This window comes from Blastomonas sp. CCH9-A1, from assembly GCF_001557175.1.
In the GTDB taxonomy this organism is placed as follows: Bacteria; Pseudomonadota; Alphaproteobacteria; order Sphingomonadales; family Sphingomonadaceae; genus Blastomonas; species Blastomonas delafieldii_A.
The window spans coordinates 1-42306 of the sequence record NZ_LSHM01000059.1 but is presented as its reverse complement, the minus strand read 5'-3'; the positions used below and the strand labels follow the sequence as shown (position 1 = coordinate 42306).

Annotated in this window: 47 protein-coding genes and 2 pseudogenes; 41 read left to right on the top strand and 8 right to left on the bottom strand. The window is 63.9% G+C overall.

Annotated features, from left to right (window positions below):
* Positions 1-135 precede the first annotated feature (135 nt).
* The 20 genes and pseudogenes from AX725_RS21030 to AX725_RS16315 form a co-directional block, all read left to right on the top strand.
* A pseudogene (locus tag AX725_RS21030) lies at positions 136-231 on the top strand (DUF3768 domain-containing protein); the annotation flags it as partial.
* The gene (locus AX725_RS16410) at positions 231-461 is read left to right on the top strand and encodes a hypothetical protein (protein ID WP_066119398.1); all 231 of its coding nucleotides are present in this window, start codon (positions 231-233) and stop codon (positions 459-461) included. The pseudogene AX725_RS21030 and the gene AX725_RS16410, both read left to right, overlap by 1 nt.
* Positions 454-1323, top strand: coding sequence for a hypothetical protein (locus AX725_RS21575; protein ID WP_231733308.1), 870 nt, complete (start codon positions 454-456; stop codon positions 1321-1323). The genes AX725_RS16410 and AX725_RS21575 overlap by 8 nt, the downstream gene beginning before the upstream one ends.
* A gap of 52 nt (positions 1324-1375) precedes the next feature.
* Entirely contained in the window at positions 1376-1882 is a 507-nt protein-coding gene (locus tag AX725_RS16400) for a hypothetical protein (protein WP_066119395.1), read from the top strand.
* Complete coding sequence (locus AX725_RS16395) at positions 1879-2340, top strand: DUF6878 family protein (protein ID WP_066119392.1); 462 nt, start codon at positions 1879-1881, stop codon at positions 2338-2340. The genes AX725_RS16400 and AX725_RS16395 overlap by 4 nt, the downstream gene beginning before the upstream one ends.
* A 3-nt stretch (positions 2341-2343) precedes the next feature.
* Positions 2344-2742, top strand: coding sequence for a DUF6915 family protein (locus AX725_RS16390; protein WP_066119389.1), 399 nt, complete (start codon positions 2344-2346; stop codon positions 2740-2742).
* A complete protein-coding gene (locus AX725_RS16385) occupies positions 2726-3070 on the top strand; it encodes a hypothetical protein (protein WP_066119386.1) in 345 nt (114 codons plus the stop codon). Before AX725_RS16390 ends, AX725_RS16385 begins: the two co-directional genes overlap by 17 nt.
* A 19-nt stretch (positions 3071-3089) precedes the next feature.
* Positions 3090-3785 carry a hypothetical protein gene (locus tag AX725_RS16380; RefSeq protein WP_066119379.1) on the top strand — a complete coding sequence of 232 codons (696 nt, stop codon included), beginning with the start codon at positions 3090-3092 and terminating at the stop codon, positions 3783-3785.
* A complete protein-coding gene (locus AX725_RS16375) occupies positions 3782-4906 on the top strand; it encodes a phosphoadenosine phosphosulfate reductase domain-containing protein (RefSeq protein WP_231733307.1) in 1125 nt (374 codons plus the stop codon). The genes AX725_RS16380 and AX725_RS16375 overlap by 4 nt, the downstream gene beginning before the upstream one ends.
* 23 nt (positions 4907-4929) lie before the next feature.
* Entirely contained in the window at positions 4930-5310 is a 381-nt protein-coding gene (locus tag AX725_RS16370; protein WP_066119373.1) for a hypothetical protein, read from the top strand.
* Positions 5307-5588, top strand: coding sequence for a hypothetical protein (locus tag AX725_RS16365; protein ID WP_156458514.1), 282 nt, complete (start codon positions 5307-5309; stop codon positions 5586-5588). The genes AX725_RS16370 and AX725_RS16365 overlap by 4 nt, the downstream gene beginning before the upstream one ends.
* Positions 5589-5772: 184 nt before the next feature.
* On the top strand, positions 5773-6315 hold the full coding sequence (locus tag AX725_RS16360) for a hypothetical protein (protein ID WP_066119367.1): 543 nt from the start codon (positions 5773-5775) through the stop codon (positions 6313-6315).
* A gap of 195 nt (positions 6316-6510) precedes the next feature.
* A complete protein-coding gene (locus AX725_RS16355; RefSeq protein WP_156458513.1) occupies positions 6511-6765 on the top strand; it encodes a hypothetical protein in 255 nt (84 codons plus the stop codon).
* Between the two features lie 218 nt (positions 6766-6983).
* Positions 6984-7439 carry a DUF736 domain-containing protein gene (locus AX725_RS16350; RefSeq protein ID WP_066119361.1) on the top strand — a complete coding sequence of 152 codons (456 nt, stop codon included), beginning with the start codon at positions 6984-6986 and terminating at the stop codon, positions 7437-7439.
* 433 nt (positions 7440-7872) lie between these two features.
* Complete coding sequence (locus AX725_RS16345; RefSeq protein WP_066119358.1) at positions 7873-8181, top strand: type II toxin-antitoxin system prevent-host-death family antitoxin; 309 nt, start codon at positions 7873-7875, stop codon at positions 8179-8181.
* Complete coding sequence (locus AX725_RS16340; protein ID WP_156458512.1) at positions 8162-8560, top strand: hypothetical protein; 399 nt, start codon at positions 8162-8164, stop codon at positions 8558-8560. The genes AX725_RS16345 and AX725_RS16340 overlap by 20 nt, the downstream gene beginning before the upstream one ends.
* Positions 8561-8570: 10 nt before the next feature.
* Complete coding sequence (locus AX725_RS16335; RefSeq protein WP_066119352.1) at positions 8571-9218, top strand: hypothetical protein; 648 nt, start codon at positions 8571-8573, stop codon at positions 9216-9218.
* 464 nt (positions 9219-9682) lie between these two features.
* Positions 9683-10012, top strand: coding sequence for a single-stranded DNA-binding protein (locus AX725_RS16330; RefSeq protein ID WP_053556503.1), 330 nt, complete (start codon positions 9683-9685; stop codon positions 10010-10012).
* 53 nt (positions 10013-10065) lie between these two features.
* Positions 10066-10332: a hypothetical protein gene (locus AX725_RS16325; protein WP_053556504.1), complete on the top strand. Its 267-nt coding sequence runs from the start codon at positions 10066-10068 to the stop codon at positions 10330-10332.
* A gap of 729 nt (positions 10333-11061) precedes the next feature.
* Positions 11062-11250: a hypothetical protein gene (locus AX725_RS16315; RefSeq protein WP_066119346.1), complete on the top strand. Its 189-nt coding sequence runs from the start codon at positions 11062-11064 to the stop codon at positions 11248-11250.
* A gap of 326 nt (positions 11251-11576) precedes the next feature.
* Here the strand turns inward: AX725_RS16315 and AX725_RS16310 are convergent, their stop codons facing one another.
* Positions 11577-12014 (bottom strand): hypothetical protein, encoded by a 438-nt coding sequence (locus AX725_RS16310; RefSeq protein ID WP_066119344.1) that lies wholly within the window; start codon positions 12012-12014, stop codon positions 11577-11579.
* Positions 12015-12531: 517 nt separating this feature from the next.
* Between AX725_RS16310 and AX725_RS16305 the strand changes: the two genes are divergently transcribed.
* The 3 genes from AX725_RS16305 to AX725_RS16295 all read left to right on the top strand — a co-directional run bounded on the left by AX725_RS16305 (position 12532) and on the right by AX725_RS16295 (position 15119).
* Positions 12532-13509: a DUF2493 domain-containing protein gene (locus AX725_RS16305; RefSeq protein WP_066119341.1), complete on the top strand. Its 978-nt coding sequence runs from the start codon at positions 12532-12534 to the stop codon at positions 13507-13509.
* A 470-nt stretch (positions 13510-13979) separates the two neighbouring features.
* Positions 13980-14537 carry a hypothetical protein gene (locus AX725_RS16300; protein ID WP_066119338.1) on the top strand — a complete coding sequence of 186 codons (558 nt, stop codon included), beginning with the start codon at positions 13980-13982 and terminating at the stop codon, positions 14535-14537.
* A 357-nt stretch (positions 14538-14894) separates the two neighbouring features.
* Entirely contained in the window at positions 14895-15119 is a 225-nt protein-coding gene (locus tag AX725_RS16295) for a hypothetical protein (protein WP_066119335.1), read from the top strand.
* A 109-nt stretch (positions 15120-15228) separates the two neighbouring features.
* On the opposite strand, the gene AX725_RS16290 is transcribed toward AX725_RS16295, so the two are convergent.
* Positions 15229-15444, bottom strand: coding sequence for a hypothetical protein (locus AX725_RS16290; protein ID WP_066119332.1), 216 nt, complete (start codon positions 15442-15444; stop codon positions 15229-15231).
* 552 nt (positions 15445-15996) lie between these two features.
* Positions 15997-16281, bottom strand: a complete 285-nt coding sequence (locus tag AX725_RS21025; protein ID WP_156458511.1) for a hypothetical protein — start codon at positions 16279-16281, stop codon at positions 15997-15999.
* Here AX725_RS21025 and AX725_RS16285 point away from each other — a divergent pair.
* The 14 genes from AX725_RS16285 to AX725_RS16215 all read left to right on the top strand — a co-directional run bounded on the left by AX725_RS16285 (position 16280) and on the right by AX725_RS16215 (position 28775).
* Entirely contained in the window at positions 16280-18748 is a 2469-nt protein-coding gene (locus AX725_RS16285; RefSeq protein ID WP_066119327.1) for a type IV secretion system DNA-binding domain-containing protein, read from the top strand. The genes AX725_RS21025 and AX725_RS16285 overlap by 2 nt on opposite strands.
* Position 18749: 1 nt before the next feature.
* The gene (gene mobF / locus AX725_RS16280; RefSeq protein ID WP_066119322.1) at positions 18750-21752 is read left to right on the top strand and encodes a MobF family relaxase; all 3003 of its coding nucleotides are present in this window, start codon (positions 18750-18752) and stop codon (positions 21750-21752) included.
* Between the two features lie 2 nt (positions 21753-21754).
* On the top strand, positions 21755-22042 hold the full coding sequence (locus AX725_RS16275; protein WP_066119319.1) for a hypothetical protein: 288 nt from the start codon (positions 21755-21757) through the stop codon (positions 22040-22042).
* Position 22043: 1 nt separating this feature from the next.
* Entirely contained in the window at positions 22044-22760 is a 717-nt protein-coding gene (locus AX725_RS16270) for a hypothetical protein (protein WP_066119316.1), read from the top strand.
* Positions 22757-23266, top strand: a complete 510-nt coding sequence (locus AX725_RS16265; RefSeq protein WP_066119313.1) for a DUF2726 domain-containing protein — start codon at positions 22757-22759, stop codon at positions 23264-23266. The genes AX725_RS16270 and AX725_RS16265 overlap by 4 nt, the downstream gene beginning before the upstream one ends.
* A 20-nt stretch (positions 23267-23286) precedes the next feature.
* Positions 23287-23493 (top strand): hypothetical protein, encoded by a 207-nt coding sequence (locus AX725_RS16260; protein ID WP_053556518.1) that lies wholly within the window; start codon positions 23287-23289, stop codon positions 23491-23493.
* A 26-nt stretch (positions 23494-23519) separates the two neighbouring features.
* On the top strand, positions 23520-23882 hold the full coding sequence (locus tag AX725_RS16255; RefSeq protein ID WP_066119312.1) for a hypothetical protein: 363 nt from the start codon (positions 23520-23522) through the stop codon (positions 23880-23882).
* Between the two features lie 4 nt (positions 23883-23886).
* Positions 23887-24663 (top strand): CsgG/HfaB family protein, encoded by a 777-nt coding sequence (locus AX725_RS16250; RefSeq protein WP_231733306.1) that lies wholly within the window; start codon positions 23887-23889, stop codon positions 24661-24663.
* Positions 24660-25130, top strand: coding sequence for a hypothetical protein (locus tag AX725_RS16245; protein ID WP_156458510.1), 471 nt, complete (start codon positions 24660-24662; stop codon positions 25128-25130). The genes AX725_RS16250 and AX725_RS16245 overlap by 4 nt, the downstream gene beginning before the upstream one ends.
* Positions 25131-25183: 53 nt before the next feature.
* Positions 25184-25654, top strand: a complete 471-nt coding sequence (locus AX725_RS16240) for a hypothetical protein (protein ID WP_066119301.1) — start codon at positions 25184-25186, stop codon at positions 25652-25654.
* A gap of 755 nt (positions 25655-26409) precedes the next feature.
* Complete coding sequence (locus AX725_RS16230; RefSeq protein ID WP_066119297.1) at positions 26410-26841, top strand: LexA family protein; 432 nt, start codon at positions 26410-26412, stop codon at positions 26839-26841.
* Positions 26838-28112: a Y-family DNA polymerase gene (locus tag AX725_RS16225; RefSeq protein WP_066119295.1), complete on the top strand. Its 1275-nt coding sequence runs from the start codon at positions 26838-26840 to the stop codon at positions 28110-28112. Before AX725_RS16230 ends, AX725_RS16225 begins: the two co-directional genes overlap by 4 nt.
* Entirely contained in the window at positions 28109-28372 is a 264-nt protein-coding gene (locus tag AX725_RS16220) for a hypothetical protein (RefSeq protein WP_066119292.1), read from the top strand. The genes AX725_RS16225 and AX725_RS16220 overlap by 4 nt, the downstream gene beginning before the upstream one ends.
* Before the next feature lie 112 nt (positions 28373-28484).
* Positions 28485-28775 (top strand): WGR domain-containing protein, encoded by a 291-nt coding sequence (locus tag AX725_RS16215; protein ID WP_202185050.1) that lies wholly within the window; start codon positions 28485-28487, stop codon positions 28773-28775.
* 62 nt (positions 28776-28837) lie between these two features.
* Here AX725_RS16215 and AX725_RS16210 read toward each other — a convergent pair.
* From AX725_RS16210 to AX725_RS16190, 5 genes and pseudogenes are all read right to left on the bottom strand, one after another.
* Positions 28838-29155 (bottom strand): annotated as a pseudogene (locus tag AX725_RS16210) (integrase core domain-containing protein); the annotation flags it as partial.
* Between the two features lie 317 nt (positions 29156-29472).
* Positions 29473-30606 (bottom strand): hybrid sensor histidine kinase/response regulator, encoded by a 1134-nt coding sequence (locus tag AX725_RS16205; protein WP_053556533.1) that lies wholly within the window; start codon positions 30604-30606, stop codon positions 29473-29475.
* Entirely contained in the window at positions 30603-31169 is a 567-nt protein-coding gene (locus AX725_RS16200) for a chemotaxis protein CheB (protein WP_036527602.1), read from the bottom strand. Before AX725_RS16200 ends, AX725_RS16205 begins: the two co-directional genes overlap by 4 nt.
* Entirely contained in the window at positions 31166-32008 is an 843-nt protein-coding gene (locus AX725_RS16195) for a CheR family methyltransferase (RefSeq protein ID WP_036527753.1), read from the bottom strand. Before AX725_RS16195 ends, AX725_RS16200 begins: the two co-directional genes overlap by 4 nt.
* A gap of 11 nt (positions 32009-32019) precedes the next feature.
* Complete coding sequence (locus AX725_RS16190) at positions 32020-35343, bottom strand: response regulator (RefSeq protein WP_231733310.1); 3324 nt, start codon at positions 35341-35343, stop codon at positions 32020-32022.
* A 372-nt stretch (positions 35344-35715) separates the two neighbouring features.
* Between AX725_RS16190 and AX725_RS16180 the strand changes: the two genes are divergently transcribed.
* The 4 genes from AX725_RS16180 to AX725_RS16165 all read left to right on the top strand — a co-directional run bounded on the left by AX725_RS16180 (position 35716) and on the right by AX725_RS16165 (position 41796).
* A protein-coding gene (locus AX725_RS16180; RefSeq protein ID WP_156458509.1) for an IS3 family transposase occupies positions 35716-36887 on the top strand; the annotation gives its coding sequence in 2 pieces (ribosomal slippage) (positions 35716-35968 and positions 35968-36887; 1173 coding nt in all).
* Positions 36888-37307: 420 nt separating this feature from the next.
* Complete coding sequence (locus AX725_RS16175) at positions 37308-39572, top strand: catalase (RefSeq protein ID WP_081799113.1); 2265 nt, start codon at positions 37308-37310, stop codon at positions 39570-39572.
* A gap of 20 nt (positions 39573-39592) precedes the next feature.
* The gene (locus AX725_RS16170; RefSeq protein WP_036527633.1) at positions 39593-40054 is read left to right on the top strand and encodes a BLUF domain-containing protein; all 462 of its coding nucleotides are present in this window, start codon (positions 39593-39595) and stop codon (positions 40052-40054) included.
* A 29-nt stretch (positions 40055-40083) separates the two neighbouring features.
* The gene (locus AX725_RS16165) at positions 40084-41796 is read left to right on the top strand and encodes an FAD/NAD(P)-binding protein (protein WP_051586985.1); all 1713 of its coding nucleotides are present in this window, start codon (positions 40084-40086) and stop codon (positions 41794-41796) included.
* The last annotated feature ends 510 nt before the right edge of the window (positions 41797-42306 follow it).

The window sequence follows — 42306 nt, the reverse complement described above, 5'->3', positions numbered from 1 at the left end:
CAGTTGCGCTTGCTGAGCTCAACGCTGACAATGACAGAAGTCTTGGGGCAGTAATCTGACGACGAGTTCTCCATGTAGCGTTCTCCGTGGGGTTTGACGGAACAACGGCATAGCCGATCCGGCCTGCATAGGATCTATTACGACCTCGATCTCGAATACGGCAGCGAAGATCCCGCTGATGCCAGCATCACGCGCCGGGTCATCACCATCATGCTTCCGAGCGACTACTGATGCGCCCGCTCAGCCCCGCCACGCAAGCCGAGGCCGATGCAGCGGCCGCGACGATCGCCGCGCTCCGCATCGCACGCGACCACGCCCGCAAGGCCGGCTCGCCGCGAACACTCGCGCGGATCCGCCTCGCACTCACCAGCGCCGAAGGTGCGCAGCGCCATGCGCTGCACCGGCGCAATCGCACGACCGAGAAATCGGCCGAGACCACGACTGGACAGCGCCATGACTGACCCTGCAGGAACCTACCGCGAACTCGCCGAAGGCTACGGGCTCGACATCGAGACAATCGGGGGCGGCGCGCAGATGCTCTCCCGCTACTTCGCCAACGGGACCGGCGTTCACGTCACCTGCCTCGATGGCGGCGGACTTCCGACGAGCGAGAACTGGCACATCGGGGTCCACCCCGCCGACTGGGATGGTGACGGCGGCAGTCTCCTGTTCGAGCGCCGCTCGGACGACGGCGGCGCGCGGTCTTTCCATGACACGATCGACGCTGCCCTGTGGACGGCGGACTACGGCCGACGTTCGATCGGCGAACTCACGGAGGAATATGTGGCCTTCCTCAACGAGGAAGGCTTGCCCGAGCTGTCCGCCGACGAACTGCTCCACGAAGACCTGAACCCCCATCAGCGCCGCTATGTCAGCGCGTTTCTGGTCCGCTGGTCGGATGCCGAAAGCGTGGCGCAAGACACGATCGCCGCGGCGACGTACAACATCGCGACAGGAGGGCGGATTACCATGAGCCGACGCGACATCCCGATCAAAGACGGCGAACGCCGTGCCGTGCGCGCCGTCGTCGGCTACGACCGCCCGCTCGAAACCTTCTTCGCCCAGGTGTTCGAAACTGATGCCGACGGCGAGGAAGACGCTTTCCTTTGGCAGGGCACTTTCCCGGGCGAGCTCCCGACGCCCCGCTCCGCGATCGCCCTCATCGAGCCTTTCTGTGACGTCCCTGCAGACCTCGCTGCCGCGCTCGAGACCGACCGGCTCAAGACGCTCGCCCAGCAGGATTCGCCCGGCCAGGCCGAAGCGAAACGCCTCCTGATCCGCGGCGAACCCGCCCAGCCACGACCGAGCGAACCGAAGGACTGAAGGGGAGGGGGATTGGTCCCGACGATCCAGAGGAGGATCGCAGGAGACCCCCATGCCCATCACGATCGACCTTGGCGGCGCCCCCGCCAACGAAGACTGTGCCCAGCTCGGCCACACACCCGACTTCGCCGCCGTCAACCGCCTCGAGGTCGACGCCTACCGTGCCGCCCTGATTGCACTGTTCGGCACGCCGCCCGAAGGCTGCACGCTCACCGCGCAGCCCAATCATCACGATTTCGGAACCTACACCACGCTCGCCCTCGTGATCGGGGACGACGCCGACCTTGGTCCGGCAAGAGCGTATGCCGAGGCCGTCGAAGACGGAATCGGCTCCTGGCTCGAAGCCGGTATGGCACCGCCGGTCACTTACGACGACGCCGAGGCCGTCTGCCACAAGGCGAGCATCGCGGACGTCGTGCTCGGCGCCCTGCAGACCACGCGACCCGATGCGCGCGGGAATTTCCCGCTGCCGGCGTTCGCCATCATCCACCGCAACCTCTCCGCCGCTTATCCGGACGAGGCCGTCCGCTTTGCCGCTCTCATGGGAGAACCCGCATGACGACCGACACCCAGCCCACCGCGCGCCTTCGCACCGCTCCGCGCGAAGATGCGCCCTCGCTGATGCTGGCGGCGGTCTGCGCGGCCGCGGTCCTGAACGGGATCAACACGATCGTTGTGACCTACGACGGGTGCGGCGACGAAGGGCAGATGCACAGCATCGTCCTGCAGGGGCCAGCGGACGAGGACGGCACCGCGCCGGAACTGGCGATGCCCGAAATGCCATGCACGTCCTGGTCGGTTCCCTTCCGCGGCGACGCATTCGAGGTCGACACGACCTTCGCCCAAGCGATCGACGATCTCGGCCTCGAGATGCTGGCCCAGAAGCACGACGGTTGGGAGAACGGCGACGGCGCCTTCGGCGAGCTCACCATCGACATCGCCGCACGCAAAGCCGTCCTCGAACACAGCGTTCGGATCACCGAGACCGAGTGCTTCACCCACGAATGGGGGGGCTGACCGATGTCGCACTGCTACTACCATTGCCTGTCGTCGGTTCGCCGCTGGGGCGGACGGGTCGAGGATTATCGGCCGCTTCACGACTGGTTCGATCAGTCCAAGGCGATCATTGCCGACCCCCGGCATCGTGCGCTGCGTCACCATGCCGAAGGCATCTTCATGCTCGAGACGATCTTCGGCCAGACGATCGTCAACAGCGACGGCCGCATCGTGCCGGTCCGCCTGATCGGCGAGCAACACGTCATCGAGGATCTCGGACGCGTCCCCTCCTTCGCCGATTGGGCCCGCGAGATACGGCCCGCCAGCTGGATGCTCCGCGCGAATCCGCAAGGCTCGCCGGGCCTCGACCCCGACATCATCACCGTCACCGTGAAGGGAGAGGCCGATGCTGACCGACTCTGAGCGCTTCGCGTTCACCGCGCACCGCATCCACGCCTTCGAGACGACCGGCAACGCCTACGATGCGACGCAGACCGACGAGGCGATCGAGACCGGCGACACGCTGCTCGTACACGCCGAAGGCGTCGTCGCGGTCGCTATGACCTGGCCGTTCGCCATCACCACCGCGCACGGCCACCTGCACAGCATGGCGCCGCTGAAGGACGGCGACACGCTGGAGATCGTCGCCGGATCGCTGAAGGTCGAGCCTGGCGCCATCCGCCGTGCGGCCAAGCTCGCGCAGCAGCTCGGTTTCGAGATCGACCCCATCGTCGCCCCCCTTCTCGCCTGACGGCAACCGGAGACCCACCGTGGCAAACAATTATCTTCAGGCCGCATTCGCGGTCACCGTTACCGCGTCCGAAGCCCGCCTGATCGCCGCGGTCCAGCGCGCCATCGAGGCCATCGACAGCGGCGTCGAAGGCGACGAAGCCGCCGCCTTCGTGGCGGACCTCGGCCCCGAGTTCGCGACCGCTTTCCCGGGCGGTGATGCCGAGCCGTTTGCCGGCGTCATGACGATCTTTCCCGACGCGGATTTTCCCTGTCTCGACGCCGACGTCACCATCGAAGATGGACCCGAGGCCGACACCAAGATCGTGAGCTTCACCGGTGACCAGTTCGGCGTCGAACAGGTCGCGAACCTGCTGTTCGCGTGCGCCAAGTCCGCGTTGCCACTCGGATTCCAGTACGCCTACACCTGCGATCGGCTTCGCCACGACGAATTCGGCGGTGGAGCCGTCGTGATCACCCAAGCCGGAATCCGCTACCACAGCACATCCGATATCCTGCGCGCCGGCCTCGACGACACACCCGTCGAGGAAGGCCGTTCGGGCTTCGTGCTCGCCACGCGCGACCCCGAGCATGGCTTGTGGTTCTGGAACAACGAAACCGGTTTCGGACGATTGGCTGAAGCGACCGTCTTTTCCGAGGCCGAAGCCGCCGCGTTCGACAAGCCGATTGCCGACGACGAACCCGAATGGCTCGCATGCCCGGCAGGCTCGCCGTGACCGCCGTCGGCCGTATCGTTCTTCCCGCGGCCAGCGCCATCCCCCCGATCGCGCTCCCGCCGGAGATCGAGCAGGCACTGCGCGATGGTGCCTGGGCCGTATTCAACCTCTCGGGCGGCAAGGATTCCTCGGCCGCGCTGTTCGCGACCATGCTGGCGCTGGATGCCATCGGGCATCCGCGCTTCCGACGCATAGCGGTCCATGCCGACCTCGGCCGCGCCGAATGGGACAGCACCCCTAATATGGTCGAAGCGCTGGCCGTGCGCGCAGAAATCCCGCTGCACGTTCGCCGCCGCCGCGGAGGCGACCTGATCGACCGCTGGGAGCAGCGCTTCGCCAACGGGAAGGCCCGTTACGAGAACCTCGAGATCTACAACCTCATCGGTCCGTGGTCCTCCGTCTCACTCCGGTTCTGCACGTCAGAGCAGAAGGCGCAGGTGCTTGGGCCCTTCCTCGCGCGCGAATTCGCCGGCGAAACGATCGTCCAAATCATCGGCATCCGCCGCGACGAGAGCGCCGCTCGCAGCAAGGCGCCGGAATGGAAGCCCGACGACCGCTTCGCGAGGCCGGGGAACGCCAACGGCACCGCCATGATGGTGTGGCACCCGATCGTCCATTGGGCGACCGATCAGGTCTTCGCGCTGCATGACGCCCTCGGGATCCCGCTCCACGAAGCCTACACCTGCTACGGATCCACGCGCCTATCATGCCGCTACTGCGTGCTGCAGTCCCTGGCAGACGCCAAGGCGTCGGCTTCAGCGCCGACCAATCGCGAAGCGCTCTTGCAGCTGGTCGACCTCGAGGCACGCTCGACCTTTTCGTTTCAACCCGCGCGATGGCTGGCCGACACCGCACCGCATCTGCTCCCCGCAACGCTGCGGGCGGATATCGAACGCGCGAAGCGCGACGCGGCCGAGCGCCGCGCGCTGGAGGCTGCGATGCCCGCCGATCTGCGGTTCTGCAAAGGCTGGCCGCCCCGTCTGCCAACGCTCGACGAGGCAGCCCGGATCGCGGCGTCCCGTGCATCGATCCTGGCACGCCACCGCCTCGACAATCGCTTCAGCGATGCCCGCGCCGTGCGCGGCCGCTTCGAGCAGCTGATGCTCGCCAAGGCCGCCTGATCCTCTCGACACGGAGAAGTCCCATGCCCGATATCACCGAACTGCCCGTCATGCGGGCGGCCGACGCAACCGCGATCGGCTTCGCACAGTTCAACGACGTTCCGCACAAGGTGATCGACATTCCCGACGGGGGATTCACCCTGACAACCAAGACGAGCGACGGCAATCGCGTCACCTTCTACTTCGGACCCTACGAGACCGGAGGCCCGCCAGCGTTCATCGACATCCAGTACCACGATCGCGGCTCGACGATTCCCAACGCGAACGGAGGGCAATCGCCCACCTTCGACTGCTTTGCCATCACCCGGGGCGGCACCCACGTCGTCGACAGCCGCAAGCTCGAAGAGGGCAAGAAGCCGTCGATCCTCGTGATGCTCCTCGAGCGCGTCGGAGCGCAGTCGTGAAGGAACCAGAGTATCACCGGATGATCGCCGCCCGCGATGCTGTCCGCGCGCGCCTTAACGGCTTGCAGGACCGTCTTCGCCGCGATGCCGCACGCTCCGTCAATTCGCCAGCGGCGCATCGCGGTGACAGCGGATGGCGCACGATCGATGAGGCCGCATACCAGGACGCCCTGGCTAGCCTGCAGCACGCCCATCGGTCGGACATCGGTGCGATGACCGCCAAGCTGGACCGCCAGCAGGCGGCGATCCGAGCATTCATCATTCGCAACCCCAGCTGACGCGAGCGAAAGGCAAGGGGGAACGGCAGATTGCTCCGGAACGGATGCAATAGCTCACAAGCGACAAGTAAAACCGCCGCAAGCGACTGGATTTGCTCGGTATGAGACAATCTGTTCGCAGTCGCACAAGGACTCTTGTCAATCGTGAATTTGTTCTGAACATACAGATCGAAAGGATACGGCAATGCACCGGGTCCACCACTTCGCTTCCTCCGCGGCGGCGCTGTCCGCGGTCCGCGACAATCAGGTTGAACCCCAAGACGTGCTTCTCGTCACAGACGAATGCGTCGTGGCAACGGCGGGGCCTACACCCTTCGCCGTGACCGTCGAGGCCGGGAACTTCGCCGTCCTCGACGATGCTGCGGCCGACGAGAACGGGCTGATCGCCGGGGTACCGATCGACACCGTCGTCAAGGCCGTCGACGAAGCCGTTCGGCATTACATGCCGCTCGCCGATCCGTTCCTGCCTTACGCAACGCTTCCGCTGCGGTCGTCGGATTGCGCGCTCGCGCACAGCTTCACCTTCGACGAGATCCTGCTGGTCGCCGAAGCGATCAACCATCGGGCCCGCAGGTTTGCGGAGAAGCTCGCGCAGTCGCCGGAAGACCATGTCGCACGACCGGTCTGGATCGCCAGCATCGCCCAGCTGGAGACGGCACGCCACAAGCTGCTCGAGGGCAGCTTCGGTCCAGGGGCGGGGGAGGGCTCACCGGCACTCCCAGTGTGACGCGCGAACCCGGCGTCGGTCAAGGATCGGCGGTCCCCCCAATTTTCACGTCGCGACCTCTTGCGAGCCCGCCGCCTTAGAAAATCGGTTCCCCCACCGTCCGCCATGCGGCGCGACGGGCTGCGCCCGATCGCGTCCCTGACCTCCTGGTCCCGCGCGTCCTGCCGGAACCCTCGTCAGATCAAGGAGGTTACCATGACGAACATGCCAATCGACTTCTTCCGCGCGCTGCGTTCTGCTAAGATCAGTGCCGACGAAGCCCAGAAGGTGGTCGAAAGTCTCGAAGGACACATCGCCGTGAAGATCAGCGAAGCCAATGCCAGCCTCGTCGGCGAACTGAAATCCATGCGCAAGGACATGGGCACACTTCGGTGGCTGCAGGTTACTGCGATCTCGCTCAGCATCATTGCTGGAACAATCGGGGGCTACGCCGCCGCGATCATCAAGTGATCCGGGGGGGCTTCGGCCCCCTTTTTTGTTCGTCCTCTTCGATCAGCCCTGAAGACTCCTGAACTGCCCCAAGGCGGACCCGTCGCCGCGCGAGACGCGCGGACGCCGGACGGGCGCGCGAGGCGCGCCCTGCTCGGCCTGAAGAGGCCGAGGAGAGGAGTGGGATTGAGAGAGGTGTCGAAGACAGGGTGTCCGAGACGCCAACCAGGAGAACTACCATGAACATCGGTTCCATCAAGCAGAACGACAACGGCATCTACATGGGCCGCATCTCGACCCTCGCCGTCGCGATGACGATCGCGCTCCGCCCGGTGAACAGCCCGAACCCGAAGGCGCCGCGCTTCGAGGTCCACGCGCTCGGCCCCAACCGCAACTGGGTGCAAGTCGGCGCGCTCTTCGAGCTCCACTCGAACAACACCGGCGAAGCGTTCCTCAACGGCCGCATCGACGACCCGTCGCTGGCTGCGCCGCTGCAGGTCTCGTGCTTCCGCCAGGACGACGGCAGCTACAACGTGGTCTGGTCGCGCCCGACCCGTCGCCGCGACGTCTCGCAGCAGCTGGCCGCGAAGACGGACGAGCTGCCGCCCTTCGGCGACGACGCCGGCGACGCCGGTGACACCAGCGGCGCTCTTGCTGACGGCCTCGGCGAATCCACCGCCGAATTCGCCGGCTGACCTCCCCCGGGTGTGGGCGGGACCGCTCCCCGCCCGCCTGCACCCCCTTCGGGGCCCGTCTCTCCCCTCCGGAGACGGGCCCCATTTTTTTGCCCGCACGGCATGATGCCGTCCCGCGAAAGGACAATCCCATGGTCGACAACTCGCACTCCGTCAGCGTCACCGACGTCATCTGAATTCCCGCTACCGCGACGATCGCACATTCGCCGAACGGCAACATCTGCGGGCTTCGCCTGGCCGATGGCCGGCTCGTCCGACCGTGGATCACTTGGGAGATCGAGGACGCCGGCGAGAACCACCGTGAGCTCGATCACGACGATCTGCTCGCGTTCGGTTTTCAGCCGACGCTCGAGACGGCGATTGCCATCGACCCCGCGTAAGTGGACTTGCGATTGTGGGAATAATTGCTATTTTCACTCGAAAGGAGTCAGCCATGACCGCAGCGCGCCCTCTCGAGCAGCATGAGCGTATCCCGCTCACGCGCTTCCACAATAACACAGGCGAGTTCCTCGACCTGTCGACACGCACACCGGTCATCCTGACCAGTCATGGGCGCGAGCGACACGTCATCACCGACGTTGCCTATTTCCGTCACCTCGAGGACGTTGCCGCCGGTCGATTGCTCGATGCCATGGGCATCGAAGCCGTCCGCACCGCCGACATGACCGACGAGGACCGCGCTGCGTTCAACGCCGCCCGTCCGACCGCCGACGAGCTCGCAAATGACCAGTGGGACGACTGAGCTACCCAAGCCCGGACATGTCCTGCGCTACGTCTACCTCTTTGCCGAAGAGGCTGCGCGCGGTCGTGACAAAGGCGTGAAGGAACGCTTCGTGGTCGTCGGCGGTGTCCTCGGTCGCCGCTATCGCGTCGCCGCGATCACCACCAAGGGCGAGGGCAGGGAAGGCACCCTTCTTCTTCCCGCGCCTGTCGCAACCGCCGCGGGCGTCACCGTTGGTAGCAGCATCGTGGTGAGCGAGTTCAACCGGTTCACCTGGCCCGGGTTCGACATCCGGCCCCTCTCGAAGGATGCCAGCTACATCGCCGGGCGCCTGCCACCTGGATTTACCAACACCATGATCGATGCGCTGATCGGCGCGACCCCGGTCGATCGCGATTGAGGGGCACGACATGACAAAAGACCTCCAATCCGCATATTCGCAGGCTATCGCGGTTTCATGGCAGACTCTGAATCGGAAAGAGGTCGAAAAGAGACTAAATTCTGACCGTTATCCCGATTTTCGCTGGTATCGCGCATCGGACGAGTATGACCCTGAACAAGTCAACTTCGACATTTGGGATACCGAGGGGGCGGCGACCCTCTACGACTTCTTTGGCGATGAGGATGGGTACAGCGTTGCACTCCAGATCGATATGCTCCGCCCCGCTGCCGATCTGCTTGAGCTACGCTATCCCGATCAGGGTGCCTTTACCCTCCTCGATGTCGATTCGGTAATCCTGGGCCATTTTGCGGCAGCCACGATCGCCAAGCATTGGCTGTGCCTGTGCACCACGACACTTGACGACGCCCCTATAAGCTTCGCTCGGCGCTCGCTCATCTTCCCATCCTTGGAGCGCTTCAACCGTCACTTACGCTGGGAATACGAGGAAATAGCCCCTTCGGCGTCATTTGCTCGCAAGCTCGAGGCTGCGCTGAACCATTGGCTTCCGCTTCGTATGAAATTCTATCACTGGACCAACACGATTAGCGCCAGCGGCCACCACGTCGTTGATCCCGACTTCGACGCAATCTTCCGGAACGTTAACTCAGCACGCTGACATTGCCCACGCTCCGCACGGGCGGGGACGCAGTTTCGACCGCGCCGGACACCTGAAGCGGTTGCGCCAGCGGAGCGCGACCAGCAGGCTCCGTGGACCGACCCCCAGGCAGGCCGCTCCGCCATAGTCTGCGCCCAGCATCATCCGATCCGAGGCGCGCTGCAGCCCCGTTGGCGCCGATGCGGATCTCGGGGCCGCGGCGCGGCCGAGACGGTCGGTTGCCCGTCGTTCGGTGCCGATCTCCTCGACGTCAGCGGGTTCGCTCGCTCGGGTTCACTGTCACCTGCGGGCCACCACGAACAGCTGCAACCCCTTTAGCAGGGCCGAGTGGCCGCTTCGCGGCTGCCCGCACCACCCCAGCGAAAGGGGTTTCCCTGCGCTTCGCTCCGGTGCCGCTCCCCGCGGTGCCCCGCTCATCGGTGACACCCGGCGGACGACCCGCTGGACAGCCAAGGAGGCACCCGATGAACAACGTGAACCTGGTCGGCCGTCTGAGCCGAGACCCCGAGACCCGCAACGGCAACACCACCGTCACCACCATCTTCGTCGCCACCGATCGGCCGAAGCTGCGGGACGGCAAGACCTACAAGGACGAGAGCGGCTACACCGCCAAGGAGACCGAGTTCCACAAGGTCACCTGCTTCAACGGTCTCGCCACCGCCGTCGCCAACAACCGCAACAAGGGCGACCTAGTCGCGGTCGAAGGCCGCCTCCACTACACCCGCTGGCAGGACGCCGACGGCAACGACCGCTACGGCTGCGAGATCATCGCGGACCGCATCGACTTCTACTGACCCCCGACGGGCGGCGCTTCGGCGCCGCCCGCTTCGTTTCAGGAGCACCGCACATGCCGCATACCGACCTCTTCGACGATCGCGACATTGCCCGCGCGACCCGCAAGCTCGCTGCCCTGCAGCGCCACGCCGAACGGCGCGATCGGTTTCTCGACGCGCTCGACTTCGACGCGCTCGACCCGCAAACGCAGCGCGAAATCTGCATGGAGGATCACCACCTCGCGGAGCAGATCAGCTTCGGGCCGATCTACCTCTACCATCTCGAGACGCTCGAGGCGCAGCGCGCCGCGATCGCCGCCAGCATCCCGCTGGCGGCATGATCGCCTCCCGCGTCAGGCGCGTGTTAACCCACGCCCTCAACCAAATCGCACCGGTCTCCGGTTATCCTGGGCGCATGCTCGCGCTGCTGCGTAAGACCCCGGCCCATAACGGTTTCCCGTTCACACAGGAACGGCGCGACCTGATGGAACGCGCCCGCGCGCAGCTGACGCTTCTCGGATTCGCCCCCTGCATGATCGACGTATGCCAGGCTTTCGTTACCAACTGCCTGCCGGGCACGTTGACGTTTGCTCGACGATCCACACCGGCGGAACAACCATGCGGGTCAGCTGGATGGTGACCCTTTACCGTCACTCCAACCGGGGCTGGTCCGAGATGCGGACGATCGGCGAAGATCTCGACGCACTCGGGCCGACCTGCCACACAGCCGTGCTGTCGCTCCTGCGGCCGAGCGACGACGATACCGCCTACCGCTCGCGTCGCGGGCGGCACCGCGCTCTACTCCGCTAGGCTCCTCGCGGCCCTGGCTGCGCTAGGGCCGACTTCGTCGCCAAGCTCCACCGAGCCCCTGCGGGTCTCGGCCCTGCCGGGTCACGATCGACTGGCGGGCAGGGGTGCCTCTTCCCACAAGTCCCATCGTGCCACGCGCATCCCGCTATGCGTCAAGGATCCTGTGGCCCGCTTCGCGGCGCCGGCACGCCGGCGTCCCTGACGCGCGTTCCGCGCGCGCCCCTCCGACCTGTCGATCCCGACACAACGGAGGTTAACCTATGTCAGTCTTCAAATCATACGATCGCGCGGTTGCTCATGCCGAAGCCGAAGCCGTCGCCTGGGAAAGCGACATGCACATCGTCGCCGGCGCGAACGAGACGTTCGCCGTCGTCGACGAACTCGACCTGACGCCCGAACAGGACAACGCAATCGTCGACACGATCTTCTTCGAAGATACGGCCGACTGATGCCCGGGGGCGGCGCTTCGGCGCCGTCCCCTTTTTTTGCTGCGTGGCTCCAAGGCGGCGCGCACCGCGCTTCGCGCTGCGCCGTCTGATGAGCGGGGCGCTGCGGTCTCGCTTCGGCCTACGGCCTGGCGGCCTTCAGCCGAGGCTCGGTGTCTTGATCCGCCCCGCGGGCGCTCGGTCCCGCCTCGGGGCGCGGCTCGGCTGCGGGCACGGCCGCCGACAGATGCCGGCGTATCGGCCCGCGACAGTCGCCGCCAATGCCCCGGGCTCCTGCGGGTGCCGACCGTTCGCTGAGCGCGCCGCGCTTCTGCGAAGCGCCGCGCGCTTCACCAGATCACGCGATATCCATCTTTCGGCTTCAAGTAGTAATCCCGATCGGCCTCGGTAACCCGCAGATCATCCTTCGCACGCGGACGGGTGAAGACCTCGACCAGCCACAGCTCTTCGCCCGACACCTCGAAGCGCACGAAGCACACTTCGTCACATTCCTTCCCGGCCAGATTGACGTTGTCGATCCGGCTTCGCGCGGTCGACTTCACCTCGATCGCGACCTGGTTCAATTCCAGATCGCATTGGTCGACCTTGTGACTGACATGGCTGGCCCCGAGGATCTTCGCGGCATGCACCTCGCCCAGCGCACCCAGGAACTGACTGGCCAGCTTTGCTGGCCGATTTTCCGCGGCGGCCGCGCGCAATTCCGCGCGCGCAGCTGCGTGCCCTTTCAGCACGAGAAGGCAGGGGTGTTGCTGGGTCGACGCCGGCATGATCGGCAAAATAGCCAGACAAAGTAAGGGATTGGTTACGCATCCCGCCTTGGGGCGGGACCGCGCTCTATTGCGCTAGGTTCGTCGTGCCCTGGCTTCGCCTGGGCCTCCTCACCAAGCTCCACCGAGCCCCTCGGGTCTCGGCCCTTCGGGTAACGATCGACTTGCGCGACGCCGGGCGTCCTCGCTGGTCCATAGCAGGCGCTTTGCGCCTGCCGGACTGCGCTCGGTCCACCCGGCGCACCCGCCATAAAACAATTATCTCTCTCTCTGATCTGGAAGCATGGCACGCCGGATTGGCGGGCCTCAAGGATCGGTGGTTCCCCCAATTTTCACGCGGCCGACCCTGCGGGCCGACCACGAGAAAATCGGCTCCCCCACCGCCCGCTTCGCGGCGTTAACCGGGGTCCGGCCCAAGGGCCGGCTTCCCGGTTAACGTCCCCGACCCCCTGATCAGCGGCGTGCCGACAAGGACACCTCATCGATGACGATGAGGACATCAACCTTGGAGGCTACCATGAACAAGTTCACCGATTTCACCGCTCTCGCCGCTTTCCTCGAAGAGGCTCGCGACCACGGCATCGACACCTCGAACGAGTACGCCAGCAGCTTCATCGAAGAATCCGAGATGGCCAAGCTCAGCGTCGTCTCCGAACCCGAGAAGGCGGACATGCCTGACCCGTTCCAGGTCGAAGCAGCCGTCGACCTGATGATGCGCACGATGTTCGACGTGCTGCGCGACACCCGGATGGAGGAATTCGCCAAGGATCTCGCGTGGGGCTTCTGCAACAGCTTCCACATGGTGGCGAAGCGTCTCGAAGGACGCGAGGATGACGCCGCCCGCAAGCTGGGCGAACTCGCGCGCACCTTCGACCCCTCGGAGATCTACGCGAACGAACTCGAGGACACGCAGCTGCTCTGCCAGACCCTCGAGGGTTGCCGCGCCGCAATGGAGTGCATGCGCGACCACGCCGCCGAGATCTACCGCGTCGAAACGGGTCAGCCGTTCTCCACCGTGAAGGGCAGCCGGGTCTCCAGCAGGCTCAGCGCTTCGATGATCGACGCGCGTGACTACCTCGCAAGCCGCGCAAAGACCCGCCGCGAACAGTTCGCGCCCGAAGGCCCCGTCGTCGCATTCTCCGGAGGTCAGGAATGGCACGACCACGAACTGCTCTGGGACCGCCTCGACCAGATCGCCAAGCGCATCCCCGCGATGATCCTCGCAACGACCGCGCAGGCGAAGGGCTGCGACGCGATCGCCACCGCGTGGGCGGCATCGCGCGACATCAAGGTGGTGGAGTTCAAGCTCGATCGCAGCCAGGGCAACCGCGCCGCCTTCGTCCGCAACGACCGCATCCTGAGCCTCAAGCCGGTCGAAGCGATCGTCTGCGAAGGCTCGGGCATCCAGCTGAACTTCGCCCAGAAGCTGCGCGCCGCCGGCGTTCCGCTTCACGTCTTCCGCCGCGCCCAGCAGCGCTCTGCAGCGGCAGCGTGACGCCCTCGGGAGGAGGCTCCGGAAAACCGGAGTTTCCTCCCTTTTTTTGCCTCGCTCGATGTGCGCCCCGGGGGCATCGAACCCCCGGGTCGCACCGGGGACTGATCGCACCGCGATCGGGATGACGCTACGCCCGCTGCACGGCTCGCCGGACGGCCCTGCGGCCGTCTCGGCATCGCCAGCAGCGTCCGCGCCAAAGACGCCCCTCACGGCTCGCCAGGACGCCCCTGCGGGCGTCTCCGGCTTCGCCCGCCGCGTGCCTGCTCGGCACGATTGCGATCGCTCACACCGTCCCGGCTCGCTTGCCCGCATGCAGCCCTGACGGGCTGTGCGGGCCTGCGCCTCGCCGGTCCCGGTGCCCCTGCAGAGCGCAACGTCCCCATGCGTCCCCCGGTGCCTGCCGCCTCCGGCGACGGCCCGGGGAGAGAGGCGAGGGGGATCGGAAGAGTGAACCATTCGGGAGTTCCGAGATGATCACCTTCACCGTTCGATCCGATGCAGAATTGCGCGCCAAACCGGCCGTCGTGACCGCTCGCCAGCTGGCCGCCTTCCGCGCCTTCGCGCGTCAGCATGGCCAGCTGGTCGGCGTCTATGACGACGATGACTTCGGCTATCTCGCCTACGGCTTCGAAGCCCGCGTCTGCCCGTGGTCCTGGGCAACGATCGCCGGGCTGTTCGGGGACAGCGAAGCCGTCATCGCCGTCGTCGAGGAAGCGCAGTTCGAAGGGCTCAACGTGCGCTTCTGGAAAGACGAGGAATCGGCATCGATCATGATGGGCGTGTCCAACACTCCGGACGGGACCACCGAAATGCAACTGTCGAACGCCAACGCCTACGCACTGCTGGCGGCGATCGGCGCAGAGCGCGACGCGACGGGCGGGATCGACCTTGCAGACCTGACGTCCGCGATCACAGATCCAGCGACGCGGCGCTACCTCGAGCGCGAGGGCATGGACACCTATCTCGGACAGCTGGACGCCATGGCGTCGCAGCGTTCGCAAAACGGGAAACGTCTGGTCTGGGCCTAGCCTCCTCCCAGATCGGGCGTCCGGGGGCGTCGGCGGTGCCGGCGCCCCCTTTCATTTGCCCGAAAGGCTCAAGGCTCTGGCGGCGCCGTTGCGCCCTCCAAGGAACCAAGGGTTCTCACACATGACTTCCCATTCTGACATCCGCCAGGCAGGCGGCGTCAAGGATCGGCGGTACCCCCAATTTTGACGGCCCGGGCCACTCCGCTACGCTACGCTACGCTCCGGACCCAAACCGACAAAATCGGCTCCCCCACCGCCCGCTTCGCGGCGCACGGGCTGCGCCCGCACGTCCCTGACCCCGCCTGCTGTCGAACGTCCCTCATGACCCTGTCAATTTCGACAATCATGGAGGCAAACATGACCCTGAAGCTTCACTACACCGGCACGTACAATTCCGCTTACCTCGACGCTCTCGAAATTGCCGAACGACGCGCTCCACACAGCTACTTCAACCAGCACATCATCGCCGAGCGAGACGACCGCTTCATCGCGATCGACGAGGGCGACTACAACGCCCTCCCGGCACATCTCGCAAGCCGGGTCATCCACACCATCCCGGGCGGCATGCACGACGAGTTCTGAGACGACAGGGGAGGGGCCACGCGCCCCTCTCTTTTTGCTTGCTGGGCCAAACGGACGCGAGGGGCATCGAACCCCTCGCGTCCGTGTCGTGGCGCAGGCCTTTTGTCGATCAGACGAGGCGCTTGATCGTCTCGTCCAGACCAAGCGCTTTCATGCGCTTGAGCACCGTGTCCAGCTGCTCCTCGCTGGCCTTCATCAGGACGCTCTTTCCGATCAGCTTCTGACGCTCGGATTGCTCGCGCTCCTGCAGCCTTTTCCGGCGCTCGGCCAGCCTCGATTCCTCGGCCTCGATTGCCTTGCGCTCGCTCTCAAGTGATCCCGCCATTCTCGTCTCTTTCGTGCTTCGTTTCTGGATGCCTCCGACCATTCCTTTAGCCGCCTGCCAACGCACATGGAAGCGAAGGGGTTACGCCATGCCGGAAGAGGCATGGGCGACCCTCTTATGTCCGACGGGAAGGAGGGCGCGTGCCTGGCCTTCGGCTAGAGCACGCTCAGGTCCGGGATTGCTTCGCTTTCCCCTTGGACGGTCCGGGGCCTTTGCGCACAGCGCAGCCCCTACCGGATTCTGGCACCCCTATCGAAAGACCAGCAACCCAGGAGCAGCAACCACGTCAGTAGTCCCTATAGATTTGCACACCCTACACGGCGGCCGTTCCTGTAACTCTCTGATATTCCGACGTTAACCGGGGATAACGCTGTTAACCGGGGATAACATTGCTTCGAGACTGGACTAACCCCCTGAGTTAGCGCGCTTTTTGCCGTTATCCCGGGTTTTCACAACTGTGCCATTTTCCATCTTCCGCTTCGGCCGCAACAAGGGTAAAAACGGAACTGCGAAATCCCCACCAGCCACTTTTTCGAAAGTGGCGCGTGAATGTCAGATCAGCGAAACCCGTTCCTGGGTGTCCGTCTCGGTCCCTCCGAGATCGAAGCCTTGGACCGGTATGCCCAAGCACATAGTTGCTCCCGCTCGGAAGCCGCGCGCCTTGCGCTTCGGCTCGGCCTTCCCTTGGTCAGCAAGGGATCGTCGATCGACCTTCATCGCATGGCTTTGCTGCTCGAATACGTGCAGGCATCGCTCGATGTTATCATCAATCGCGAACACGCCGATGCAGCCGACCAGCTGATCGCCTTGGCGCAGCAGCGCATGGACGAATTCCATGCGTAAAGACGATATCCGTTTTAACGGCAGAGCGGCCACTATCGAGCATCATTCCGCGCGCGGAAGAGTGACCCGAAACGCGGGCAATTTCACCCGCGGATCGCAGCTCGTGACGCACGAGTTTTGGATGTGGTTTGCCGGGGTCAGTATCCCCCTCAAAATCTACGGTCTGGTGCTCGCCTTGAGCCTCACCGTCTTCGTCACATTCGGGCTCGCGGAATTCGAATTCCAGATGATCCTGATGCGCGTCTATTCGACGCTCTGGACATATCTCGGGTTCGATCCGCAGAAGATCGTTCACCTGACCCTTCCGGGGCGAACGATCCGCGCGATGCCGATCGGCTACGTGCCCTTCAATCCCTTCGTCGACGCGGCCTGGCGAACCATGATGCGCATCCTGTTCGCATCGCTCGTCATGAGCGCCTTTATCACCGCGCCATTGACCATGTGGTACGTCGATTTCTCGCGCAAGCGGGGCAAGGCAATCCTGCAGGAACGCCACGAACGCGGAGCCATGCTCGTCACGCGCGACATCCTCCAGAATGAGGTGCGCGCGCACAACAGCAACCGCTTCGCCTACGAGTGCCAGAACCTGTCTCCGCCGATGCTTCCCGCAGACGCAGCGGGGCTCGACCGTGCGGCGAAACGCGAGCGTGGAATCCACCAGCCCTACAAGATCGCCGGGATCGCGTATCCATGGCGCCTCGAGCAGTCTCACACGATGCTGATCGGCACGACCGGCGCGGGCAAGACCACGCAGCTTCGCAGCCTCGTGAAGCAGCTTCGCGAGCGCGGGCACAGCGCGGTTATCTTCGATCTCACCGGCGCGTTCGTCGAGAGTTTCTACAACCCCGAAACCGACGTCATCCTCAACCCCATGGACCAGCGCTGCCGACCCTGGACCGTCTTCAACGACTGCGACATCTACGCTGATTTTCTGTCGGCCGCGACCGCGCTCATCCCCTCCGATCCCGGTGACAAGGAGCCCTTCTGGCAGCTCGCGGCCCGGACACTATTCGTCGAAATCTGCATCAAGCTGAAAGCGGACGGCGAGACCTCGAACGCGGCGATTGCTCACCACCTCATGACGGCCGAGCTGAAGCGAATCCACGCCAAGCTCGAGGACACCGTTGCTGCGCCGCTGACGACCGAGAAAGCGGCGCGCATGGCGGAATCGATCCGCTCGGTCTTCAACACCAACGGCAACGTCCTGCGGTTCCTGCCCGACCCGGTCGAGGGCGGTGCGCAGGGCTTCTCGATCACCGACTGGATGACGGAGGAGCATGCCCCCGGGTCGATCATGTTCATCACGTCGAACCACACCGACCTGACGCTCACGCGTCCGCTCCTGACCCTCTGGATGGACCTTGCCGTCAACAACCTGATGCGCCTGCCCCGCACCCGCGACTTGCGCACCTGGTTCCTGTTCGACGAGGTGCATGCGCTGCACGCACTGCCGGCGATCGAGCATGGCCTGCAGACCGCGCGCAACTTCGGCGGCGCGTTCGTGCTTGGCATCCACTCGTTCGACAAGCTGGTCGAGACCTATGGCGAGCAGGGCGCGGTCAGCTTGACTGGCCTTGCGCGCACCAAGCTGATCCTCGCCACGGCCGACTATCGATCCGCCGAGCGCTGCGCGGAATTCATCGGCAACCGAGAGGTCCGCCAGATGGATGAGGCCTACAGCTACGGCTACAACAACACCCGCGACGCCTCGACCCTCACACCGCGCAAGATGATTGAGCCGCTCGTCATTCCCGACGACATCACGAACCTGCCGTCGATGCACGGGTTCATCAAGTTTCCCGACGGCTTCCCGGCGGCGCGGATCAAGCTGCAGTGGCAGGACTATCCGCAGGTCGCCGAAGGCTTTGTCCGGGTCACCAAGATGGAGCCCACGCCCTACGTGCCACCCAAGCCCAGGGCGCCTGCGGCGCCGAAACGCGCGGAAGAGGGAGGGGAGGGTGGTCGCGAGCATACGCCGCTTACCGGACCGGAGGACGAGCACGAAATCGAACGCGCGGAACCGGGCGAGGAGGCCAAGCAGCAGGACGGCCGCTCGGAAGCCGAGCTGGCGGCCGAGGCGATGGTGGTGCGCGGTGACCTTGGCGCGCTGCAGGCCGCGAACGACAGTGCGGTGGCGCCCGAGACGCGTTCGGGAGCGGAGCCCGCCGTTTCCTCGGCAAGCGGTGCGACAGCATTGCCATTGCCCGATGCAGCGACCCGGGGGCTGACCACGGCCCACGTCATCAAGAGCCCCGAACAGATCGCGATCGAGCGTGCCAAGGCATCCCAGGCTCTGACCGACGAGACACTTGTCCGGAAGGGCAAGGAAGGGCCGGAAGAGCAGATCCTGCGCGAGACGCGCGAGGGTGCCGGCGTCGCCCTGCTCCATCCGCATCATCACCACCACCATCGGGAAGACCCTGCCGTAGAGGCGGAGCTCGATGGCGACATGGAGATGTGACGTGCTGAGCGTTGCCTCCGTTAAATCCGCGTCCGGCGCCGCGAACTACTTCGCCAAGGACGACTATCATGCGGCCGAATACTACGCCGGCGAACACGCCACCGAAGCCAGTGGCTGGGCAGGAGAGGGGGCGAAGACGCTCGGCCTGACAGGGGAGGTGTCGAAAGAGGACTTCGAGAAGATCCTCAACGGCAAGCTGCCCAATGGCGAGCAGGTTGGCCAGGTCGACACCCGAAGGAACGGTCTGGACCTTACCTTTTCGATGCCCAAGTCGGCGAGCGTAATGGCATATGTTGCCGGCGACGAACGCATCCTCAAAGCCCACTGGAACGCAGTTCGCACGACAATGGGCTGGGCTGAGAAGCAGTTCGCGGAAGGGCGAACCTACGAGCGCAGCAAATCCGGCGAAGCGATAAAGACCGGCAATCTGGTCTATGCGTTGTTCCAGCACGACACGAGCCGCGCGCTCGACCCCCAAGGGCACATCCATGTCGTGATCGCCAACATGACCCGCATGGCTGATGGCGCCTGGCGCGCGCTTTGGAATGGCGAGTTGTGGAAAAACAACACCACGCTCGGCGCGGCCTACAACGCGCAGTTTCGCGCCGAGCTGGCGAAGCTCGGCTACGAGACGGAGCTGACCGGCAAACACGGCCAGTTCGAGATCAAGGGCGTCCCCAAGGAGGTGTTGTCGGAGTTCAGCCAGCGTCGCGCCGAGATCCTCGCAAAGGCAGAGGAATTGGGCATCTCATCCCCAAAGGGGCTTGATAAGGTCACCACGAACACACGCGACCCTAAACTCAACGTCGAGGATCGCCTCAGCTTGCGCGACAGCTGGCGCGACCGCGCCGCGGCGCTGGGCTTCGACGGCAAGGCTTTGCTGGCGCAAGCTATCGGTCGGTCGGAACGAGGTGGCTCGGAGACCGGCCTCCGGACCGAGCGTGGCCTCAACGAGGTTTTGACCGGCATCAGGGAAGCAGTCGGCAGCATTTTTAGCCCGCGCGACCCGCTGGTCGATCGCGGCCTCGACCGGCTCGGACTTACCGCCTCTGAATATCGCGCGCAGCACGCGGTCGCCTCGGCTGTCCGCATCCTCGAGCAGCGCGAGGCGGCGTTTTCGGTGCCCGAGGTGACCCGCACCGCGCTCGATCTCGGGCTTGCCGGCGTCACGGCCGAGAAGGTCGACGCGCGCATCAGCGAGCTCGTCCGCGAAGAAAAGCTGATCCCGGGCAAGTCAGATCGGATCGATGGGATTGTGACCCATGTCACCACGCCCGACGCCCTTGCTACGGAATCGAAGATCCTGGCCGAGATCGACGCCGGGAAGGGCGCTGCCAAGCCGATCGTCGCGCCCGACCAGGTGGTGATGCGCTTGACCGACGCGTCCGGAGACACGGCATTGAACGCCGGACAGATGGCGGCTGCCACGCTGGCGCTGTCCTCGTCCGATCGGATTGTCGCAGTCCAAGGCGTCGCCGGCGCCGGCAAGTCGACCATGATCGCCAGCGTAGCCCAGGTTGTCGAAGCCGAAGGGCGCAAGGTGCTAGGTCTCGCCTTCCAGAACAAGATGGTCGGCGATCTACGCGCGGGCTCGGGGATCGAGGCACAGACGGTGTCGTCGTTCGTCAACACCTATGCCCGCCATGCGCTCGCGGGGCGGGGAGAGGGCTACGAAGGGGCCCGGAACGAGCTGAAGGGCACGGTCCTCGTGCTCGACGAAGCCTCGATGGTCGGCAGCATCCCGATGCGACATCTGGTCGGGATCACCAATGCGCTTGGGGTCGACCGCCTCGTGATGATCGGTGACCGCCAGCAGCTTTCCGCGATCGACGCGGGCAAGTCGTTCGCACTGGCGCAAGCCGGCGGGATCGCCATGGAGCGCATGGACGAGAACCTGCGCCAGCGCACGGATCAGCTGCGCAGCGTTGCCGCGCTCGCGAACCGCGGCGCCGTGCGCGAGGCGCTCGGTGTCCTGGGCGACAAGCTGAAGGCCAGCCCGGCCCACGTCGAGGCGGCCGCCAACCACTGGCTGTCCCTGCCCAAGGACGAACGCGACGCGACCGCGCTGTTCGCGTCTGGCCGCGCGTCTCGCGCCGAGTTGAACGAGCGCGTGCAGGCAGGTCTGAAGGCCGACGGTACCCTGGCGGGCGAGGGGCGGACGTTCAGCGTGATCGAACGGGTCAACACGACCAGGGAGGAATTGCGCTACGCCAAGACCTATGCCGCCGGGCAGACGCTCGAGGTCGCGCGCGCGGTCAGCGAGCTCGGACTTCGTCGCGGCACCTACGAGGTCATCGGCGTCGATGCCAAGGGCAGGGTGGAACTGCGCTCGGGCAGCAAGACCCTGCGCTTCGATCCGCAGAAGATCGACCCGATGGACAAGCGGGATGCGCTCGGCCTCAGCCAGCGTGAGAGTATCAAGCTCCACGAGAACGACCAGATCCGCTGGACGCAGAACGACAAGGATCGCGGACTGCTCAACGCCGCTCTCGCGCGCGTGGTGTCGGTGTCGGACAAAGGGATCACCGTAGAGGCGGCCGACAAGACCTTGCACGAACTGAAGACCGGCGATCCGATGCTTGAGCGCATGGGCCTCGCCTACGCGCTCAACATGCACATGGCGCAAGGCATCACGGCCGACAAAGGCATCGCAGTGATGAGCTCGACCGAGAGCAATCTCTCCAACCAGCGGCTGTTCAACGTGACCGTGACACGCGTGCGCGACGATCTGACGCTCTACACCGACAACAAAGACAGGCTGACGAGCGCGATCGAGCGCAACGAGGGCAACAAGACCTCGGCGCTCGAAACGGTCGGACAGCTTGAAGTCGACAAGGCGCCACAGCGCCAGAGCGGGGCCGCCTCGCCATTGACGCCGTTCAATCCGGCCCTGCCGCCCGAACTCGACCGAAAGGCGATGGACCTCACCCAGCTGCGCGTCGCTGTCGAGCCGCGCGCACCAGATCTGCCCTTCCCCGAAAAAGACATTGGACTGGAGCTGTGACCATGACCAACCCCGAAATGACGCCCGTGATGACCTGGGATTCCGTGAAGCACCTCCAGCATGTTCACTGGTGCGATCTCGAAGCCAACAGCCTCAAGACCTGCATCACCAAGGCGCATCACGAACATGCGATGAAATGGGCCGGCGACGCTCTCTCGTTCGCGGCGATCGCGGTCCTCCTTCTGTTGCTGTTGCGGCCGCTGGCGCGCGTGCTGACAAGCGGCGAGCCGGGGGAGATCACCATTCGTCTGCCGGCGCGTCGGTTCATGCCGGCGAAGGCGCGCTCCTGACATGGGCCTCTCCGACCGCGACTATATGCGCGACAGCTACCGCAGGCGCGGTGGAGCGGCGTCGATCCCTGTCTGGAAGGACAAGAAGGGCAGGGTCGAACGCGACGACGTTCCGCTGGGCGGCGCGAGCTGGGTCGGAAAGAACACCGAATTTGATGAGTACGATCTCATAGCAGCGCACTACGGTAGCCGCCGGCGTACACGTAAAGGCCGCGCCGGTTGGGCGCCTGCTCTGCGCGGTCTGATCCCTATACTCTGCTTGGTGCCGGTGGCGATCGGCATCTTGGCCGACGCGAAGCGTCGGGGGTGGCTTCCGGATTTTCAACCAGCGATCACCTTTCCGGAATCGGGAAGTGTCGCAGTGGCGCGCACCTTGCCGTTGGGTCTCGTTCAAAGCCGCCTGCGCGTAAGCGCAGCAGAGGCGAATGCCGTCGTCCAGCTGATCGATCCCCGCAGCGGCGCACACGCCCTCTCCGTCTTCGTGGCAGCAAACGACGACGTCGACGTTCCCGCCCCGGCGGGCAGGTGGCGCATGCGGATCATCGAAGGCCAGAGGTGGCACGGCCCGAAGGACTTCTTCGGGCCCAACACCCAATTCGAGACCGTCGCCAAGCTGATGGAATTTCCGGCGCGCGGCGGAAACGGCATCAACCTGCATCGCCGGTTCGATGGCAACCTGCCGACGCGTCAGATGCTGACCGGACCGGATCCGCTATGACACAGCAGCACATCATCTTCCTGGTCCTGGCGATCATCGTTGTCGCCTTGCTGCGCCTGCTAGGCGGGGGATCGGGCATCGGTCGCTTGCCGGTGCGGCCCCGCGAGCTGATGACCAAGCGCGAGCGGATCGTCTGCGGGTTCATCGAGCAGGCAATTCCGAGCGCGCGGGTTCATGCCCAGGTGTCGATGGGCGCGATCCTGCAGCCGGCGCGGGGGCTCGACCGAAGCCGCGCGACGTCGGTCCGCAACCGCTTCTCCTCCAAGCGGGTCGACTTTCTCCTCGAGGACCGGGCCAGCGGCGACATCATCGCGATCGTCGAACTCGACGATCGGACCCACAATGCCCGGCAGGACGCCCAGCGCGACCAGATGACGGCGCGGGCGGGCTACACGACCATCAGGCTCTCGGCGGGCCGTCAGACCGCCCTCAGCGTGCGCAGCGCGCTCGCCGAGGCTTTGGCACCACAACCGGATTCGCGCGCGATGCGCCGAACAGCAGCGTGATGACGCGGAAAGGAGAAAGCATGAGCAACTGGGATTTCGAGGAAATGGGCGATTTCGGCGACGAAGCCGCTGCGGAACGCTGGGCCAAGCGCAACGACGTGGATCTCCGCGATATCCGCACCAGCAGACGAGGCGACGGGGTCCGATTGGAGATCCGCCGCTCGGCACTCGGCGACACCGGTCGCCGGGACAATGACCTGCGCGACGGCCGTCGCACGGGGTGGTGAAGACAACCAAGAAGGAGTGAATGCAAATGATGAAGCGATACATGTTGGCGTCCGCGCTCGGCCTGATGGCCGCGAGCGTCGCCGTACCCGCGGCAGCTCACGCTGCCGAACCGGGCCCGGTCCTCCTGGCCATGAACGAGTACGCCTCTTCCACCGCCGGGACGGATGTCGCCGCGCGGGTGGCGAAGAAGAAGGCGGCCTACCACGCGCACGCCGGGAAGCACCACGTCAAGTGTGACCTCAAGGACTGCGGGGATTGCCCCGACTGCCCTGATTGCCCCGATTGCGCGGACTGCGACGAAGCTAAGGTCGCGCGCAAGGTCGCCGAGGAAAAGGCGGGCATCTGCGATCCCACCAAGCATGCGCAGGGCAAGGTGAAGCATGGCTAGGCGAATGATCGCCGCTGCGTTGCTGGCGGGCCTCGCGCTCGCCGGCACTCCCGCGCTCGCGCAAAAGCTGGGAAAGGGCGGCACCGGTGTCGATGAGAACACCGAGCTGCCACGATGCGCGGCCCCGCTCGGCGTCGTTGCCCTGGTCGAGGAGAAGGCGCCCGACATGCGCGACAGCCTGTCTCCCGGTCTGGCGGCGCTGCTCAAAATGGCAGAGGCGCAGCAAGGAGGCGGAACGGCCAGAGTCGATCCCTTGCCGCTCATCAAACTCATGGCCGCACGCTCGAACTGCTTTCGGGTAGCAGACCGCGGTGTCGCAATGTCCGCGCTCGAGCGTGAACGCGCGATGGCGGGGGCGACGCCGTCCGCGGCGATGACCAAAGCGGACTACCTCATCAGCGCGCAGGTGCTTTATTCCGATGCCAAGAGCCGCGAAAGCGGCGGCGGCTTGGGCGGCGCGCTGGGCGGCGCGGTCGGCCTCAAGTCGAAGACGCTCGAGAGCCAGGTCATGCTGTCGCTGGTATCGGTCGACACCGGGTTGCAGGAGGCGGTCGCGACCGGCTCGGCTCGCAAGAAGGACATCGGCGTCGTCGGCGGTGGTCTGCTGCTTGGGCTTGGCGTGGGCGCGCTCGGCGGCACCTACGGGTCGACCGATATCGGCAAGATCACCTCGCTGGCAGTCCTCGACGCGTTCCGTAAGCTCATCGGCGACGTGCAAGCGCGCTTACCGGCCAAGCCTGCAGCTGTGACGGCGCCGCCAATCGAGAGTCCGAAGCCATGAACATGCTCACCGGCGTCCCGGCGGCGAATTGCCCCTACTGCACCAAGCCGCTGGGTCGTTGGGCGGACGAGCAGCTCGTCCATCGCTGCGCGGCCTGCGACCGCCCCTTGGGTCGCGTTCGAGTAAGCAGATCGGTTCGCTTATATCGAATCATGCCGATGCTCGATGTGACCAAGATCCTGGGCACGGTCCTCGCGCTGTCCGGCATGGTTCTGATGGTCGTGGATCCCGCTCTGGTGAAAGGCTTCGTCCTGCTGATCGCCTTCGCGCTTATGACCTACGGGCTTACCGACGTGTTCGATGGCTGGCTTTCGGTCCGGACCCGGATCGATCGCACCACGCGAAAGATGCGCACCGGAGCAGCGGCTCGCCGCGCTGGATTAGCGAAGATCCTGTTCGGTTTCTTGACCTTGACGGTCGCGATCATGGGTATCGTCGTTAGGTCCAGTCTAGGCGCAACTGTCTGACTTCGCACGATAGAACAGATGAGCGGAGCGACGAAAATCGCTACAATGCTGCCATGAAACCCGAGACCTCCGTGACGACCAGACTCAGCAAACCGCAACTTTCCTGGGAGGTTGACGGTCGGCTCCACTCGCTCACGTTCGACGGCGCTGATGGGACGTACTGCTCGCCCGATGGCGAGGTCATAGAAATGCCGCGGGAGGGATGGCTGGCCCTTGTCGAAGCGGCCGCCCGCCTCACGGACGAACCAACAATGATTAGCCCGCCGCTTCGCGCAACTCCGTCAAAACCACCCAAGCCTCGCGGGCCGAGGAGTGGGCAAGGATGGTCACCCGAAGAGGACGCCCGCGTCCTTGCCTGGTTCACCAATGAGACGACGCCGATCGCCGCCATCATGGGCGAGCTGGGCCGCAACGAGGGTGGCATCGAATCCCGCCTTGTCCGCCTCAAGGCTGCGCCCGATCGTGAAGCCGTTCGCCGCGCGTATCTTCGCCGGACTGCCAGCGACGGTATTGGCGCAAAATGAGCACCGCGCATTCGCCGGCTAGTTCGGACGAGCGCCGAGCATCCTTCGAGGCCATGCTCGAGGGGTGCTTCTGGTTGTTGCGCTTGTTTGATCGAGAAGGCCAGACAGACGCTTCCTTTCACATTTGCTACGCGATCGACGCGCTTCGCCGGCATCCCGCAGCTCGACCGCTCGACTTCGCCCTTCATGATGCGGAAGCTACGGCGCTCCTCGAGCCGATGAATTGAAAAATGACCGCCATATGTCGGTTCGCGGGTCTCACGGTTCGGTGTTAATCTTCACACAGGAGGTAGAATGACGAACAACCTCACAAATTCGGCCTTAGAAGAGCCTAAGCACTGGTTTTATTGCGACATTCGCCACGTCTCTCATGGGGAAATCCACGAGGATTTTGACGGCAGAGCTTTTACGTTGAAGATCGGACCCTTGCTCTTTCAATTTGTCGTCGCACTCCGAGAACCTGTGCGGAAGCAAACATTCCCCAATTGAACGCATTAGAGCACTGATTATTTTGGATCGTTGGAGATACCGGCTGCGACGCGTGGCGTTCATAAGCGAGATTGCAGCGATCGGTGCGATGACTATCGCCGGCCTGGCGTCGGCACTCCATGGCGCTTGGGGTGCTGCGCCCGAGTTTTTGGCACGTTTACAGCACCTTCTCTGATCGCCGGACTGGCTTTTTGACGTCCAACACAGGTTGGCTGTTCCCTACATGTTCTGTTTCGCGCTACCAGAGCGCGCGAAAGCGGGCACAGATGCAACACCAGATTCGACTGACAGAACTCCAATGGGCCGACACCCGGTCCTCGATCCCGCTCGCGCTGGTGCGCGTTCCGGCAGGATTTCCCAGCCCCGCCGAGGGCGAGGAAGATGATCCGATTGATCTCAACGCATGGCTGATCGAGCAACCAGCGGCCACCTATCTGATGCGGGTCGAAGGCTGGTCGATGACCGGAGCCGGAATCAATGATGGGGACCTGGTCGCGGTCAGCCGTGCGAAGCAGGCAATCGCCGGCGACGTCGTGGTTGCCGTGGTGCATGGCGATCGCACGCTGAAGCGCCTCAAGAAGCTCGATGGGCGGTTCTGGCTCGTTCCCGAAGCTGAAGGCTACCCGCACATCGAGGTCGACGAATACACCGAGATCTGGGGTGTCGTCGTGGGGCTGGTCAGGCGCTATCGCCGATGAGCGGTCCGGTCGCCTTATGTGACTGTAATTCCTTCTATGTTTCCGCTGAGCGCGTCATGGATTTGTCCCTTCGCGGCGTCCCGGCGATCGTGGCCTCGAACAACGACGGCAATGCGGTCGCCAGATCTGCGGAGGCCAAGGCGCTCGGCATCAAGATGGGTGATCCCATCTTCAAGATCCGCGATCTCATAAAAGCGCACGGTGTGGCGGTCCGCAGTTCAAACTACACCTTGTATGCAGACATCCAACGGCGCGTGCTGGCGGCGACCGAACCGTTCGCGCGCGACATCGAGATCTACTCCATAGACGAAAATTTTCTCGATCTGACCGGCTTCGAACACCTCGACCTGGTCGACCATTGTCAGAAGCTGCGTGCGCAGATCCTGCAGTGGACCACGATCCCGACTTGTGTCGGGCTCGGACCCACCAAGACGCTCGCCAAGCTCGGCAACGCGGCCGCCAAGAAGAACCCGATCTTCGACGGCGTCGCGGACCTGCGCGACGATTATATCCGCCGCTACGTGATGGACCGGTTCGACGTTGCGGACGTTTGGGGGGTAGGGGGCGCAACCGCGCGCAAGCTCAGCGATCTCGGCATTCGAACCGCAGGCCAGGTGCGCGACATGCCGTTGCGGCAGGCGAGGGGGCTTGGCACCGTCGTACTGGAGCGCCTGGTGGCCGAGCTTAACGGCGTCCAGGCCGACGCGGTCGAAGTCGTCGCTCCCGATCGCAAGGGCATGGCGGTGACGCGCTCGTTCGGCACGCCGATTGCCGACCTCGAACAGCTGATGGGGGCAATCTCGCAATTCGCGATGCGGGCCGGCGAGAAGCTGCGCCAGCACGGCCTCGTGGCAGGTCGTATGGCGGTGTTCTTCCACACCAACCGCCACAAGCCGGATCGGCCGCAATACGGCGCATCGCGGGGCGGGGCACTGCATCCCATGACCGCCGACAGCTTCGAGCTGATCTCCCTTGCCCGGCGCTTGGTCGAGCGCGCGTATCGGCGCGGCTTCGAGTTCACGAAAGCGGGCATCATGCTCGAGCAGCTGGCGGCGGCCGATGCACGGCCGCGCACGCTATTCGAAGACCTGGACCAGTCCGCCCAGCGCGAGCGGCTCATGGCGGCGATCGACGACATCAACGGCAAGTTCGGCCGCATGACGGTTGTGCCCGGCAGCCAGGGGTTCAAACGGCCTTGGAAGATGCGCGCCGACATGAAATCGCCAGCGTGGACGACACGAATAAGCGACTTGCCCGTAGTGAAGGCATGACCGACCCCGAGGGCAGTATGGACGATCGCTTGACGCTGCAGGCGCTGCGCGAGGAAATGGTTTTCACCCGCGTGCTGCTTGGCGAGCAGTATGCGACGTCGATCGATGCCGGTGCCGCGACGCGCGAGGAGATCACCGCGCACATCCTGAACTGCGGCCGCATCGCCGAGCAGCTGTCGAACAACCAGACCTCGGCGATCGCGGATGCAGCCAAGGCGATGATCGCAGCACTTCCCGAAGGGTACCGGGGCGAGGAATGATCGAGTGCATGAATCACGAGATACCCGGTGATTCAAAATGCCCGTTTCACCCGTACAGTGCGCGCAATTAGTGCTGTCGACTATGTCCCTGACCGATTTAGCCGGTGCTTCCTTGATCGAGCTCACCGCTGTCGATGAAGGTCGCAACTGCCGGCGAGCCTACCGTATCGAGCGCGCCGAGGATCTTTTCGGGCACCAGCTGATCGAACTGTCATGGGGCCGGATAGCGGGGACGTCTCAGACGAAGCGCCTGTCGGCACCGTCGATCGCCGAGGCGATCACCGTCGTTCGCAGAGTGCTCGCTCGCCGCGCGTCCGCCGCCACCCGGATCGGCGTTGCCTATAAGCGGCACGAAATTGAACGCTTCCCGGCCGAACCTCCGGAGGCGGGTCTTTATGGTTGATGAAAATTGGCATCTTGCCATAGTCTAAGGTGACGTGACCCCCAGCTTTCCTCCAGCTGGGATTAGAGCCGAGCCGTTTTGTTGCGCATGAGCGCGGTTGAAGCAATGGGCTGCGTAGCGGAGCCCGTAGGGCGTAGCGAAGCAGGCCATTGCTTATCCAGTTCGGCGGCGAACGCCGCCGGGGTTGCGTATCCAAGGGATGAGTGTGGTCTCTCCCGGTTGTAGTCTTCCACCCAGGCTGCGATCTCGACCCGGGCATGGGCCAGGCTGAGGAACAGTGTCTCGTTGAGCAGTTCGTCGCGCATGCGGCCGTTAAAGCTCTCGACGTAGCCATTCTGCATCGGCCTGCCCGGTGCAATGTAATGCCACTCTACGCCGAGCTACCAATCATCTCCCCGGACCCGCATGGCACCCAGCCGCGCAGGTCCGGCGGGTTCTTTTTATTCTTTTCCCTCCCAGCGTTGAGCGGCATGCACGTAAGGCCAGTTCGCTCAACAGCCGTATCGGCACCAAGGAATGGATGAGACAGGGGCGGCCGGCCGATCTTGCGCCGCAAGCGGACTGGCGGCTTATAGGCGCTGCGACCTTGAAATCCGACAATCAACTGCCATCCGACGGGATCCCTCCTGACTATTTGGGTTCCTGGATTGGTGTTGCGAGCTTCAAGTACGAAAGTTCAGCGGTAAGCTTAATCGCGCTAGTGGTTTCCGGTCGGAAGCTGGATCTCGAAAGTACTTCCTTCGCCAGGTACGCTGCTTACCAGCCGGATTGTCCCGCCATGCAGTTCGGCAAGTTGCTTGACGAGGGCCAGCCCGATTCCCAGCCCGTCGCCTATCACGACCATTCCTGCATTGGATTGCTCGAAGAGCTCGAAAATGCGCGACTGCTGGTCGGCTGGGATGCCGACACCGTTGTCGGAAACGACAATGCTGGCGCTGTTTCCGCTGCCACTTGCGGTGACCTCGATGCGCCCGCCCTTCGGCGTGTACCGTGCCGCATTGCCAACGACATTGCTGACCATCTGAATGAAGCGCGCCTTGTCGACGTCGAGTAGTATCGGCTGTTCCGGAACGTTCACTGCGAGCGTGTGATTCCCTGACTCGATTGCCGGAACCGCGACTTCCAGCGCGGAGGGAAGGATGTCGGCCAGCAGCACTTTCTCCCGGCGCAGCGAGATTTTTCCGTGCTCGATGCGGTTGATGTCGAGCAGGTCGTCGACGAGACGGGTCATGTGCCCGAGATGCTGCCGCATCGACGTGCGGACGTTTCCAATGACCTCCGGATCCCTTTTCCTCTCCAGAATGCTGAGACCGGCGGCAAGGACCGCCAACGGATTGCGCAACTCGTGCGCCAGCACCGCGAGAAACCGGTTTTTCTGCTGATCGGCAGCCTGTAGCGCAGCGCTGAGCGTTGCGAGTTCGTCGCGCTGGGCGGTGATCTGCTGCCGCTGGGCATACAGGTCCAGGAAGACATTCGATTTGGAGCGCAGGATGTCGGCTTCGATCGGCTTTTGGATGAAATCGACCGCTCCCGCCTCGTAACCTCGAAAGCGGCGTGCGGCATCGCCGCTTCCCGCCGTCACGAAAATGATCGGGATATGCCGCGATCGCTCGTTCGCGCGCATTATCTCGGCCAGTTCGAACCCGTCCATGCCGGGCATCTGCACGTCGAGCAGCGCCAGCGCATAATCGTTCGCCAGCATCAGTTCGAGCGCATCTTCGCCGCTGCGCGCCAAATGCAGCTCCAGCCCTTCGCGCGCAAGCAAGGCTTCGAGCGCGACGAGGTTTTCCTCGAGATCGTCGACCAACAGGAATTTGACGTTGTTGGTCATAGCGCGATCATGGCCTCCAGCGCAGGGTGGATGTCTTCCAACCGCATCGCTTGCGAACCCGGGGCCGCGGCAAGCGCAGCGTGGGGCATTGTCGCCACTTCCGCCGAGGCCGGATCCTGTACGATACCTTTCCCGCCTGCCGCACATATAGCGCGCAATCCCGCTGCGCCATCGCTGTTCGCTCCCGTCAGGACAATCCCGGCCAGCTCGCTTCCGAACGCGTCTGCCGCGCTTTCGAACAGCACGTCGATTGCGGGTCGCGAGTGATTGACCGGCTCGTCCGAGGATAGAGCGAGCGAGCCGCCCGCCTCGACGAGAAGATGATAATCGGACGGCGCGAAATAGATCGTTCCCGGTTCCAGCGGCTCCTTATCCTCCGCTTCCTTTACAGGGATGCGGCATTTGTCGGCGAACAGATCGACCAAGGCGTTATCGCGCCGTGGCGGGATATGGACGACGACGATGACGGGAATGGGAAAGTCCACGGGCAAGGCCGGCAGCACCTGCGAAAGGGCCTGCACGCCGCCCGCCGACGCGCCGATGACGACTGCCTGAAGGCTCACCGAGTGTTCCTTCGATAGATCTTTTCCTCGCGCACGAACTCCGAGAACATGTCGGCGTGGGCCGAGAAGCGCAGGCTTTCCTTCGACCCGACGCCTAGGAATCCGCCGCGCGCGAGCGATTCGCCGAACAGTCCCACGACCCGGTCCTGCAATTCGCGGTCGAAGTAGATCAGCACGTTGCGGCATGAAACGAGGTGCATCTCGCCGAACGCGGCGTCGGTCACCAGGCTATGATCGGAGAAAACGGCTCGTTCGCGCAGGGCCTTGTCAAACACGGCCCTGTCGTAGTCCGCGGTATAGTATTCAGATAAAGATGAATGTCCGCCGGACTGGCGATGGTTTTCCGTGAACTGGCGGATCCGGTCCAGCGGATAAATGCCCGCCTGCGCCGCGCGCAGCGCCGCCGGGTTGATGTCCGTTGCGTAGAAGATGGTACGGTCGGCCAGCCCTTCCTCGGCGAAGAGGATCGCCAGCGAATAAAGCTCCTCGCCATGGCTGCATCCCGCGACCCATACCTTGAGCGAGGGGTAGGTCCTGAGGTGAGGCACGACGCTTTCGCGCAGGGCGCGAAAATACGAAGGGTCGCGAAACATCTCGCTCACCTGAACGGTGAGGAAGTTTAGCAAACGCGGCAGGATCGTCTCGTCGTGCAGGACGGCCGACTGGATGTCGGAAATGCTGTCGTAGCCCAACTGTGTCCGCGCCTGCAGCAGCCGCCGCTTGATTGAGGCGCGGGCATAGTGCCGAAAATCGTAGTGATAATGCCGATAGAGTGCGTCCAGCAGAAGCTGGATCTCGATGTCCTCGATGCTCTCGTTCGCAGCACCGGCGTCCGTCATTCTGGTGCGCATCACCTGGGCATCCATACCCGTACCAGTGAAAGCAACTTGTCCACGTCGATCGGCTTTGACATGTAATCGTTGGCGCCCGCATCGATGCATTTCTGCTGGTCGTCGGGCATGGCCTTGGCGGTGAGCATGACAATGGGCAGCTTCTTCCAGCGCGCATCGGCACGGATGGCGCGAGCGGCGGTGAGGCCGTCCATCACCGGCATCATGACGTCCATCAGCACCAAGTCGATCGTGTTGTCAGGATCGCCCGCCGCTTCCTCCAGCGCATCGATCGCCTCCTGCCCGTTGCGCGCGATCCGCGTCAGTGCGCCGCGGGGCTCCAGAACGCTGGTGAGCGAGTAGACGTTGCGCACGTCATCCTCGACGATGAGGATGCGGCGGCCTTCGAGCGCCGCATCACGGTGACGCGCTTTCTCGATCATCTGGCGCTGTTCGGCAGGCAAGTCGGAAACGACCTGGTGCAGGAACAGCGAAACCTCGTCCAGCAGGCGCTCGGGCGACTTGGCGCCCTTGATGATGATGGAACTGGAATAACGACGCAGGCGCTGCTCCTCGTCGGCCGAAAGGTCCCGCCCGGTGTAGACGATTACCGGAGGAAGCGGACCCTCGCCTTCCTCGCTTAGCGTCTCGAGCAGGGAAAAGCCGGTGGCATCGGGCAGCGCGAGGTCGAGGACCATGCAATCGTACTGGCCGCCGCGCAGTTCCTCCAGACATTCGGCGACCGTGCCGACGCCGACAGTCTCGACATCCTGCGATCCGAGCAGCTGACTGACCGCCTCACGCTGGACCGCGTCGTCCTCGACGATGAGCACACGCCGAACGCGCGATGCCAGTTTCTGCTGCAGCATGGCCAGCACCTCTGCCAGCCGTTCGCGGGGGGCGGGCTTTTCAAGGAAGCCGATCGCACCCAATGCCATCGCTGTCTGGGCCTGGTCCGAACCGGAGATAACGTGGATCGGTATGTGCCGTGTCCTGTCTTCATGCTTGAGCCGGTCCAGAACGGTAAGGCCCGACTGATCGGGCAGACCGATGTCGAGCACGATGGCGCTGGGCCGGTACTCGCGGGCAAGGTCGATCGCTTCCTGCGCGGTGCCGGCCACGAGGCATTCGAAACCCATTTCGCGTGACAGGTCGCACACGATACCGGCAAATCTGCTGTCGTCCTCGATCACGAGCAATACGCGCTTGTCACCGGACAGGACCGCCCGGTCGTCGTCGATGACCGGCCCCTTGGGTGTCGTATTGGTCCGGCCCTTCGGCCTGGTCGCGGCTTGTACAGTTGCCGGGGCTGTTGCCGGCGGTTCCTTACCCGCCGGCGCGGCAGCGCGCGGCGCGACGGTGGCGGGATCGTAAGTGGCAGGCACGTCCACGATGAACGTGCTTCCCTTGCCTTCTTCGCTCGTGACCCGGATCGTTCCGCCCAGCAGGCGGACCAGTTCGCGCGAAATCGAGAGGCCGAGCCCGGTGCCGCCGAACTTGCGGCTGATTGTGCCGTCGGCCTGGCGGAAGGCGTCGAATATCGCGTCGCGCTGCTCCGGTGCGATGCCGATCCCGGTGTCGGCGACCGCGAATTCGATCTGGTCGTCATCCTTGCTGGAGATCGACAGGGTAACGCTGCCCCGTTCGGTGAACTTGATCGCGTTCGAAAGCAGGTTCTTGAGTACCTGTTCCAGCCGCTGTCGATCGGTCTCGATGGAACGCGGCGCATCGTCGGCAAGCGCGATGTCGAGTTCCAGCCCACGCTGCTGCGCCAGCGGCTCGAACATCTTTCGCAGGTCCGAAGCGAGCCGCTCCGTGGAGACCTGGGTCGCCTGGATCTCGACGTGACCCGCCTCGATTTTCGACAGATCGAGGATGTCGTTGATAAGGGTCAGGAGGTCGTTGCCCGAAGATTCGATCGTGCGGGCAAACTTGACCTGTTCGGCCGAAAGGTTGCCGTCGGCATTGTCGCCCAGCAGCTTGGAAAGGATCAGCAGCGAATTGAGCGGCGTGCGCAGCTCGTGGCTCATGTTGGCAAGGAAGTCAGACTTGTACTGGCTGGCCTGCTCAAGCTCGCGAGCCTTAAGCTGCAGCGAGGCAGCGGCGCGCGAAAGCTCGTCACGCTGGCCCTCCAGAGCCTGCGCTTGTTCTTCAAGCTGGCTGTTGGTCTGTTCCAGTTCGACCTGCTGCAGTTCCAGCCGGGCTTGCGTTTCCTTCAACGCATTCCCCTGCTCCTCCAGTTCCTCGTTGGAGACCCGCAATTCCTCGCTTTGCGCCTGCAGTTCGCTAGCCTGGCGCTGCGTTTCCTCCAGCGCGTCCTGCAGGCGCTCGCGGAAACGCGCCGAGCGCAGGGCGACGCCGATCGAGCCTGAAACGGTATCGAGCAGTTCTCGTACCCGGTCATCCACCGCATCGAAAAATCCGAGTTCGATGACGGCATTGACCGAACCTTCATTGAAAGCCGGGGCGACCACGAGATGGCGCGGCGTATCGCTGCCAAGTGCGGAACCGATCTTGAGATAACCGTCCGGGATATCCGCAAGCTCGGTCGGGTGTCCGTCTGCCGCCACCTTGCCGAGCAAGCCTTCGTTGAAGGCAAACGTTTCGGGCACCGCTGCCGCGTCGGTCACCCCGAGCATGGCTGCACGGTTGAACGTGCCTCCTTCTCCCTTGAAGATCGCGCCTGCGTTAGCCCCGGTCCTCTCGGCGAGGAAGGCAAGCACCGCGGCGCCCAGCTGCGGGACAGTCTTCTCGCCGCGCATCGCTTCGCTAAGCTCCACCTGCGCGGTTTGCAGCCAACGCTGACGTTCGCGCAGGCGGTTTCCGCGCATGAGCAGCAGGAATATCGCGATGGTCAAGGCGATGCCAATAAGGCTAGTGACCATGGCGCTGACGAGCGTTGCACTGGACGCCGCAGCCAGTTCGGCGATGCGCTGCTGGCGCTCTGTCGTCTCCGCGCGGTTTCTCTGCGCCATCTCCAAACGGATCGCATCCATCGCGATCTTGCCCTGGTCGCTGTCGATCATCGCGATCGCCGGATCGAAGCCCTGATCGCGACGAGTCTCGATGGCCAACCGGGAGAAACGGAGTTTTTCGTCGATCAGGGTCCGGAGCCGGTCGAGGTCCTCATCCTCGGCGGCATTGTCATTTGCAAAAGCTTCCAACTTCCCCAGGTTTTGTCGCGCGCTGGCAGCTCCGGTTCGATAAGCTTCAAGATATTGGTCTTTGCCGGTCAGGACATAGCCTCTGCTACCAGTTTCCACGCCGAGCACCGCTATCATGAGCTCATCGAGCGACGTCAGCACCTCGTGCGTAACGCGGATCCGTTCCTCGTTCTCGCGCATGCTGAGGACGTTCGAATACGAAAGGATCGCGCTGACCAGGAAGAAGCCGATCCCGGCAACGAGGCCGACGATAGACCACCAGGAATTCGTGTCGCGGAATTTCCGCTTGGAGGCAGCATCTTGCAAGAGTTTGAAATCCTTTAGTCGTGCCAAGGCCATAACGGCGGACGATAATTCGAAGCAACCTCTTCCTCAGTCTCTAATGGCATGTAGCGTCAGTTTGCACCTTTTTGATGAGCGTCGCGATTGTATCGAGCCTCTGGATGCCGAGCCGTGATCAGATCGCTGTGTGCCGCCCTTGGAATAGTGACGTGACCCCCGATTTTCCTCCACGCTGGATTAGAGTCCGCCCCTGAGAGAAGGACGGACGAGATGAAGCGAACGAGGTTTTCTGAAGAGCAGATCATTGGCGTGCTGAAGGAAGCGGAGGCGGGGGCGAAGACCGCGGACCTGGCCCGCCGACACGGTGTGTCGGAAGCGACGATCTACAACTGGAAGGCGAAGTACGGCGGACTGGAGGTGTCCGAGGCAAAGCGGCTGCGCTCGCTCGAGGATGAGAACGGCAGGCTCAAGCGCTTGTTGGCCGATGCGATGCTGAACAACGCTGCGCTGAAGGATCTTCTGACAAAAAAGTTCTGACGCCCGCCGCGAAGCGGGAAGCTGTTGCTCATCTCCAGGATTGTCACGGGATGAGCGAGCGGCGGGCGTGTCATGTGATCGGAGCCGACCGTAAGAGCGTGCGATATCGCTCCCAGCGGGCTGACGATGCCGAGCTTCGCGAGAAGCTGCGCGAGCTGGCGAACCAGCGACGCCGGTTCGGCTATCGTCGCCTGCATATCCTGCTGCGCCGGGAGGGGGTGATGATCAACCGCAAGAAAACCCAGCGTCTTTACCGTGAGGAGGGATTGGCGGTCAGGCGACGCCGGAGCCGCAAGCGTGCTGTTGGAACACGGGCGCCTGCTCCGGTGCTGGCCCTACCGAACCAGCGCTGGAGCCTCGACTTCGTGCACGACCAAATGGCGTCAGGACGACGGTTCCGCGTGCTGAACGTGGTCGATGACGTGACCCGGGAGTGCCTTGCGGCGGTGCCCGACACATCGATCTCAGGCGGCCGTGTCGTGCGCGAGTTGACGGAGCTGATCGCACAGCGCGGCAAACCGGGGATGATCGTCAGCGACAACGGGACCGAACTCACGAGCAATGCGGTGCTGGCATGGTGCGGGGAGATCGGCGTTGAGCGGCACTACATCGCGCCGGGCAAGCCGATGCAGAACGGCTACGTCGAGAGCTTCAACGGCCGCATGCGCGACGAACTGCTCAACGAGACGCTGTTCCTCAGCCTTGCCCACGCCCGGGTCGAGATCGCCGCCTGGGTCGAGGACTACAATCGGGAGAGACCACACTCATCCCTTGGATACGCAACACCGGCGGCGTTCGCCGCCGAACTGGATAAGCAATGGACTGATTCGCTACGCCCTCCGGGCTCCGCTACGCAGCCCATTGCTTCAACCGCGCTCAAGCGCAAAACAACCGCGCGGCTCTAATCCCAGTTGGGGGAAAGCCGGGGGTCACGTCACGAACTGCCAGACAATTGACAGCGCTAACTAACAGATAATTCCGACTGCGGCACCTTTTCCTATCCGCCGAAAGCAAAGGCTCGAGATCGGTCGCTAGGAAACCGAATAGCAAGGAGCCGGGAAGGCCTTCTACAATGCGACATTCCAATTCCCTCGCGATGGCAAGTTTGGCGTCACCGCATGGAGCGGGAGCGTTCTGATCGGCGGGCGGTATGGCATCGCACTCCTTTTTTCCGTTATGGCCGAAAAGATGAGTCGCTCCATGTGCGAAGGCCGCTAAGATCTTTGCAGCTAGCGTATCTTGATCGACGATCGCTGGATATCGGGACCCCTGCGGGCACTTTATCGATGTTGCCCCGACCCGGGGCAAAAATTAGAGGATGAACGATGGCTAAAAAAGTTCAGACGACCGCCCATGACATCAACCCCGACCCGATCATCGTGAAGCCAGTTCCCAACGTGGACAAAACCGGTCCTTTCGGTGGCCGCGCGATCGACAAGGGGGAGCGGCCACGCGGCCCGGCGGGCGACAATTCGCTGCACCACCACAACCCGGGTCTGGGCGAGACCGATTTCGACACCGAGCTGGGCAATGCTGGCGAAGTGCATCAGCAGGTGCCCGATAGCGGCGATCATAGCGATACGGTGGCGCATCTCACCGACAACCACGGCCATCGCATTGCGGACAACCAGAACAGCCTCAAAGCCGGCGCGCGCGGGCCGACACTGCTGGAAGACTTCGTTCTGCGCGAGAAGATCTTTCACTTCGATCACGAACGTATCCCCGAGCGTATCGTCCACGCCCGCGGTTCCGGCGCGCACGGCGTGTTCGAAGTCACCAAGGCGATCCCCGAACTGACCAAGGCCAAGCTATTCTCCAAGGCCGGCAACAGCTGCCCCGTGTTCACCCGTTTCTCCACCGTCGCGGGCGGCGCTGGATCGGTCGACACCCCGCGCGACGTGCGCGGCTTTGCGGTCAAGCTCTACACCGAAGACGGCAACTGGGACCTGGTCGGCAACAACATCCCGGTGTTCTTCATCCAGGACGCGATCAAGTTCCCCGACCTCGTCCATTCGGTGAAGATGGAGGCCGATCGCGGCTATCCGCAAGCGGCCAGCGCGCATGACACGTTCTGGGATTTCATCAGCCTGATGCCCGAGTCCATGCACATGATCATGTGGGCGATGTCCGACCGCGCGATCCCGCGCACGCTGCGCAACATGGAAGGGTTCGGCGTCCACACCTTCCGGCTCGTCAATGCCGAGGGCAAGGGCAGCTTCGTCAAGTTCCACTGGAAGCCGGTGCTGGGCCTTGCCTCCACCACTTGGGATGAGGCAGTGAAGCTGGCCGGGGCCGACCCCGATTTCCACCGCCGCGATCTCCACGAAGCGATCGATGGCGGGCACTATCCGGCATGGGACCTGGGCATCCAGGTGTTCGACGAGGCGTGGGCCGCCAAGCAGCCCTATGACGTGCTCGATGCGACCAAGCTGATTCCCGAAGAGGAAATCCCGGTCGACATCATCGGGCGCATGACGCTGAACCGTAATGTCGACAATTTCTTTGCCGAGACCGAGCAGGTCGCCTTCCTGCCCACCAATGTGGTGCCGGGGATCGATTTCTCGAACGATCCGCTGCTGCAAGGGCGGCTGTTCAGCTATCTCGACACGCAGAAATCGCGGCTGGGCACGACCAATTTCCACCAGATCCCGATCAACGCGCCCAAGTGCCCGTTCCACAATTTCCAGCGCGACGGGATGATGCAGACGCTGGTGCCCACGGGCCGCGCCAATTACGAGCCCAACAGCCTTGCCGAAGCGGGCGAGGACGGCGGCCCGCGCGAATGCCCGGAAACCGGCTTCACCAGCTTTGCCGCCAATGACGAACGCAACGATGGCGGCGAGAAGCTGCGCATCCGTGCGGAAACCTTCGCCGACCACTACAGCCAGGCACGGCTGTTCTATCGTTCGCAGACCGATAACGAACAGGCGCACATCTGCTCGGCTATCGTGTTCGAGCTGTCGAAGGTGACGCTGGAGCATGTCCGCAACCGGGTGATGAGCCGTCTTCGCAATATCGACGAGGATCTGGCCAAGCGCGTGGCCGCCGGTCTGGCGATGGACCTCCCGGAAAAGGCCAAGGCCGCGAAGGAACCGATCGATATGGCGCTGTCCGATGCACTGTCGATCCAGAAGCAGGAAAAGCCCGTGTTCGAGGGCCGCTGCGTGGGCATTCTCTACGCCGAGGGTTCGGACAAGGCGATGATCGACGAGATCAAGGCGGGCGTCGAAAAGGACGGCGGTACGGTTAAGCTGGTCGCGCCCAAGGTGGGCGAGATCAAGGTCAAGGGCGGCACACTCAAGGCCGATGGCCAGCTCGCGGGCACGCCTTCGGTGGTGTTCGATGCGGTGGTCGCCATCCTGATGCCCGACCAGGCGCAGGAACTGGCCAAGGATGTGGGCGCGGTCGCCTGGTTTGCCGACGCCTGGTATCACTGCAAGACCATCGGCGCCTGTGGCGGCACGCGCGAGCATATCCTGCCCAAGGCGAATATCGAGCCTGACGCGGGCGTGCCCAAGCCGGAGGACTTCCTCAAGGTCGGCACCAAGCGCCACTGGGATCGCGAACCCAAAGTCCGCGACCTGGCCTGACCCACGCGCGGTGCCGGATCATGGAGGACAACGATCCCGTCATGGCCGGCACCGCCGATGTCTGCACGCTGTCCGAGGCACCGCTGCGCGTGCTGATCTATCTCAGCACCGCCGGCGCGCAGGAAAACGCGCAGGCCGACACCGCGCTTGCGCTCGCTCACGAAGTGCAGGCGGGCAATCGGCGCAAGGGCCTCACCGGCCTGCTGCTGGGCAACGGCAATAGCTACATGCAGGTGCTCGAAGGCAGCCCGGAGGCGGTTGGCCAGATGTTTGCCACGGTCAACCGCGATCCGCGTCACCGCGCGCTCGATGTCGTGCTTGATCAACCTGCGACGGAGCGGACATTCCCCGACACCGCCATGCTCGGGCTCGATCTCGACGCCAGCCCGCTGGACCGCCGCGCCGCGATCGAGGCGCTGATCCCGGCCGGGGCGGATCGCGATGTGCGCGAAAAGCTGCTCGCCTTCAGCGTGTTCGATTGAGGAATACGAACAAGCCAACGCGGCCGCGCGTGGCGATCATCGGGGCCGGGCCGAGCGCGGTCTATGCCCTGAAGCGGTTGATCACGTCAGAGGCACCGCTGGCGATATTGATCTTTGAATCCGGGGCGCGGCCCGGTGTGGGTACGCCCTACGATCGCCAGCAGAACTCACCGGCCATGCTGTCCAACATCGCCAGCATCGAACTGCCGCCGGTGTGCGAGACCCTGCTCGACTGGTTGCAGCGGATCCCGCCCGAAACCCGCCATGGCTGGGGCATCGGGGATGCCGACCTGCACGAACGACACTTTTTTCCGCGCGTGGTTCTGGGCGATTATTACGCCGACCAGTTTGGCGCGCTGGTGAATGAAGGCGCGGCGCGCGGCCACCGCATCACGCTGCACACGCGCACCCGCGTCAGCGATATTGTCGCGCATGAGGGCGGGGTCTGGGTGACGAGCGATGCTGTCACTCAGCAGGCCGCGCTCGCGTTCGATCATGCGATTCTGGCCACCGGGCACTCGGTGCCCAAGACACACGGGGCCGACCCGGCGGCCCTGGGGCGCAGCGTCGAGCCAAATCTTTCGGCGGACGCGATTCGGCTCGGTATCCTTGGCACCTCTCTGAGCGGAATCGACGTGGCGATCGATCATGCAATGCGGATCGGCCGTTTCAAGTCCGTGGACGGGCGCCTGACCTTTGCGCCGACCGACCAATGCGACCGGGCGCAGGGTCCGCTCATCACCATGATGTCGCGCGGCGGGCTGCTGCCCGAAGCCGATTTCTTCTGCCCGATCCCCTATCAGCCGCTGGATCTGTTTACCGACGACCGGCTGGCTGCAATCGTCATGGGCAAGGATGGCGATCTGGACCGGGCATTCGGCCTCTTCCTCGACCAGCTCGAGCGGCTCGACCCGGCGTTCCTACGATCGCTCGGGCCGGGATGCACGACGCCGGAGGGCTTTTCCAAGTGCTATGCGCAGCGCCGCAGCGACTTCGATCCGTTGGAATGGGCGCGCGGCAATCTGCTGGAAGTGCACTACAACGCGCGGCATCACCGCACCGTGCCTTGGCGTTATGCGCTGCTGCGCATGCACGAGCCGTTCGGCGCCATTGTGAAGGACTTGTCGGACGGCGACCGCGCCCGCTTCAACCGCTCGCTGAAGCGCGTGTTCGTGGACAATTATGCGGCTGTTCCGCCGCTCTCGATCGAACGGCTGATCGCGTTGCACGATGCCGGTATCCTTGCAATCCATGCGCTCGGTTCCGACTATACGATGGAGCGGGACGACAAAGGCGCCGGCTGGCACATCGCTGCGCGCGGAGTGACGCACCACTTCGATTCCATCGTCGACGCACGCGGGCAGGCCGTTCTGGGGCAGGAGGAATTTCCCTTTCCAACGCTGCGCATGCAGATCCGCGCCCTGGCCATCGCGCGGTCGGCAAGCCTCGATGAAATCGTCACCGGGAAGGGCTTCAAGCTCGGGCAACCCGGCAACCCGCTGGAACGCGTGCATTGCCTGTCGTTGCCATTTCTGCTGGGGCGCAACCCCTTCGTACAGGGGCTGACCGCTGCAGAGGAGCTGGGAACCGCGGCTGCGCATGCCATCCTGAGCGCGCTCGCCGCGAACAGCGAGCGGGGCCTGCCGATTGATATCGAAGGGGCCCTGGCATCGCTTGGCGGGCATGTGGTTTACCTGTTCGCAAGCCAAGGCCAAGCTGTCCTCGAAGCGCCGCGCAGTTAGTTGCCTTGGTGTGCTATGTAGAAAGCTGGCTCCATCGATTGAAAAACTAGCCGGCTTACCTGTCAACGAAAAATTCAATAAATCTTGCAGTAAGAGCTTAGGCCTGAAAAGGATAAGGGCCATTTAATTGCACGAAAATTCGTGACAGGTGTGCGCATACTGCCCTATGCTTATTATAGTGCGGCATTCCTACAGGTTTTTTCGCGTGAATAAGGCCGTCTGTGGGCCAGAAACACGAACGGCTGATTGCGGCGCGCAACGATGCCATGTTGGCCCGCCAGAAAGTGTGGCTGATTGAGCTAATCGATGGAACGCGCAGACAGTCGGCAAGCAAGCTATGAACCGCGCCGCCTCGTTTTGATGCGCGAACGAATGGCGGCTTTCGGTTTAAATCCGAAGGGTTCGGAATGACCGATATTAGGGCGCGTAGCTGCCGGGGGCAGAGTCCATTCAGCGTTAGCGTCCGCGCTCGTGGTGTAATTTTCGGTGGAGATTTAGGTGCTGCTGGTG

Bases quoted from the DNA above. Each gene is read 5' to 3' on its own strand.
- AX725_RS16275 (WP_066119319.1), top strand. From the start codon at position 21,755: ATGACCAACCCCGAAATGACGCCCGTGATGACCTGGGATTCCGTGAAG.
- AX725_RS16385 (WP_066119386.1), top strand. From the start codon at position 2,726: ATGCTGACCGACTCTGAGCGCTTCGCGTTCACCGCGCACCGCATCCAC.
- AX725_RS16245 (WP_156458510.1), top strand. From the start codon at position 24,660: ATGAACATGCTCACCGGCGTCCCGGCGGCGAATTGCCCCTACTGCACC.
- AX725_RS16315 (WP_066119346.1), top strand. From the start codon at position 11,062: ATGTCAGTCTTCAAATCATACGATCGCGCGGTTGCTCATGCCGAAGCC.
- AX725_RS16225 (WP_066119295.1), top strand. From the start codon at position 26,838: ATGAGCGGTCCGGTCGCCTTATGTGACTGTAATTCCTTCTATGTTTCC.
- AX725_RS16310 (WP_066119344.1), bottom strand. From the start codon at position 12,014: ATGCCGGCGTCGACCCAGCAACACCCCTGCCTTCTCGTGCTGAAAGGG.
- AX725_RS16195 (WP_036527753.1), bottom strand. From the start codon at position 32,008: ATGACGGACGCCGGTGCTGCGAACGAGAGCATCGAGGACATCGAGATC.
- AX725_RS16175 (WP_081799113.1), top strand. From the start codon at position 37,308: ATGGCTAAAAAAGTTCAGACGACCGCCCATGACATCAACCCCGACCCG.
- AX725_RS16250 (WP_231733306.1), top strand. From the start codon at position 23,887: ATGATCGCCGCTGCGTTGCTGGCGGGCCTCGCGCTCGCCGGCACTCCC.
- AX725_RS16270 (WP_066119316.1), top strand. From the start codon at position 22,044: ATGGGCCTCTCCGACCGCGACTATATGCGCGACAGCTACCGCAGGCGC.
- AX725_RS16205 (WP_053556533.1), bottom strand. From the start codon at position 30,606: ATGACCAACAACGTCAAATTCCTGTTGGTCGACGATCTCGAGGAAAAC.
- AX725_RS16260 (WP_053556518.1), top strand. From the start codon at position 23,287: ATGAGCAACTGGGATTTCGAGGAAATGGGCGATTTCGGCGACGAAGCC.
- AX725_RS16255 (WP_066119312.1), top strand. From the start codon at position 23,520: ATGATGAAGCGATACATGTTGGCGTCCGCGCTCGGCCTGATGGCCGCG.
- AX725_RS16400 (WP_066119395.1), top strand. From the start codon at position 1,376: ATGCCCATCACGATCGACCTTGGCGGCGCCCCCGCCAACGAAGACTGT.
- AX725_RS16265 (WP_066119313.1), top strand. From the start codon at position 22,757: ATGACACAGCAGCACATCATCTTCCTGGTCCTGGCGATCATCGTTGTC.
- AX725_RS16330 (WP_053556503.1), top strand. From the start codon at position 9,683: ATGAACAACGTGAACCTGGTCGGCCGTCTGAGCCGAGACCCCGAGACC.
- AX725_RS16240 (WP_066119301.1), top strand. From the start codon at position 25,184: ATGAAACCCGAGACCTCCGTGACGACCAGACTCAGCAAACCGCAACTT.
- AX725_RS16300 (WP_066119338.1), top strand. From the start codon at position 13,980: ATGATCACCTTCACCGTTCGATCCGATGCAGAATTGCGCGCCAAACCG.
- AX725_RS16230 (WP_066119297.1), top strand. From the start codon at position 26,410: ATGCAACACCAGATTCGACTGACAGAACTCCAATGGGCCGACACCCGG.
- AX725_RS16220 (WP_066119292.1), top strand. From the start codon at position 28,109: ATGACCGACCCCGAGGGCAGTATGGACGATCGCTTGACGCTGCAGGCG.
- AX725_RS16345 (WP_066119358.1), top strand. From the start codon at position 7,873: ATGACCGCAGCGCGCCCTCTCGAGCAGCATGAGCGTATCCCGCTCACG.
- AX725_RS16340 (WP_156458512.1), top strand. From the start codon at position 8,162: ATGACCAGTGGGACGACTGAGCTACCCAAGCCCGGACATGTCCTGCGC.
- AX725_RS16190 (WP_231733310.1), bottom strand. From the start codon at position 35,343: ATGCGCGAGAACGAGGAACGGATCCGCGTTACGCACGAGGTGCTGACG.
- AX725_RS16370 (WP_066119373.1), top strand. From the start codon at position 4,930: ATGCCCGATATCACCGAACTGCCCGTCATGCGGGCGGCCGACGCAACC.
- AX725_RS21575 (WP_231733308.1), top strand. From the start codon at position 454: ATGACTGACCCTGCAGGAACCTACCGCGAACTCGCCGAAGGCTACGGG.
- AX725_RS16295 (WP_066119335.1), top strand. From the start codon at position 14,895: ATGACCCTGAAGCTTCACTACACCGGCACGTACAATTCCGCTTACCTC.
- AX725_RS16395 (WP_066119392.1), top strand. From the start codon at position 1,879: ATGACGACCGACACCCAGCCCACCGCGCGCCTTCGCACCGCTCCGCGC.
- AX725_RS16290 (WP_066119332.1), bottom strand. From the start codon at position 15,444: ATGGCGGGATCACTTGAGAGCGAGCGCAAGGCAATCGAGGCCGAGGAA.
- AX725_RS16390 (WP_066119389.1), top strand. From the start codon at position 2,344: ATGTCGCACTGCTACTACCATTGCCTGTCGTCGGTTCGCCGCTGGGGC.
- AX725_RS21025 (WP_156458511.1), bottom strand. From the start codon at position 16,281: ATGGAATTCGTCCATGCGCTGCTGCGCCAAGGCGATCAGCTGGTCGGC.
- AX725_RS16350 (WP_066119361.1), top strand. From the start codon at position 6,984: ATGAACATCGGTTCCATCAAGCAGAACGACAACGGCATCTACATGGGC.
- AX725_RS16410 (WP_066119398.1), top strand. From the start codon at position 231: ATGCGCCCGCTCAGCCCCGCCACGCAAGCCGAGGCCGATGCAGCGGCC.
- AX725_RS16325 (WP_053556504.1), top strand. From the start codon at position 10,066: ATGCCGCATACCGACCTCTTCGACGATCGCGACATTGCCCGCGCGACC.
- AX725_RS16360 (WP_066119367.1), top strand. From the start codon at position 5,773: ATGCACCGGGTCCACCACTTCGCTTCCTCCGCGGCGGCGCTGTCCGCG.
- AX725_RS16285 (WP_066119327.1), top strand. From the start codon at position 16,280: ATGCGTAAAGACGATATCCGTTTTAACGGCAGAGCGGCCACTATCGAG.
- AX725_RS16355 (WP_156458513.1), top strand. From the start codon at position 6,511: ATGACGAACATGCCAATCGACTTCTTCCGCGCGCTGCGTTCTGCTAAG.
- AX725_RS16335 (WP_066119352.1), top strand. From the start codon at position 8,571: ATGACAAAAGACCTCCAATCCGCATATTCGCAGGCTATCGCGGTTTCA.
- AX725_RS16305 (WP_066119341.1), top strand. From the start codon at position 12,532: ATGAACAAGTTCACCGATTTCACCGCTCTCGCCGCTTTCCTCGAAGAG.
- AX725_RS16170 (WP_036527633.1), top strand. From the start codon at position 39,593: ATGGAGGACAACGATCCCGTCATGGCCGGCACCGCCGATGTCTGCACG.